The organism is Serratia sp. TSA_130.1 (assembly GCF_052691795.1).
The window spans coordinates 56,537-111,638 of record NZ_JBQZFS010000005.1; the positions used below are offsets into that span (position 1 = coordinate 56,537).

Annotated in this window: 58 protein-coding genes and 1 other RNA gene (2 of these 59 cut by a window edge); 23 read left to right on the top strand and 36 right to left on the bottom strand. The window is 59.9% G+C overall.

Annotated elements, in window-relative coordinates; genetic code table 11:
- The 3 genes from dagF to ACUTQY_RS17720 all read left to right on the top strand — a co-directional run.
- Positions 1-717: the 3' portion of a 2-dehydro-3-deoxy-phosphogluconate aldolase gene (dagF, locus tag ACUTQY_RS17710; RefSeq protein WP_046687877.1), read on the top strand. 24 nt of this gene lie to the left of the window's left edge; the window shows 717 of its 741 coding nt (coding positions 25-741); the start codon falls outside the window, past its left edge; its stop codon occupies positions 715-717.
- Between the two features lie 87 nt (positions 718-804).
- The gene (locus ACUTQY_RS17715; protein ID WP_046687876.1) at positions 805-2,019 is read left to right on the top strand and encodes a lactonase family protein; all 1,215 of its coding nucleotides are present in this window, start codon (positions 805-807) and stop codon (positions 2,017-2,019) included.
- A 51-nt stretch (positions 2,020-2,070) separates the two neighbouring features.
- A complete protein-coding gene (locus ACUTQY_RS17720) occupies positions 2,071-3,987 on the top strand; it encodes a BglG family transcription antiterminator (protein ID WP_033644486.1) in 1,917 nt (638 codons plus the stop codon).
- Positions 3,988-3,993: 6 nt separating this feature from the next.
- Here the strand turns inward: ACUTQY_RS17720 and ACUTQY_RS17725 are convergent, their stop codons facing one another.
- From ACUTQY_RS17725 to ACUTQY_RS17785, 13 genes are all read right to left on the bottom strand, one after another.
- Positions 3,994-4,416, bottom strand: a complete 423-nt coding sequence (locus ACUTQY_RS17725) for a helix-turn-helix domain-containing protein (protein ID WP_033644489.1) — start codon at positions 4,414-4,416, stop codon at positions 3,994-3,996.
- Positions 4,413-4,724: a type II toxin-antitoxin system HigB family toxin gene (locus ACUTQY_RS17730; protein WP_004937033.1), complete on the bottom strand. Its 312-nt coding sequence runs from the start codon at positions 4,722-4,724 to the stop codon at positions 4,413-4,415. The genes ACUTQY_RS17725 and ACUTQY_RS17730 overlap by 4 nt, the downstream gene beginning before the upstream one ends.
- 294 nt (positions 4,725-5,018) lie before the next feature.
- A complete protein-coding gene (npr, locus tag ACUTQY_RS17735) occupies positions 5,019-5,291 on the bottom strand; it encodes a PTS phosphocarrier protein NPr (RefSeq protein ID WP_004937034.1) in 273 nt (90 codons plus the stop codon).
- Entirely contained in the window at positions 5,288-6,142 is an 855-nt protein-coding gene (gene rapZ / locus ACUTQY_RS17740) for an RNase adapter RapZ (RefSeq protein ID WP_015379177.1), read from the bottom strand. Before rapZ ends, npr begins: the two co-directional genes overlap by 4 nt.
- 127 nt (positions 6,143-6,269) lie before the next feature.
- Positions 6,270-6,731: a PTS IIA-like nitrogen regulatory protein PtsN gene (ptsN, locus tag ACUTQY_RS17745; protein ID WP_016930212.1), complete on the bottom strand. Its 462-nt coding sequence runs from the start codon at positions 6,729-6,731 to the stop codon at positions 6,270-6,272.
- Positions 6,732-6,886: 155 nt separating this feature from the next.
- A complete protein-coding gene (hpf, locus tag ACUTQY_RS17750; protein ID WP_004937038.1) occupies positions 6,887-7,174 on the bottom strand; it encodes a ribosome hibernation promoting factor in 288 nt (95 codons plus the stop codon).
- Between the two features lie 23 nt (positions 7,175-7,197).
- Positions 7,198-8,631, bottom strand: a complete 1,434-nt coding sequence (gene rpoN, locus ACUTQY_RS17755) for an RNA polymerase factor sigma-54 (protein WP_043141961.1) — start codon at positions 8,629-8,631, stop codon at positions 7,198-7,200.
- A gap of 52 nt (positions 8,632-8,683) precedes the next feature.
- Entirely contained in the window at positions 8,684-9,409 is a 726-nt protein-coding gene (lptB, locus tag ACUTQY_RS17760) for an LPS export ABC transporter ATP-binding protein (protein ID WP_004937040.1), read from the bottom strand.
- 6 nt (positions 9,410-9,415) lie between these two features.
- Entirely contained in the window at positions 9,416-9,955 is a 540-nt protein-coding gene (gene lptA / locus ACUTQY_RS17765; protein ID WP_025160121.1) for a lipopolysaccharide ABC transporter substrate-binding protein LptA, read from the bottom strand.
- Positions 9,924-10,502 (bottom strand): LPS export ABC transporter periplasmic protein LptC, encoded by a 579-nt coding sequence (gene lptC / locus ACUTQY_RS17770; protein WP_033644491.1) that lies wholly within the window; start codon positions 10,500-10,502, stop codon positions 9,924-9,926. The genes lptA and lptC overlap by 32 nt, the downstream gene beginning before the upstream one ends.
- Complete coding sequence (gene kdsC, locus ACUTQY_RS17775; protein WP_021505108.1) at positions 10,499-11,053, bottom strand: 3-deoxy-manno-octulosonate-8-phosphatase KdsC; 555 nt, start codon at positions 11,051-11,053, stop codon at positions 10,499-10,501. The genes lptC and kdsC overlap by 4 nt, the downstream gene beginning before the upstream one ends.
- A 17-nt stretch (positions 11,054-11,070) precedes the next feature.
- On the bottom strand, positions 11,071-12,057 hold the full coding sequence (gene kdsD, locus ACUTQY_RS17780) for an arabinose-5-phosphate isomerase KdsD (RefSeq protein WP_033644492.1): 987 nt from the start codon (positions 12,055-12,057) through the stop codon (positions 11,071-11,073).
- A gap of 16 nt (positions 12,058-12,073) precedes the next feature.
- Positions 12,074-13,051 (bottom strand): calcium/sodium antiporter, encoded by a 978-nt coding sequence (locus ACUTQY_RS17785; protein ID WP_033644493.1) that lies wholly within the window; start codon positions 13,049-13,051, stop codon positions 12,074-12,076.
- Between the two features lie 302 nt (positions 13,052-13,353).
- On the opposite strand from ACUTQY_RS17785, the gene mlaF reads away from it, so the two are divergent.
- The 7 genes from mlaF (at position 13,354) to murA (ending at position 18,165) form a co-directional block, all read left to right on the top strand.
- Positions 13,354-14,169, top strand: coding sequence for a phospholipid ABC transporter ATP-binding protein MlaF (gene mlaF, locus ACUTQY_RS17790; protein WP_033644494.1), 816 nt, complete (start codon positions 13,354-13,356; stop codon positions 14,167-14,169).
- A 4-nt stretch (positions 14,170-14,173) separates the two neighbouring features.
- The gene (gene mlaE / locus ACUTQY_RS17795) at positions 14,174-14,956 is read left to right on the top strand and encodes a lipid asymmetry maintenance ABC transporter permease subunit MlaE (protein ID WP_033644495.1); all 783 of its coding nucleotides are present in this window, start codon (positions 14,174-14,176) and stop codon (positions 14,954-14,956) included.
- Between the two features lie 4 nt (positions 14,957-14,960).
- Positions 14,961-15,509 carry an outer membrane lipid asymmetry maintenance protein MlaD gene (gene mlaD / locus ACUTQY_RS17800; RefSeq protein ID WP_033644497.1) on the top strand — a complete coding sequence of 183 codons (549 nt, stop codon included), beginning with the start codon at positions 14,961-14,963 and terminating at the stop codon, positions 15,507-15,509.
- A 14-nt stretch (positions 15,510-15,523) separates the two neighbouring features.
- On the top strand, positions 15,524-16,153 hold the full coding sequence (gene mlaC / locus ACUTQY_RS17805) for a phospholipid-binding protein MlaC (protein ID WP_033644498.1): 630 nt from the start codon (positions 15,524-15,526) through the stop codon (positions 16,151-16,153).
- Entirely contained in the window at positions 16,153-16,455 is a 303-nt protein-coding gene (mlaB, locus tag ACUTQY_RS17810; protein WP_033644499.1) for a lipid asymmetry maintenance protein MlaB, read from the top strand. Before mlaC ends, mlaB begins: the two co-directional genes overlap by 1 nt.
- A gap of 140 nt (positions 16,456-16,595) precedes the next feature.
- Positions 16,596-16,850 carry a BolA family iron metabolism protein IbaG gene (gene ibaG, locus ACUTQY_RS17815; RefSeq protein ID WP_025304370.1) on the top strand — a complete coding sequence of 85 codons (255 nt, stop codon included), beginning with the start codon at positions 16,596-16,598 and terminating at the stop codon, positions 16,848-16,850.
- 55 nt (positions 16,851-16,905) lie between these two features.
- A complete protein-coding gene (gene murA, locus ACUTQY_RS17820) occupies positions 16,906-18,165 on the top strand; it encodes a UDP-N-acetylglucosamine 1-carboxyvinyltransferase (RefSeq protein WP_019453131.1) in 1,260 nt (419 codons plus the stop codon).
- A 71-nt stretch (positions 18,166-18,236) separates the two neighbouring features.
- Here the strand turns inward: murA and degS are convergent, their stop codons facing one another.
- The 3 genes from degS to zapG form a co-directional block, all read right to left on the bottom strand.
- Positions 18,237-19,295 carry an outer membrane-stress sensor serine endopeptidase DegS gene (gene degS / locus ACUTQY_RS17825; protein ID WP_033644500.1) on the bottom strand — a complete coding sequence of 353 codons (1,059 nt, stop codon included), beginning with the start codon at positions 19,293-19,295 and terminating at the stop codon, positions 18,237-18,239.
- A gap of 88 nt (positions 19,296-19,383) precedes the next feature.
- Complete coding sequence (gene degQ, locus ACUTQY_RS17830; RefSeq protein ID WP_025304368.1) at positions 19,384-20,754, bottom strand: serine endoprotease DegQ; 1,371 nt, start codon at positions 20,752-20,754, stop codon at positions 19,384-19,386.
- A gap of 173 nt (positions 20,755-20,927) precedes the next feature.
- The gene (gene zapG, locus ACUTQY_RS17835) at positions 20,928-21,329 is read right to left on the bottom strand and encodes a Z-ring associated protein ZapG (RefSeq protein ID WP_004937074.1); all 402 of its coding nucleotides are present in this window, start codon (positions 21,327-21,329) and stop codon (positions 20,928-20,930) included.
- Positions 21,330-21,560: 231 nt separating this feature from the next.
- Between zapG and zapE the strand changes: the two genes are divergently transcribed.
- The 5 genes from zapE to sspB all read left to right on the top strand — a co-directional run bounded on the left by zapE (position 21,561) and on the right by sspB (position 25,273).
- Positions 21,561-22,688: a cell division protein ZapE gene (zapE, locus tag ACUTQY_RS17840; RefSeq protein ID WP_033644501.1), complete on the top strand. Its 1,128-nt coding sequence runs from the start codon at positions 21,561-21,563 to the stop codon at positions 22,686-22,688.
- Between the two features lie 275 nt (positions 22,689-22,963).
- On the top strand, positions 22,964-23,392 hold the full coding sequence (gene rplM / locus ACUTQY_RS17845) for a 50S ribosomal protein L13 (protein WP_004937079.1): 429 nt from the start codon (positions 22,964-22,966) through the stop codon (positions 23,390-23,392).
- Between the two features lie 15 nt (positions 23,393-23,407).
- The gene (gene rpsI / locus ACUTQY_RS17850) at positions 23,408-23,800 is read left to right on the top strand and encodes a 30S ribosomal protein S9 (protein WP_004937080.1); all 393 of its coding nucleotides are present in this window, start codon (positions 23,408-23,410) and stop codon (positions 23,798-23,800) included.
- A gap of 325 nt (positions 23,801-24,125) precedes the next feature.
- The gene (sspA, locus tag ACUTQY_RS17855) at positions 24,126-24,767 is read left to right on the top strand and encodes a stringent starvation protein SspA (protein ID WP_004937082.1); all 642 of its coding nucleotides are present in this window, start codon (positions 24,126-24,128) and stop codon (positions 24,765-24,767) included.
- Between the two features lie 5 nt (positions 24,768-24,772).
- On the top strand, positions 24,773-25,273 hold the full coding sequence (gene sspB / locus ACUTQY_RS17860) for a ClpXP protease specificity-enhancing factor (protein WP_046687873.1): 501 nt from the start codon (positions 24,773-24,775) through the stop codon (positions 25,271-25,273).
- Between the two features lie 62 nt (positions 25,274-25,335).
- Here the strand turns inward: sspB and ACUTQY_RS17865 are convergent, their stop codons facing one another.
- The 3 genes from ACUTQY_RS17865 to gltB form a co-directional block, all read right to left on the bottom strand.
- Positions 25,336-25,815, bottom strand: coding sequence for a hypothetical protein (locus ACUTQY_RS17865; RefSeq protein ID WP_033644504.1), 480 nt, complete (start codon positions 25,813-25,815; stop codon positions 25,336-25,338).
- A gap of 164 nt (positions 25,816-25,979) precedes the next feature.
- Positions 25,980-27,398, bottom strand: coding sequence for a glutamate synthase small subunit (locus ACUTQY_RS17870; protein ID WP_033644505.1), 1,419 nt, complete (start codon positions 27,396-27,398; stop codon positions 25,980-25,982).
- 14 nt (positions 27,399-27,412) lie between these two features.
- On the bottom strand, positions 27,413-31,873 hold the full coding sequence (gene gltB, locus ACUTQY_RS17875) for a glutamate synthase large subunit (protein ID WP_046687872.1): 4,461 nt from the start codon (positions 31,871-31,873) through the stop codon (positions 27,413-27,415).
- 691 nt (positions 31,874-32,564) lie between these two features.
- On the opposite strand from gltB, the gene ACUTQY_RS17880 reads away from it, so the two are divergent.
- The 4 genes from ACUTQY_RS17880 (at position 32,565) to mtgA (ending at position 37,554) form a co-directional block, all read left to right on the top strand.
- A complete protein-coding gene (locus ACUTQY_RS17880) occupies positions 32,565-33,503 on the top strand; it encodes a TIGR01212 family radical SAM protein (protein ID WP_046687871.1) in 939 nt (312 codons plus the stop codon).
- 92 nt (positions 33,504-33,595) lie between these two features.
- Complete coding sequence (gene arcB / locus ACUTQY_RS17885; protein WP_033644509.1) at positions 33,596-35,935, top strand: aerobic respiration two-component sensor histidine kinase ArcB; 2,340 nt, start codon at positions 33,596-33,598, stop codon at positions 35,933-35,935.
- A gap of 237 nt (positions 35,936-36,172) precedes the next feature.
- Positions 36,173-36,826, top strand: coding sequence for an isoprenoid biosynthesis glyoxalase ElbB (gene elbB, locus ACUTQY_RS17890; RefSeq protein WP_046687870.1), 654 nt, complete (start codon positions 36,173-36,175; stop codon positions 36,824-36,826).
- Positions 36,823-37,554 (top strand): monofunctional biosynthetic peptidoglycan transglycosylase, encoded by a 732-nt coding sequence (gene mtgA, locus ACUTQY_RS17895; protein ID WP_046687869.1) that lies wholly within the window; start codon positions 36,823-36,825, stop codon positions 37,552-37,554. The genes elbB and mtgA overlap by 4 nt, the downstream gene beginning before the upstream one ends.
- A gap of 57 nt (positions 37,555-37,611) precedes the next feature.
- Here the strand turns inward: mtgA and ACUTQY_RS17900 are convergent, their stop codons facing one another.
- The 5 genes from ACUTQY_RS17900 to ACUTQY_RS17920 form a co-directional block, all read right to left on the bottom strand.
- Positions 37,612-39,174 carry a S10 family peptidase gene (locus ACUTQY_RS17900; RefSeq protein WP_046687868.1) on the bottom strand — a complete coding sequence of 521 codons (1,563 nt, stop codon included), beginning with the start codon at positions 39,172-39,174 and terminating at the stop codon, positions 37,612-37,614.
- Between the two features lie 116 nt (positions 39,175-39,290).
- On the bottom strand, positions 39,291-39,866 hold the full coding sequence (gene dolP / locus ACUTQY_RS17905) for a division/outer membrane stress-associated lipid-binding lipoprotein (RefSeq protein ID WP_021505102.1): 576 nt from the start codon (positions 39,864-39,866) through the stop codon (positions 39,291-39,293).
- A gap of 9 nt (positions 39,867-39,875) precedes the next feature.
- Positions 39,876-40,466: a DnaA initiator-associating protein DiaA gene (gene diaA, locus ACUTQY_RS17910; protein WP_004937103.1), complete on the bottom strand. Its 591-nt coding sequence runs from the start codon at positions 40,464-40,466 to the stop codon at positions 39,876-39,878.
- A 51-nt stretch (positions 40,467-40,517) separates the two neighbouring features.
- Positions 40,518-40,871: a YraN family protein gene (locus ACUTQY_RS17915; protein WP_089192279.1), complete on the bottom strand. Its 354-nt coding sequence runs from the start codon at positions 40,869-40,871 to the stop codon at positions 40,518-40,520.
- On the bottom strand, positions 40,868-42,907 hold the full coding sequence (locus ACUTQY_RS17920; RefSeq protein WP_046687867.1) for a penicillin-binding protein activator: 2,040 nt from the start codon (positions 42,905-42,907) through the stop codon (positions 40,868-40,870). The genes ACUTQY_RS17915 and ACUTQY_RS17920 overlap by 4 nt, the downstream gene beginning before the upstream one ends.
- A gap of 62 nt (positions 42,908-42,969) precedes the next feature.
- Here ACUTQY_RS17920 and rsmI point away from each other — a divergent pair, with 62 nt between their 5' ends.
- Both rsmI and rnpB read left to right on the top strand, forming a co-directional pair.
- Positions 42,970-43,833, top strand: a complete 864-nt coding sequence (gene rsmI, locus ACUTQY_RS17925) for a 16S rRNA (cytidine(1402)-2'-O)-methyltransferase (protein ID WP_004937108.1) — start codon at positions 42,970-42,972, stop codon at positions 43,831-43,833.
- A 41-nt stretch (positions 43,834-43,874) separates the two neighbouring features.
- Positions 43,875-44,252: RNase P RNA component class A (rnpB, locus tag ACUTQY_RS17930), an RNA gene on the top strand.
- A 57-nt stretch (positions 44,253-44,309) separates the two neighbouring features.
- On the opposite strand, the gene ACUTQY_RS17935 is transcribed toward rnpB, so the two are convergent.
- A complete protein-coding gene (locus tag ACUTQY_RS17935; protein WP_033651261.1) occupies positions 44,310-45,011 on the bottom strand; it encodes a pirin family protein in 702 nt (233 codons plus the stop codon).
- A gap of 107 nt (positions 45,012-45,118) precedes the next feature.
- Here ACUTQY_RS17935 and ACUTQY_RS17940 point away from each other — a divergent pair, with 107 nt between their 5' ends.
- A complete protein-coding gene (locus ACUTQY_RS17940) occupies positions 45,119-46,015 on the top strand; it encodes a LysR family transcriptional regulator (RefSeq protein WP_025304355.1) in 897 nt (298 codons plus the stop codon).
- Positions 46,016-46,066: 51 nt separating this feature from the next.
- Here the strand turns inward: ACUTQY_RS17940 and ACUTQY_RS17945 are convergent, their stop codons facing one another.
- From ACUTQY_RS17945 to ACUTQY_RS17995, 11 genes are all read right to left on the bottom strand, one after another.
- Positions 46,067-47,053 (bottom strand): glutathione S-transferase family protein, encoded by a 987-nt coding sequence (locus ACUTQY_RS17945; RefSeq protein ID WP_033651262.1) that lies wholly within the window; start codon positions 47,051-47,053, stop codon positions 46,067-46,069.
- Between the two features lie 71 nt (positions 47,054-47,124).
- On the bottom strand, positions 47,125-47,520 hold the full coding sequence (locus ACUTQY_RS17950; RefSeq protein WP_033644519.1) for a DoxX family protein: 396 nt from the start codon (positions 47,518-47,520) through the stop codon (positions 47,125-47,127).
- Between the two features lie 295 nt (positions 47,521-47,815).
- Complete coding sequence (locus ACUTQY_RS17955) at positions 47,816-48,103, bottom strand: YqjK-like family protein (RefSeq protein WP_004937121.1); 288 nt, start codon at positions 48,101-48,103, stop codon at positions 47,816-47,818.
- Entirely contained in the window at positions 48,100-48,501 is a 402-nt protein-coding gene (locus tag ACUTQY_RS17960) for a phage holin family protein (protein ID WP_015379160.1), read from the bottom strand. The genes ACUTQY_RS17955 and ACUTQY_RS17960 overlap by 4 nt, the downstream gene beginning before the upstream one ends.
- Positions 48,502-48,503: 2 nt before the next feature.
- A complete protein-coding gene (locus ACUTQY_RS17965) occupies positions 48,504-48,809 on the bottom strand; it encodes a DUF883 family protein (RefSeq protein WP_004937125.1) in 306 nt (101 codons plus the stop codon).
- A 164-nt stretch (positions 48,810-48,973) separates the two neighbouring features.
- Entirely contained in the window at positions 48,974-49,345 is a 372-nt protein-coding gene (locus ACUTQY_RS17970) for a DUF1090 domain-containing protein (protein ID WP_033644521.1), read from the bottom strand.
- Positions 49,346-49,585: 240 nt separating this feature from the next.
- Positions 49,586-49,960: an EnvZ/OmpR regulon moderator MzrA gene (gene mzrA, locus ACUTQY_RS17975; RefSeq protein ID WP_071845111.1), complete on the bottom strand. Its 375-nt coding sequence runs from the start codon at positions 49,958-49,960 to the stop codon at positions 49,586-49,588.
- The gene (locus tag ACUTQY_RS17980; protein WP_033644523.1) at positions 49,957-50,637 is read right to left on the bottom strand and encodes a DedA family protein; all 681 of its coding nucleotides are present in this window, start codon (positions 50,635-50,637) and stop codon (positions 49,957-49,959) included. Before ACUTQY_RS17980 ends, mzrA begins: the two co-directional genes overlap by 4 nt.
- Positions 50,638-50,773: 136 nt before the next feature.
- A complete protein-coding gene (locus ACUTQY_RS17985; protein ID WP_033644524.1) occupies positions 50,774-51,220 on the bottom strand; it encodes a hypothetical protein in 447 nt (148 codons plus the stop codon).
- Positions 51,221-51,406: 186 nt separating this feature from the next.
- Complete coding sequence (gene exuR, locus ACUTQY_RS17990) at positions 51,407-52,183, bottom strand: transcriptional regulator ExuR (protein WP_033636102.1); 777 nt, start codon at positions 52,181-52,183, stop codon at positions 51,407-51,409.
- A gap of 118 nt (positions 52,184-52,301) precedes the next feature.
- Positions 52,302-53,600 carry an MFS transporter gene (locus ACUTQY_RS17995; RefSeq protein WP_033651266.1) on the bottom strand — a complete coding sequence of 433 codons (1,299 nt, stop codon included), beginning with the start codon at positions 53,598-53,600 and terminating at the stop codon, positions 52,302-52,304.
- 284 nt (positions 53,601-53,884) lie between these two features.
- Between ACUTQY_RS17995 and uxaC the strand changes: the two genes are divergently transcribed.
- Positions 53,885-55,102, top strand: partial view of a glucuronate isomerase gene (uxaC, locus tag ACUTQY_RS18000; RefSeq protein WP_046687866.1) — the 5' portion only. Its footprint extends 195 nt past the window's final position; the window shows 1,218 of its 1,413 coding nt (coding positions 1-1,218); it begins with the start codon at positions 53,885-53,887; its stop codon lies off the right edge, out of view.

The following is a 55,102-nucleotide window of genomic DNA, read 5'->3' on the forward strand; positions in this document are numbered from 1 at the left end:
CGCGACCGCGTCTGCCTGAACGTGCTGGCCGGCTCCAAAGCCAACGCGCAGGACATCTACGCCGCGGCGGAAGGCCATGTGCTGGTGGGCGTGCTCTCCAAGAACTACCCGGATGTCGATAGCGCGGTGACCGACATGCTGCGCTATGCGCGCCTGATTGAAAACGCGCTCTCGGTCGGCCTGGGCGCCGGCGATCCGAAGCAGTCGGCGATGGTCAGCCTGATCGCTCAGCAGGTGCAGCCGCAGCACGTTAACCAGGTGTTTACCGGCGTCGGCGCCAGCCGTGCGCTGCTGGGCCAGAACGACAGCGTGGTCAACGGCCTGGTGTCGCCGACCGGCCGCGTCGGTTGGGTGAAGATCTCTACCGGCCCATTAAGCGCCGCGGCGCCGGACGGCATCGTGCCGGTGGAAACCGCCATCGCCCTGCTGAAAGACATGGGCGGCAGCTCCATCAAGTATTTCCCGATGGGCGGCCTGAAGTGCAAGGACGAGTACCAGTACGTAGCCAAGGCCTGCGCCGAGCATGACTTCATGCTGGAGCCGACCGGCGGTATCGATCTGGAGAACTTTGAGCCGATCGTCGAGATCGCGCTGGCGGCCGGCGTGAAACGCGTGATCCCGCATATCTACAGCTCGATCATCGACGCCGCCAGCGGCGATACGCGTCCGCAGGACGTGAAAGCCCTGCTGGCGATGACCAAAAAGCTGGTGGGTTGAACGCGTAATGGGATGAGGTAAACGCTGGGAGGCGAAGGTTTTCCCGTGGCGCGGCATGCCGCGCCGTTACCTATATTGAGGACTACTATGCGAAACTGGCAGGCTCCAACCCGACGCGCCGCGTTGTTCCTGGCGCTGCTGGCCGTGACCGGCCCGGCGCTGCATGCTGAGGATGCAATGAACTCCACGTCATCTCATTTTGCCTATATCGGCACCTACAATCCCAACGGCGAAGGCGTTTACCGAGTGCGGGTCGATCCGGCCAGCGGCGCGTTGAGCCAGGTTACGCTGGTCAGCAACGTGCCGAATCCGGCGCAGCTGACGTTGAGCACTGACGGCAAGACGCTGTATGTCGCCAGCGAAGTGGCCGATTTCAACGGCGGCAAGCACGGCGGCATCACCGCCTACCGGGTCAATCCGGCCGATGGCGCACTGACGCAGCTCAACCAGGTGGATTCGCAGGGGGCAGGGCCGGTGTATCTCACCTCGACGCCGGACGGGAGGCATCTGCTGGTAGCGAACTACGTCAGCGGCAGCGTGGCGGTCTTCCCGATTGAAGCGGACGGCAGCCTGGGCGCCGCCAGCTCGGTGCAGCAGCAACAGGGCCCGGCGGGCGCGGCCAAACCGGCGGCAGCGGTGAACGGCAGCTTCGCCATCAGCGATCACAACGGCCCGCATGCCCATATGATCGCCAGCGATCCGAGCGGCAAGTTCGTGTTCTCCACCGATCTGGGGTTGGATCGCATCTACCAATGGCGCTTTGACGCCGCGAGCGGCCGGCTGACGCCGAACGATCCGCCGTGGATCGCCGCCTCTTCCGCCGGCGCGGGGCCGCGTCACTTTGTGTTCCATCCGGACGGCGAAACCGTGCTGCTGGTGAACGAAGAGGCCTCGACGTTGACCAGCTACCGTTTTGATCGCCAAAAAGGTACTCTGAAACAACTGCATGCGGTTTCCGCGCTGCCCGCCGACTATCAGGGCACCAGCTTCGCTTCGGGGCTGGCGCTCAGCAAGAACGGCGACACGCTGTACGTCGCCAACCGGCTGCATAACAGCATTGCCCAGTTCAGCGTGGGCGCCGGCGGTGAGTTGAAACCGGTGGCGGAAACCTGGACCCGCGGCGATTATCCGCGTTCGCTGGCGCTGAGCCCGGATGGCCGCTATCTGTATGCGTTGAACCAGCGCAGCGATAACGTCACCCGCTTCAGCGTCAACCCGACGGACGGCAAACTCAGCTTTGTGGGCGGCTATCTGCCGATCGGCAGCCCCTCGCAAATGGCGTTCCTGCCGCCGCCGAAGTAACCTGTGGCCCGCCCGGTTCACCGGGCGGGCCGCCTGATTGACGGACACAGAATGGTGCGATTTCCTTACCCGCGTTTGGCTTACTTGTTCGATGCTTTGCAAACCGAGACTTTGCCGCAGGATGAGCTGGCGAAGCGTTTCGCCGTGTCCACCCGCACGGTGCGGGCGGATATCACCGCGCTGAACGAGATCCTGGACAAATATGGCGCGCGCTTCGTGCATAGCCGCGGGGCCGGCTATCGTTTGCAGGTCGATAATGCCGCGCTGTTCAGCGCCCTGCAGCATCAGGAGCGCCGCAAACACGCCACCCCGCGCAGCGCGCAGGAGCGAGTGCATTATCTGCTGGTGCGTTTTTTGACCTCAGCCTTCTCCCTTAAACTGGAAGATTTGGCTGACGAGTGGTTCGTCAGCCGCGGCACGCTGCAAAACGACATGGCTGAGGTGAGAGAGCGTCTGGCGCACTATCAATTGACGATCGAAACCAAGCCGCGCTACGGCATGAAGCTGTTCGGTGCGGAGATGGCGATCCGCGCCTGCCTGACCGACCTGCTGTTCCAGCTGCAGTTGGCCGACGCCGAGAACCCGCTGCTCAACAACGAGATCCTGCTGCAGCCGCAGGTGGCGGCGTTCGCCGGATTGCTGCACCCGCTGCTGTCGCAATATGCCATTCGTCTGACCGACGAGGGCGAGCAGTACCTGATTTTCTACTGTGCGGTGGCGCTGCGGCGCATCAACGATGGCTATCCGCTGTCGGACTTCGAGGTGGAGGACGGCGACGAGGCGGTGCGCCAGGTGTCGACCCGCCTGGCGGCGGAGCTGCGTGCGGCCTCCGGCAAAGAGATCTCGATGGCCGAAGAGGCCTATCTGCGGGTCAACATCGCCGCGCGCCGCGTGCAGGACGTGCAGCCGACCGAAATCAACGCCGACGATGAAGAAGCGCTGGTGGACTACATTCTTTCCTACATCAACGCACACTATAACTACAACCTGCAGGGCGACGAGCAGCTGCGGGCCGATCTGCTTACCCATATCAAGACCATGATTACGCGGGTGAAATACCAGATCAACATCCCCAATCCGCTGTTGGCCAACATCAAGCAGCACTATCCGATGGCTTACGACGTGACGCTGGCGGCGGTCTCCAGCTGGGGCAAGTACACGCCTTATACGCTGAGCGAGAACGAAATCGGTTATCTGGTGTTGCACATCGGCGTGGGGCTGGAGCGACATTACAACATCGGTTATGAACGCCACCCGCAGGTGATGCTGGTGTGCGACACCGGCAACTCGACGGTGCGCATGATCCAGGCGCAGATTGCGCGCAAGTACCCGCAGCTGGTGATGACGCGCATCGTCTCGCTGCGCGATTATGAGATGCTCGCGCACATCGACGAAGACTTCGTGATTTCCAACGCCCGCATCGGCGAAAAGAACAAGCCGGTGGTGGTGATGTCGCCGTTCCCGACCGATTATCAGCTGGAGCAACTGGGCAAACTGGTGCTGGTGGATCGCACCCGACCGTACATGCTGGAGAAGTTCTTCGACGCCGAGCATTTCATGGTGCTCAACGAGCCGCTGACGCAGGCGGAACTGTTCAGCCGGGTGTGCGGCCAGCTGGAGCGGGAAGGGTACGTCGGCGCGGACTTTTATCCGTCGGTGGTCGAACGCGAGGCGATCGTCTCCACGCTGCTGGGCGAAGGCATCGCGCTGCCGCACTCGCTGGGGCTGCTGGCGAAAAAGACCGTGGTGGTGACGCTACTGGCGCCGCAGGGCGTCGCCTGGGGCGAGGGCGAGGTCGCGCACGTGATTTTCCTGCTGGCGATCAGCAAGAGCGACTATGAAGAGGCGATGGCGATCTATGAGCTGTTCGTCACCTTCGTGCGTGAACGCTCAATGAGCCGCCTGCTGGGCAGCGACAGCTTCGACAGTTTTAAGGCGGTGGCGCTGGACTGCCTGAGCCGGAGTTGAGGGGAATTAATCCGCTTCCGGCAGGAACAGGGCTGGGGGCAGATTGAAGCGTTTGGCCAGCGCCATAATGTGCGGAATGGTCAGCGATCTTTTGCCGTTCAGGATTTGGTTGACCAACGACTTTTTGCCGATCTCATGTTCAAAATCACTTTGGCTGAGTTGGTGCTGTTCCATCAATACGCGAAGCGCGGCCACCCCCTGCGGGAGTTGGGCGATACGCTGGTTGAATGCGGTAAATTCGGCGCTGTTGTCTTCATATTCGGCGATTTTTTTTGCCAACATGTCAATCAGCGGATGGCGTTCATCGTTTTCCAGCAGATATTCCACCAATTCGAGCGCTTCTCGGTAGTCTTGCTGAGCGTGGCTGCCCTGCAATAAGGGTACGGCGCGCAGTAGCGCATCGGCCGCCTTAATGGCATCTGTAATCATGACGAACTCCTTCGATAGTGCTGCATCAGCTTGTCGTATTCGGCGTGGCTAACGATATGCTTTATGAAGACTTTCTGTGTCTCGAAGCTGGCAAAGAACAAGATCCGCAGGTGGTTGCCGCCGACGTCAATGACCCACCATTTCTCTTTGTACTTCATACGATCGAGCGAAGGAAAAAGCGCTTTTAACTCGTCCGGCGTGCGGAACTCACCCCGTCGCAACGCTTTATAAATGGCCTCGAGAGCAGTGGCTTCATTGGGATATTGCTTCGTTGCGTTATTGAACGGTTCCCTGGAAATGATATGCATCGTTCCTTCGATTCCTACCCGGTGAACATTATAGCGACTGCCGGTGAAGTTCACAAATTGTAAACTTTCTGTTGTCCCGCAAGCAAAGCGTGGGGAAACATCCGCCTGTTGTCTGTTTTTGCGTTACACACTATTGCGATTACCGTGGTGGGGGTAAATCCATAACGTGAATTTACAGGCGGTTACGGCTGCTTCTGGAAGCGGATTCGCAAAATGAGAAACGGGAGGGCTACACTATGGGAAGGGCGGAGGCAACACATGCGCCGAGGCGACGCATGGGAAGAGTCTCAGCGACTAATCTTCATCAAACCCGGAGTTGAACAGCTCGACCACCGCCGCCAGCGCGTTGACTTCATCGGGGCCGGTCGCTTCGACTTCGATGTGCCGACCCTGGGCGGAGTCCAGCATCAGCAGCGCGATGACGCTGCTGGCTTCGGCTTCGGTGCCGCTTTCGTTGCGCAGCATCACTTCGGCGTCGAAGCTTTGCACCAGTTCGAACAGTTTCATCGCCGGGCGCGCGTGCATGCCCAGCTTGTTTTTGATTTCAACCGTCTGTTTGACCGTCATTGTTTGCGCTTTTCCAGCGTGCGGTGGCGCGATTGCACGTTCTTGCCGCGCGAGCGGAAGTAATCGGCCAGCTGTTCCGCCACGTACACCGAACGGTGTTTGCCGCCGGTACAGCCGATGGCGACCGTCAGGTAGCTGCGGTTGTTGGTTTCCAGCATCGGCAGCCACTGTTCCAGATAGCTGCGGGTCTGGTAAATAAAGTTATGCACTTCGGTATGGCGATCGAGGAACGACGCTACCGGCTTGTCCAGACCGGTCATCGGCCGCAGCTTCGGATCCCAGTGCGGGTTAGGCAGGAAGCGCACGTCGAACACGTAGTCGGCGTCGATAGGAATACCGTGCTTGAAGCCGAAGGATTCGAACACCATCGTCAGTTCGCGCTCGCGTTTGCCGAGCAGGCGGGTGCGCAGCATTTCGGCCAGTTCGTGCACCGACATTTCCGAGGTGTCGATAATCAGGTCAGCCCGCGAGCGCAGCGGTTCGAGCAGATCGCTCTCTTCGTCGATCGCGCTTTCCAGCGACAGGTTTTTGCTGGAGAGCGGGTGCAGGCGGCGGGTGTCGCTGTAACGGCGGATCAGCGTGTTGCGATCGGCGTCGAGGAACAGCAGCTGCGGCGAGAAGCTGTCCGGCAGCTGAGTCATCGCGTATTCGAACACTTCCGGCGATTCCGGCATGTTGCGCACGTCGATGCTGACCGCCGCGGAGATATTGCGTTCCGCCAGCGTATTGGCGAGCTGCGGCAGCAGAACCACCGGCAGGTTGTCAACGCAGTAAAAACCCATGTCTTCCAGCGCCCGCAAGGCGACGGATTTTCCGGAACCGGAACGGCCGCTGACAATCATCAGCACCATGTGGCAACTCCCCTGGCATCGCGGCGGCGTTCATCGCCACCGTTAAACTTTGTTATTCCGGCCGTAGCCGGATCCATCATCGTAAAACAGTATCGTTATCCGGGCTGGAAGTCACGCCGGCCGGGCATCACTCGGTGATGATTTGGTAAAGTTCTTCGTCGCTCTGCGCGGCGCGCAGGCGGCGGCATACGGTTTTGTCTGCCAGGCGTTTGGCGACCAGCGACAGCGTATGCAAATGGGTTTTGCACTGATCGGCAGGCACCAGCAGCGCAAACAGCAGATCGACCGGCTGATTGTCGATAGCGTCGAAAGCGATGGGTTGGTCGAGACGGATAAACACGCCAACGGCCCGCAGTGTGTCCTCTTCCAGTTTGCCGTGGGGAATGGCGATACCGTTGCCGATACCGGTGCTGCCCATGCGCTCCCGGGTGAGAACCGCGTCAAACACCACCTGCGAAGGCAGATTGAGCTGTTTGGCGGCCAGTTCGCTGATAATTTCCAAAGCCCGCTTCTTGCTGGTGCAGTGTACCGAGCTTTTGGTGCACTCGATGTTTAACACCGAGCTTAATTGCATATATTCGTTGTTCATCTCATCTTCACTTAAAACCGCGCCGCCGGGCGAACCCGGCAAGGCGGTTTTTCGTCGGTTTTGACCCTGATTACCGTTCGGCGCGTCACCCATGCGGGTCACGCGCCGAAGGGAGAGGCGGCGACGGATGCCGCCTCACGGAATGGGTCAGGGTGTCAGTGTTGCTTCAATTTGTCTTTATGTTTGTTCAATTGACGTGCCAATTTGTCGATCAGCGTATCAATTGCGGCATACATATTCTCGTCTTCCGAGGTGGCGTGCAACTCGCCTCCATTCACGTGCACCGTTGCTTCCGCAATTTGCTGCACTTTTTCCACACTTAATACAACATACACCTGATTGATGCGATCAAAATACTGTTCGAGTTTGGCGAACTTGTTGTTCACGAACTCGCGCAACGGATCGGTGATTTCGATGTGGTGTCCGGTAATGTTGAGCTGCATAGTGTCTTCCTTCTCAATAGAGGTCAAACCAACTGTTTGCGCTGGTTCGACGGCGGGATGGACAAAGACTCTCGGTACTTGGCGACGGTGCGCCGGGCCACGATGATCCCCTGATCGGCGAGCAGGGTGGCCAGCTTGCTGTCGCTGAGTGGTTTGGCGGGGTTTTCCGCCGCAATCAATTTCTTCACCAACGCGCGGATCGCCGTCGAGGAGGCTTCGCCGCCGCTGTCGGTATTCACGTGGCTGGAGAAGAAATATTTCAATTCGAAAATGCCGCGCGGGCTGTGCAGAAACTTCTGCGTGGTGACGCGCGAGATCGTCGATTCATGCATCTCCACGGCCTGGGCGATATCCGCCAGCACCATGGGTTTCATAAACTCTTCGCCTTGCTCGAAGAACGCCTGCTGCTGGCTGACGATGCAGCGGGTGACCTTCAGCAACGTCTCGTTGCGGCTCTCCAGGCTTTTAATCAGCCACTTGGCTTCCTGCAGGTTGCTGCGGATGAACTGGCCGTCGGCTTCGCTGCGGGCGCTGTTACCCAGCGCGGCGTACTGCTGATTGATCTTCAAACGCGGCACGCTGTCGCCGTTGAGCTCGACCGTCCATTTGTTCTGCGTCTTGCGCACCAGCACGTCCGGGATCACGTATTCCGATTCGCCGGTATTGATCGACTGCCCCGGGCGCGGATCGAGCGACTGAATCAGCAGCATCGCTTCTTTCAGTGTATCTTCTTTTAGCCGGGTTGATCGCATCAGGCTGCGAAAGTCGTGGTTGGCCAACAGATCCAGATGCTCGCTGATGATCAGCCGCGCTTCGGCCAGATAAGGCGTATCTTTGGCGTATTGGGAGAGCTGCACCAGCAGGCAATCGCGCAGATCGCGCGCGGCGACGCCGATCGGATCAAAACGCTGCACGCGCTTCAGCACCGCCTCGACTTCCTCGAGGGTCACGTTCTCGTCGCCCAGGCTTTCCAGAATGTCTTCCAGCGGGACGGTGAGATAGCCGGTGTCATCCACCGCGTCGACGATGGAAGTGGCGATGGCGGCGTCGGTATCGGAAAACGGCGTCAGATCCACCTGCCACATCAGATAATCCTGCAGCGTTTGGGTGGTCTCGCCCTGATAGACCGGCAGCTCGTCGTCGCTGTAGTCGGTGCCGGTGCCGGACGGCGTGCCCGCGGTATAGATTTCATCCCAGGTGGCGTCCAGCGGCAGCTCTTCCGGCATGTCTTTCTGCTCCAAGGCCTCGCGGGTATCGAGCCCCTCGGTCTCCTGGGTTTCTTTGGCGTCGATTTCGTCGTGCAGATCGGTCTGTTCAAGCAGCGGATTGCTCTCCAGCGCCAGCTGGATCTCTTGCTGAAGCTCAAGCGTGGACAACTGCAGCAGGCGGATCGCCTGCTGGAGCTGAGGTGTCATGGCCAGCTGTTGGCTGAGCCTGAGTTGCAAACCTTGCTTCATAGTTTTCTGTCTACTTCCGTTAACGGTGTCGTCCCGCAGGACGCGCCGGCGCTTAGAGGCGGAACTCTTCGCCCAGATAAACGCGTTTAACCTGCTCGTCGGCCAGAATAGCATCCGGCGTGCCGTGGGCAATCAGTTTGCCCTGGCTGACGATGTAGGCGCGTTCACACACGTCCAGCGTCTCGCGCACGTTGTGGTCGGTGATCAGCACGCCCAGGCCGCTGTCACGCAGGTGCTCGATGATTTTTTTGATGTCGATAACGGAAATCGGATCCACCCCGGCGAAGGGTTCGTCCAGCAGAATGAATTTCGGGTTGGCCGCCAGCGCGCGGGCAATTTCGACGCGGCGGCGTTCACCGCCGGACAGCGCCTGGCCGAGGCTGTCGCGCAGATGGGAGATATGGAACTCTTCCATCAGCTCTTTGGCGCGGTCTTCGCGCTGTTCGCTGGTGAGATCGGGACGGATCTCCAACACCGCCATCAGGTTGTCGTACACGCTCAGGCGGCGGAAGATCGACGCTTCCTGCGGCAGGTAACCGATGCCGCGGCGCGCACGGGCGTGCAGCGGCAACAGGCTGATGTCTTCCTCGTCGATCACGATGCGCCCGGCGTCGCGCGGCACGATGCCGACCACCATGTAGAAAGTGGTGGTTTTACCGGCGCCGTTCGGGCCGAGCAGGCCGACGATCTCGCCGGATTTCACTTTCAGGCTGACGTCTTCGACAACTTTACGGCCCTTGTAGGCTTTCGCCAGATTTTCTGCGATGAGTGTTGCCATAAGTGATTAGTTACTCTTTTTTTGCCCGTTTTTGTCTTGCAACTGCGACGGTACCAGAACCGTTGTCACGCGTTTGCCTTTGTCGCTAAACGCCTGCATTTGCTGCTGTTGCACCAGATAGGTGATGCGATCGCCTTTCACGTTGCTGTCGAGCTGCTCCAGATAGGCGTTGCCCGTCAGGGTCACCAGCTGGGTCGCCACGTCGTAACGCACTTTCTGCGCGTGGCCTTTGACCGGCTTGCCGCTGTCCTGCATCTGGTAGAAGGTTACCGGGTTGCCGAACGCTTCAATATAGGTCTTATTCTGATCTCCGCCCGGACGGGTGACCACCACCTTGTCAGCGCGGATATCGATGGTGCCCTGTTTGATCACCACGTTGTCAGTAAAGGTGCTGACGTTGCTTTGCATATCCAACGACTGCTTGAGCGAGTCGATGCTGACCGGCTGGCTGGAGTCGGATTTCAGCGCCAGAGCAGGGGCGCTGGCGGCCAAAACTAAGCTGCCGATCAACAGATTACGGAGTTGGTTTTTGGTTCTGGATTTCATAGTTGGTCTTAACCTTATCAATCAGCTCAGCGGTTTTGGTCCGCAGGTTCCCACGCATTTTCATGCCGTTAGAGGTAAAATTGGTCCCGTAAAGCGTGACTTCGTCATCGGAGGTGACGTCCTGGGTGACCAGGTTTACCTGAGCGTTGTCCGTCTTAATTTTTTCCAGCTGCGAGGTGGTGGTCAGGCTGTTTACCTCGACGTGGCCATACAGATACAGCATCCGGTCCTTCGTCAGTTTGGCGCGATCGGCGCGAACTGACCAGGTGGCCACCGCATTCTCGTCGAACAGCGTCATCACCGGCTGGGTGAACCAGCTCAGCTCGCCGGCGGTGTAATACTTCGCGTCTTCCGCCACCAGCTTATAATTCAGTTTACCGGCCGGATTGTACACCACGGTGACCGTGTGCTGGCTCTGGTAGGTCGGATCCTGATCGTTAGCCGGGCCAGGAGCCGTATCGTCGCTGAAGTCCGTCATGTTCCAGCCGATCAGCGCCAGAACGATCACCGTCAACAGGATGGTGATCCAAAGTTTGGTTTTACTCATATCGACAGCCCTTTGGCGTCCTCCAGCTTATTTTGAGCCAAAAGAATGATGTCGCACAGTTCGCGCACCGCGCCGCGGCCGCCGGCAATGCGGGTGACGTAGTGGGCTCGCGGCGTCAGCAGCGGATGAGCGTCTGCGACCGCGACCGCCAGGCCCACCTGCGCCATCACCGGCCAGTCGATCAGGTCATCGCCGATATAGGCGACCTGATCCGCCGTTAACGACAGTTTATCCAACAGTTCGCGGAAGGCCAAAAGCTTATCGGATTGCCCCTGATACAGATGGGTGATGCCGAGCGTTTGCGCGCGGTCTTCCAGCAGCTTGGCGGAGCGACCGGTAATGATCGCCACCTCGATGTCGGAGGTTTTCAGACAGCGGATGCCGTAACCGTCGCGCACGTTGAACGCCTTCAATTCTTCACCGTTGTTGCCCATGAAGATCAGGCCGTCCGACAGTACGCCGTCAACATCGCAAATCAACAGGCGGATGTTCCCGGCACGCGCCATAACCTCTTGTTCTACCGGCCCGTAGCAGGTTTCTACCATACCCATTCCGTTCTATTCCTTAATTAAACGACGCCGGCACGCAGCATGTCATGCATATGTACCACACCCAGCAACTGGTCGCCATCGGCAACCAGCAACGCGGTGATGTGGCGTTGCTGCATCAGATTCAGCGCATCGACCGCCAGGAGGTTGGGACGCACCCGCACGCCGCCCGGCGTCATGACATCGGCGATCTTGGCTTCGTGCAGGTTGATGCCCATATCGAACACCCGGCGCAGGTCGCCATCGGTAAAGATGCCGGCGATTTTCATCAGATCGTCGCAGATCACCGTCAGACCCAGATTTTTGCGGGTGATTTCCAGCAGCGCGTCGCGCAATGAGGCGTCGGCGCTGACGTGGGGCATTTCGTCGCCGCTGTGCATGATATCGCTAACCCGCAGCAGCAGCTTGCGGCCGAGTGCGCCGCCCGGATGCGACAGCGCGAAATCTTCCGGCGTGAAACCGCGCGCCTTCAGCAGCGCGACGGCCAACGCATCGCCCATCACCAGCGTGGCGGTGGTGCTGGTGGTCGGCGCCAGCCCCAGCGGGCAGGCCTCCTGCGGCACCTTGATGCACAGGTGGATGTCCGCCGCCTTGCCCATCGAACTTTCCGGATTGTTGGTCATGCAGATGAGGGTGATCCGCTGCCGTTTCAACACTGGGATCAGCGCCAGGATCTCGCTGGACTCACCGGAGTTGGAGATGGCGAGCACGATATCCTGCGGAGTGACCATGCCCAAATCGCCATGGCTGGCTTCCGCCGGGTGAACGAAGAATGAGGGGGTGCCGGTGCTGGCGAAGGTCGCGGCGATCTTGCAGCCGATATGGCCGGATTTGCCCATGCCCATCACCACTACTTTGCCGCCGCAGGCGGCGATCGTTTCGCAGGCGCGGGTGAAGTCTGCGTTGATGTAGCTGTCGAGCTGAGCCAGCCCGTCACGCTCTATCTGAAGCACTTCTTTGCCGGCCTGTTGAAAATCGAAGCCCGGTTGCAACTCAATGTTCGACATACTCATTCCCGTCGGTTTAGCCGAAAGTACTGAAAGGGTTAAAGAACAGCACCGCAAGATACGCAATAAAGCCGCATAATAACAGCGCGCCGGCCAGGTGGCCGATGCGGTGTTTGCGGCCGATGCACAGCACGCTCAGCAGCACGCTGGCCGCCAGCATCACCCAGTAATCGCGCTGGAAGGCGGCGGCGTCCACGCTGCCCGGCGACAGCAGGGCGGGGACGCCCAGCACGATCACCGTGTTGAAAATATTGGAGCCGATGATATTGCCAATCGCCATATCATCTTCGCCCTTTAATGCTCCGGCGATGGACGTGGCCAGCTCGGGCAGGCTGGTGCCGATGGCGATAATGGTCAAGCCGACCACCAGTTCGCTCAGGCCGAAATAGTGCGCGATCACCGTCGCGTTATCGACCACCATTCTGGAAGAGAGCGGCAGAATGATAAACGCCAGCACCAGCCACAGCACCGCTACGGTATTGCTGCTGTCCTGCGGCAGTTCGGCGATCTGCTCCATGGTCAGGCTGTCGCTGCCCTCGCGCTGCGCCAGCCGGGCGATTTTCAGCATCAGCAGGATGAAACCGGCGGCGGCGGTCAGCAGCAGCACGCCGTCCAGCCTGCTCAGGGTGCCGTCCATCAACACGAAACCGCACAATACTGTGACCGCTAACATCAGCGGCAGTTCGCGCCGCAGTATTTCCGATCGTGCAGCCAGCGGGTGAATCAGCGCTGCGACGCCCAGGATCAATAAAATGTTGGTGATGTTGGAACCTAATACGTTGCCAACGGCCATATCTATCTGCCCGTTCAGCGCGGCGGTGGTGGACACGATCAGCTCCGGCAGTGAAGTGCCGATGCCGACGATGGTCATGCCGATGATCAACGGCGGCACGCCAAGCGAACGGGAAATCACGGCAGCACCATAAACTAAGCGGTCTGCACCATACACCAGTAGAAATAAACCAACGATTAATAATGCTATTGCGAGAAACATGCAGGGTCCTTTGTCGGGTATTATCCCGGTTCGTTGGTTAAAGCCGTCAATGCGGCGGTATTGCTTGCCCTCCGGTGCGTGCGCTTGAGCGCAGCAACGGTTTTTCCCGGCTAATTGTTGAACACTTTCGTTTTTTTTCGTTATGGCGCCAATTTTGACCGGGTGGCGCGGAAAAGTAAAACCAATGGCATCATTGGTTGCGAAATGGCAGTAAGTTTTTGTAAAGATGAGACGGATTGCGCCCATTGCTTTAACATCACGGGTAGATTCAGCAAAAGATGAGTCGTAAAGGGTCCATTAACATGCTCCAAAAGGCAGATAATTTGGTCGAAGTGCGCGACATGAGCTTCTCGCGCGGCGACCGGCGGATATTTGAAGACATCAACCTGACGGTGCCTCGCGGTAAGATCACGGCGATCATGGGGCCGTCGGGCATCGGCAAAACCACGCTGCTGCGTCTGATCGGCGGTCAGCTGACGCCGGACCGCGGGGAGATTTGGTTTGACGGCGACAACATTCCCGCATTGTCCCGCCGTCAGTTGTACGACGCGCGCAAAAAGATGAGCATGCTGTTCCAGTCGGGCGCGCTGTTCACCGATTTGACCGTATTCGAAAACGTGGCCTACCCGTTGCGTGAGCACAGCAACCTGCCTGAGCCCCTGCTGCGCAGCACGGTGCTGATGAAGCTGGAAGCGGTCGGGCTGCGCGGTGCGGCGCAGCTGATGCCCAATGAACTCTCCGGCGGCATGGCGCGCCGGGCGGCGTTGGCGCGCGCGATCGCGCTGGACCCGGAGATGATCATGTTCGACGAACCTTTCGTCGGCCAGGATCCGATCACCATGGGGGTGCTGGTCAAGCTGATCGACGAGTTGAACCATGCGCTGGGCATTACCTGCATCGTGGTGTCGCACGACGTGCCGGAGGTGCTGAGCATCGCCGACTACGCATATATCGTGGCCGATCACCGGGTGATTGCCGAAGGCACCACGCAGCAATTGCAGAACAATCCTGATGCGCGCGTGCGTCAGTTCCTGGATGGTATAGCGGATGGACCGGTGCCGTTCCGCTATCCGGCCGGGGATTATCAGACTGAACTGCTAGGCTTAGGGAGTAAATAAGCTCATGTTATTAAGAGCGTTAGCGTCTCTGGGGCGCAGTGGCATCAACACCAGCGCCAGCTTCGGCCGCGCCGGGTTGATGCTGTTCAACGCATTGATTGGCCGGCCGGAACCCGGCAAGCAGTGGCCGCTGTTGTTGAAACAGCTTTACAGCGTCGGCGTGCAGTCGCTGCTGATCATCATGGTTTCCGGGCTGTTTATCGGCATGGTGCTGGGCCTGCAGGGGTATATCGTGCTTACCACCTACAGCGCTGAAGCCAGCCTCGGCATGATGGTGGCGCTGTCGCTGCTGCGCGAGCTGGGGCCGGTGGTGACGGCGCTGCTGTTCGCCGGCCGCGCCGGTTCCGCGCTCACGGCGGAAATCGGCCTGATGAAGGCGACGGAACAGATCTCCAGCCTGGAAATGATGGCGGTCGATCCGCTGCGGCGCATCGTGGCGCCGCGTTTCTGGGCGGGGATGATCAGCATGCCGCTGCTGACCATCATCTTCGTGGCGATCGGCATTTGGGGCGGCTCGGTGGTCGGCGTGGATTGGAAAGGCATCGACAGCGGCTTCTTCTGGTCGGCGATGCAAGGCGCCGTAGAGTGGAAAAAAGATCTGCTCAACTGCCTGATCAAGAGCGTGGTGTTCGCCATTACCGTAACCTGGATTGCCATTTTCAACGGGTATGACGCCGTGCCTACCTCTGAAGGGATTAGCCGGGCGACGACGCGTACCGTGGTGCATTCGTCACTGGCGGTGTTGGGATTGGATTTCGTGCTGACCGCACTGATGTTTGGGAATTGATTCGATGCAAACGAAGAAGAGTGAAATCTGGGTTGGGGCATTCATGCTGATCGCGCTGTGCGCCATCGTGTTTATCTGCCTGCAGGTGGCGAACCTTAAATCGATCGGCAGCGAGCCGACCTACCGCGTTTACGCGACGTTCGACAATATCGGCGGCCTGAAACCGCGTTCGCCGGTGAAGATCGGCGGCGTGGTGATCGGCCGCGTGGCGGACATCGAACTCGATCCGAAAACCTACACGCCGCGCGTGGCGCTCGATATCCAGAAAAAGTACGACGAAATCCCGGATACCAGCTCGCTGGCGATCCGCACCTCCGGCCTGCTGGGCGAGCAATATCTGGCGCTTAACGTGGGCTTCGAAGATCCTGATATGGGCACCACCATTCTGAAAGACGGCGGCACCATCCAGGACACTAAATCAGCCATGGTTCTGGAAGATCTGATCGGCCAGTTCCTGTATAAAAGCGGCGGTCAGGACAGCGCCAAACCGGGAGACGCGGCCGCTGAGCCGGCTGCCGGCGCTGCACCGCAACCCGCTGTTCCAAATCATTAAGAGAGGATACCTGCATGTTTAAACGTTTACTGATGGTGGCTCTGCTGGTGGTTGCGCCGCTGGCGAGCGCAGCCGACCAAACCAATCCTTACAGCATGATGCAAGACGCGGCGCAGAAGACCTTCAGCCGTTTGAAGAACGAACAGCCGAAGATCAAGCAGGACCCGAACTACCTGCGCTCCATCGTGCATCAGGAACTGATGCCGTTCGTGCAGGTGAAATACGCCGGCGCGCTGGTGCTGGGCCGTTACTACAAAGATGCGACGCCTGCGCAGCGCGAAGCTTACTTCACCGCTTTCCAGGCTTACCTGGAGCAGGCTTACGGCCAGGCGCTGGCGATGTACCACGGCCAGACTTACCAGATCGCGCCTGAACAGCCGCTGGGCAACGCCGACATCGTGGCCATTCGCGTCACCATCATCGACAACGGCGGCCGCCCGCCGGTGCGTCTGGATTTCCAATGGCGCAAGAACAGCAAAACCGGCTACTGGCAGGCGTATGACATGATCGCCGAAGGCGTCAGCATGATCACCACCAAGCAAAACGAGTGGGCGTCTACGCTGCGTACTCAGGGCATCGACGGCCTGACCAAACAGCTGCAGGCCGCTGCCGCGCAGCCCATCTCGCTGGACAAGAAAAACTGATGTCGGCAGCGCTCAGCTTCGAATCAGAGCAGCAGACGCTGATCCTGCGCGGTGAACTGGACCGTGAAACGCTGCTGCCGTTGTGGCGGCAGCGCGACGCGCTGATGGCGGATAAAACCGCGATCGACGTGGCGCAACTGCAGCGCGTGGACTCCTCCGGGCTGGCGCTGTTGCTGCATCTGCAGGAAGAGCAGCGCCAACGTGGCGTCGCGCTAAAAATTTTCGGCGTCACCGAGCGTCTGAAAACGCTGATCGCGCTCTACAACCTGCAGGCGATAATGCCTGTCGATACCGCCGGTTAGCGGCGTTTTACACCGCCTTTGCGTGGTTAAACGATACAAAGCCCCTGTTATGCAGGGGCTTTTTCTTTAGTTTAAGAAAACATCGTATTCCACTAAGATACTAGGCTGTTTATGATCCTTTAGCGGCAGAACTGGATACTATGGAAACCAACGAGATTAAAGACGTGCTGATGCAGGCATTGGCACTGGATGAAGCGCACGTGACGGGCGACGGCAGCCATTTTCAAGCGATCGTGGTCGGCGAACTGTTCGCCGGCATGAGCCGCGTCAAAAAACAGCAGACGGTTTACGCACCGCTGATGGAATACATTGCGGACAACCGCATTCATGCCTTGTCTATCAAGGCGTACACCCCTGAAGAGTGGCAGCGAGACCGCAAACTCAACGGATTTTAAGGCTGTTTGCCCTGCCGGGCGGGCAGCTTCAGATTAGATAACAGAGAGTAGTCAGATGGATAAATTTCGTGTGCAGGGTCGGACCCGCCTGAGCGGTGAAGTGTCTATTTCCGGGGCCAAAAACGCCGCCCTGCCGATCCTGTTCGCCGCCCTGTTGGCGGAAGAGCCGGTCGAGCTGCAGAATGTCCCCAAGCTGAAGGACATCGACACCACCATTAAACTGCTCAGCCAGTTGGGCACCAAGATTGAGCGCAACGGTTCGGTCTTCGTGGACGCCAGCGGCGTGAACGAGTTTTGCGCGCCTTACGATCTGGTGAAAACCATGCGCGCTTCCATCTGGGCGCTGGGGCCGCTGGTGGCACGTTTCGGCCGCGGCCAGGTTTCCCTGCCGGGCGGCTGCGCGATCGGCGCGCGTCCGGTCGATCTGCACATCACCGGCCTGGAGCAGTTGGGGGCCGAGATCAAGCTGGAAGAAGGTTACGTCAAGGCGTCCGTCGATGGCCGTCTGAAAGGCGCGCACATCGTGATGGACAAGGTGAGCGTGGGCGCGACCGTGACCATCATGAGCGCCGCGACCCTGGCGACCGGCACGACCGTTATCGAGAACGCCGCGCGTGAGCCGGAAATTGTCGATACCGCCAACTTCCTCAATACGCTGGGCGCGAAGATCAGCGGCGCAGGCAGCGACAAGATCACCATCGAGGGCGTCGAGCGTCTGGGCGGCGGCGTGTATCGCGTGCTGCCTGACCGTATCGAGACCGGTACCTTCCTGATCGCCGCCGCGGTTTCCGGCGGCAAAGTGATGTGCCGCAACACCCGTCCGGATACGCTGGATGCGGTGCTGGCCAAACTGCGTGAAGCCGGTGCCGATATCGAAGTGGGCGAAGACTGGATCAGCCTGGACATGCACGGCAAGCGCCCGAAAGCGGTCACCGTGCGCACCGCGCCGCACCCGGGCTTCCCGACCGACATGCAGGCCCAGTTCAGCCTGTTGAACCTGGTGGCGGAAGGCACCGGCGTTATCACCGAGACCATCTTCGAAAACCGCTTCATGCACGTGCCGGAATTGATCCGCATGGGGGCGCACGCGGAAATCGAGAGCAACACCGTGATCTGCCATGGCGTTGAACAGCTGTCCGGCGCTCAGGTGATGGCGACCGATCTGCGCGCTTCCGCCAGCCTGGTGATCGCCGGCTGCATCGCCGACGGCGTGACCGTCGTCGATCGCATCTACCATATTGATCGCGGCTATGAGCGTATTGAAGACAAGCTGCGCGCGCTGGGTGCGAACATCGAGCGTGTGAAAGGCGAGTAAGGCATTAGCGCCGGCGCGGCTGCGTCGGCAGGATGAAAATCAAAGGGCCGGCTATCAATGCCGGCCCTTTTTTAATTGCTGTCTTCCGGGAATTCACCCACCGTCATTTTCAACGTAATGCGTTTGCCGTCGCGCAGCACGATAACCGGTATCTCGGTGCCTGGCCTGATCTCCGCTACCTGGTCCATGGTTTCCAGCACGGATACCGCCGGTTTGTTATCCACGTTGATGATGATGTCGTTGATCTGGAAACCGGCGCTGCCCGCCGGGCCGTTCGGGGTAATTTCGGTCACGATGATGCCCTGCAGGCGATCGATGCCGGAATTCGAGGAGCGCAGCGGAATGATCTCTTTGCCCTGAATGCCGAAATAGCCACGGATCACACGGCCGTCGCGGATCAGCTTGTCCATGATTTTGGTGGCCAGTTCGATCGGAATGGCGAAGCCGAGGCCCTCCGGCGTTTCGCCGTCGGTAATTTTGTCATAGGTCAGGGTGTTGATGCCGATCAGCTCGCCCAGCGAGTTGACCAGCGCGCCGCCGGAGTTGCCGCGGTTGATGGAGGCGTCGGTCTGCAGGAACGTCTGTCGGCCGGTGGTGCTCATACTGATGCGGCCGGTGGCGCTGAGGATGCCCTGTGTGACGGTCTGCCCCAGGTTATAGGGGTTGCCGATCGCCAGCACCACGTCGCCGACGTGGGCAACGCGATTTTTATTGGTCGGGATCACCGGCAAATTGCCGGGATCGATCTTCAGCACCGCCAAATCGGTCAGGCCGTCCGAGCCGACCAACAGCGCTTCGTAGCGGCGGCCATCCTGCAACACCACGGTGATCTGCTGAGCGTCTTTGATCACGTGGCGGTTGGTGATGATATAGCCGCGTTCATTCATGATCACGCCGGAACCGAGCGACAGCACGTTGGCGGCGCCGTTCAGGTTGCGGTTGTAAATGTTCACCACGGCGGGCGCGGCGCGGCGCACCGCTTTGTTGTAGCTCACTGGCGTTTCGTCGCTGGTGCTCTCAGGTTTGTCTGCAAACAGGCCGTTGGAAGAACGCAGCATGGGCAGTGCGGCCAACAGCAGGCCGGCAACGATGAGACCGATAACGACAGAACGCAAGAGCTTAGCAAACATGGAGTTTTCGTGGTGTGGTGAACGATGTTCGGAGGATAGCATGAGTTAACCGGGCGCAGTATGTCACCGAGCCCGGTTTTTGCACAAATTAACGCAGCAGCAGATAAATGGTTTCGTTGCCGCGCACGATATTGAGCGCCATCACCGGTGGCTTGGCCTCCAACACTTTACGCAGCGTGGTGATGTTGTCCACGCGCTGACGGTTGACGCCGATGATCACGTCGCCTTTCTGCAGGCCGATCTGCGCCGCCGTTGACCCTTTATCCACGTTCTCCACCTTCACGCCCTTGTCGCCGCTCGGCAACGCGCCATTGCTGAGGGAAACACCCTGCAGCGCCGGCGACAGCGTTTCGGCGTTGGTCGAGGCGCTCTCGCTATTGTCCAGCGTGACCGAGACTTCCTGCGGTTTGCCGTCGCGCAGCAGGCCCACTTTGAGGGTTTTGCCCGGCGCGGTGGTGCCCACCTTGGCGCGTAGCTCGGCGAAGCTGCTTACCGGTTTACCGTCGACGGAAACCAGAATGTCCCCGGCCTTGATGCCGGCCTTGGCGGCGGCGGATTTCGGCAACACTTCGCTGACGAAGGCGCCGCGCTGCGCGTCGGTGTTGAAGGCTTTGGCCATATCCGGGGTCATTTCGCTGCCCTTGATGCCCAGCAGGCCGCGTTTCACTTCGCCGAATTCAATCAGCTGTTGGCTCAGGTTCTGCGCCATATTGCTCGGAATGGCGAAGCCGATGCCGACGTTGCCGCCGCTCGGCGCCAAAATGGCGGTATTGATGCCGATCAGCTCGCCGTTCAGGTTAACCAGCGCGCCGCCGGAGTTGCCGCGGTTGATGGAGGCGTCGGTCTGAATGAAGTTTTCCAGCCCTTCCAGATTCAGGCCGGAGCGGCCCAGCGCCGAGATAATGCCGGAAGTGGCGGTTTGGCCCAGGCCAAACGGGTTGCCGACCGCGACGGCAAAGTCGCCGACGCGCAGCTGATCGGAGTCGGCCATCTTGATGGCGGTCAGGTTTTTGGTGTCGCTGAGCTGCAGCAGGGCGATGTCGGATTGCTCATCGCGGCCGACCAGCTTGGCGTCCAGCTCGCGACCGTCGTTCAACTGCACGCGGATTTTATCGGCGTTGTTGATGACGTGGTTGTTGGTCAGCACATAGCCTTTGGCGGCGTCGATGATAACGCCGGAACCCAGCCCTTCAAACGGACGGGAGCTTTGCTGCTGGCCGGGGAAGTTAGGGCCGAAGAAGCGCCTGAACTCTTCCGGCAGTTGTTGACGCTGCACCTGAGTGCCGGCGACATGCACGCTCACTACGGCGGGCAAGACTTTTTCCAGCATCGGCGCCAGGCTCGGCAGAGGCTGCCCCTGAACGGCGACGGGCAGGGCCGCGTTGGCCACCGGTACGGAGCTGAGCGTCAGGCCGAGGCTCATTGCCAATGCACTAAGAATTAACGACTTTTTCTTCATTGATTATAACTCTCTCAATACCTGCCGATGAAAATTTGATGATAAGGCAATCACCTTGTCATAGTGAAGGGTAAGACCGTGAATTTGCGTGCAAAGTTCAGTAAAGGTAATGCGAGGGAAGGTCAAGACGGTAAACGGAGGAAGCCCGCGGGTGGCCCCGCGGGCGAAGGGGGTCAGTCGCGGCGCGCGCTTTGCCCGCGCAGCAGGCCGGAGGCGCCTTCCGAATAGTCGCGCGGCATTTCCACCGGCGCTTGATCGTTGTCTGCTTCCGCTTCGGTCAGGCGATAGCGGAACGGATTTTCCTGCATCGGCAGATCCGGCAGCAGGTTGTTCGAGCTTTTCGCCATGTGCTGATACAGCTGACGATAATCGCGCGCCATGTTGTCCAGCAGCTCGGCGCTGCGGGCAAAGTGGCCGACCAGCTCCTGACGGTACTCTTCCAGCTCGGTTTTGCTCTTGTCCAGCTCGTTCTGCAGGACTTGTTGTTGACGTAATTTACGGTTGCCAAAACGCATCGCCACCGCACCAATCACGATACCGACGACCAAACCAATCAGCGCATACTCCCAGGTCATGATGACTCCTATTTTGACTTCGTTGTTCCGCAGGGATTTTTCACTTAATAATATCCACTATAACCGTTAACCTTGTCCGAGTGGAATCCTGATGCGCTTCCACCTAATTTTTACAGGGTTTTCAGCGGCGCCCGCAGCGGGCATTTGTGGCGATAACGGTGCGAATCGGCATCAACTTGCCGCCAACGTTGGCTAAATAATTTCTAAGCGTTCTTAGGGAACATCGAACAGATGCAGGCACTATCACCGTTATCTCGCTACCAGCAGGCGCTGGATGCGGGGGAATATCAGGCCGATGAGGTTCAACGCCGGGCCGTCACTCAACTGGATCGCATTTATCAGGCTCTGTTGCAAAAGCCGGCGGCGAGCGCGCCTGCCGGCGGGCTGCGCGGTAAGCTCAGCCGCTTGCTGGGCAAGGGCGGCGACACGGCGCCGCAGCGCCCGGTGCAGGGGCTGTATATGTGGGGCGGCGTCGGGCGCGGCAAAACCTGGTTGATGGATATGTTCTTCCACAGTTTGCCGGGCGATCGCAAAATGCGTCTGCACTTTCACCGCTTCATGCTGCGGGTGCATGAAGAACTGACCGAGTTGCAGGGGCGGGAAAACCCGCTGGAAATCGTCGCCGACGGCTTTAAGGCCGAGACCGACGTGCTGTGTTTCGACGAATTCTTCGTGTCCGACATCACCGACGCCATGCTGCTGGCCACGCTGCTGCAGGCGCTGTTCGCGCGCGGCATTACGCTGGTGGCCACGTCGAACATCCCGCCGGACGATCTGTACCGCAACGGTCTGCAGCGGGCGCGTTTCCTGCCGGCCATCGATCTGATCAACGAGTACTGCGACGTGATGAACGTCGACGCCGGCATCGACTATCGTCTGCGTACCCTGACCCAGGCGCACCTCTACCTGACGCCGCTGAGCGACCAGACGCGCGAGACGCTGGATCGGATGTTCGTCAAGCTGGCGGGCAAGGCGGGGGAGGACGCGCCGGTGCTGCAGATCAACCATCGGCCGCTGCAGGCTATCCGTTCGGTGGACGGCGTGCTGGCGGTGGATTTCCACACGCTGTGCGAAGAGGCGCGCAGCCAACTGGACTACATCGCACTGTCGCGGCTGTATCACAGCGTGATCCTGTATAATGTGCGGGTGATGGGGCCGCTGAAAGAGAATACCGCGCGCCGTTTCCTGGCGTTGGTGGACGAATTCTACGAGCGGCACATCAAGCTGGTGATCGGCGCCGAAGCGTCGATGTTCGAGATCTATCAGGGGGTGCAGCTGAAATTTGAATTCCAGCGCTGCCTGTCGCGCCTGCAGGAAATGCAGAGCGAAGAGTACCTCAAGCTGCCGCATTTGCCCTGAGTCTGCCGGGCTTGCCGCCGCCGTATCGCCGGTTGTCCGCCGCCGGCGATAAATTTATTTTCCATTCAAAAACCGTTCGATCTTTGTGAGCGACTTCTCTATAATCTTGCGACCCCACGTTACAACAAAGTTTTTTTTCCCAAAAACTTTATAGTGCCGGCAATGGCTATTCGAAGGGGTAGGTTTGCTGGACTTGTATGGTCGTGTGAGCCTCAACTGTTTTCGAGCGTTTGGGTGTTCACCAACGTGTAACTAATTATTGGGTAAGCTTTCTAATGAAAACTTTTACAGCTAAACCAGAAACCGTAAAACGCGACTGGTACGTTGTTGATGCAGATGGTAAAACTTTAGGCCGTCTCGCTACTGAACTGGCTCGTCGCCTGCGCGGCAAGCATAAAGCGGAATACACCCCGCACGTGGATACCGGTGATTACATCATCGTTCTGAACGCTGACAAAGTTGCTGTAACCGGCAACAAGCGTACAGACAAAGTGTACTACCACCACACCGGCCACATCGGTGGTATCAAGCAAGCGACCTTTGAAGAGATGATTGCCCGCCGTCCTGAGCGCGTGATTGAAATCGCGGTTAAAGGCATGCTGCCAAAGGGCCCGCTGGGTCGTGCTATGTTCCGTAAACTGAAAGTTTACGCGGGCACCGAGCACAATCACGCGGCACAGCAACCGCAAGTTCTGGACATTTAATCGGGATTAATGGCAATGGCTGAAAATCAATACTACGGCACTGGTCGCCGCAAAAGCTCCGCCGCTCGCGTCTTCATCAAGCCGGGCAACGGTAACATCGTTATCAACCAGCGCAGCCTGGAACAGTACTTCGGTCGCGAAACTGCCCGCATGGTAGTTCGTCAGCCGCTGGAACTGGTCGACATGGTTGGCAAACTGGATCTGTACATCACCGTTAAAGGTGGTGGTATCTCCGGTCAAGCTGGCGCCATCCGTCACGGTATCACCCGTGCACTGATGGAGTACGATGAGACTCTGCGTTCTGAACTGCGTAAAGCTGGCTTCGTCACCCGTGACGCTCGTCAGGTTGAACGTAAGAAAGTCGGTCTGCGTAAAGCACGTCGTCGTCCGCAGTTCTCCAAGCGTTAATTTCCGCTGCTTCGGCAGTGCGATTTACGCAAAAAACCCGGTGCTTCACCGGGTTTTTTTATGCCTGAAATCCGCCGTCCCCGACTAAAATCTGTGGTATATCAGACAATTCAACATGAATTCGCCGCAGCGCCCCCACAAAACAAGCAAAATCTGGTAAACTATCACCCACTTTTGCGCCTGTTCGCCGTGCAGTTGACCTCCTGGGCCGGTTTTTTATGGGTTCGGGTCGCGCTGCGTGCTGCCGGCCTGCGGCAAGATTATTCAGGATAGCAGCCTGTCAGTTGGCTATTCGCAGTATTTTCTAGATAACTTGGAGGTTTTCATGGCTGTCGCTGCCAACAAACGTTCGGTAATGACGCTGTTCTCTGGCCCGACCGACATTTTTAGCCATCAAGTACGCATCGTACTGGCGGAGAAAGGTGTCAGCGTCGAGATCGAGCAGGTCGAAATGGATAACCTGCCGCAAGATCTGATTGACCTCAACCCTTACCAGACGGTGCCTACGCTGGTCGATCGCGAACTGACCCTGTATGAATCCCGCATCATCATGGAATACCTGGATGAGCGCTTCCCGCACCCGCCGTTGATGCCGGTTTACCCGGTTGCCCGTGGTGAGAGCCGTCTGATGATGCTGCGCATCGAGAAGAACTGGTACTCGCTGATGGACAAGATCGAGAAGAGCAGCGGTCAGGAAGCAGAATCCGCCCGCCGCCAACTGCGTGAAGAGCTGCTGGCGATCGCGCCTATTTTCGGCCAGGCGCCGTATTTCATGAGCGAAGAGTTCAGCCTGGTGGATTGCTACCTGGCACCGCTGTTGTGGCGGCTGCCGCAGCTGGGCATCGAGTTGAGCGGCGCCGGCTCCAAAGAGCTGAAAGGCTACATGACCCGCGTCTTCGAACGCGACGCTTTCCTGGCTTCCCTGACCGAAGCCGAGCGTGAAATGCGCCTGCAAACCCGGGGCTAAGCGCGATGGACATGTCTCAGATGACGCCGCGTCGCCCGTATCTGCTGCGGGCGTTCTACGACTGGCTGCTGGATAACCAGCTGACGCCGCACCTGGTGGTCGACGTGACTCGCCCTGATGTTCAGGTGCCGATGGAGTTCGCGCGCGATGGCCAGATCGTGTTGAATATCGCGCCGCGCGCGGTAGGCAACCTGGCGTTGGGCAACGAAGACGTGCAGTTCAACGCGCGCTTCGGCGGCGTGCCGCGCCAGGTTTCGGTACCGATGGCCGCCGTGCTGGCGATTTATGCGCGTGAGAACGGCGCCGGCACGATGTTTGAACCGGAAGCCGCCTACGACGAAAGCGAAGGCGTGTTCGAAGCTTTGGACAATGAGACGATCCCTTCGGAAACGTTGATGTCGGTGATCGACGGCGATCGCCCGGATACCGCGGAAGATGACGGCTCGGACGACGAACCGCCGCAGCCGCCGCGCGGTGGCCGCCCGGCGCTGCGCGTGGTAAAATAAGCCCGCGTGAACAAACGAAAAAGCACCCCGTGGGGTGCTTTTTTTTGCCCGGACGAAGCGGATCAGCCTTTCAAGGCGGCAATGCAGGCATCGCGCGGCGCGCTGAGATCGCCTACGCGCACGGTGGACAGCGCGCGGGCCGCGCGCTCACGGAAGCTGGTGATGGCGGTGTCGCCTTGCACTTCCGGCGGCGCGGTGCAGATGTCATTGAGCGGCAGATCGTTGCCTTTGTTGAGCGCCTGCAATACCGCCGCCGGGTTGTAGATCAGGGCGGCGGAGAGGGCAGATTTAATGCCGGCGGTAAATCCGGCATTGCCGCCGCCGGCCAGCTTGGGTGCCAGGGCAATCCAGTTGTCGTCCCCCAACCGGATACTGTTTTCCACGGCGCTGAACTGCCCGGCCTTGCCCAACTGCGCCACGACCGGCCGTGCGCCGCGCGCTTCGATATTGTAACCGACCTCCTGCGAATCCAGCGCCAGGGCTGAGGCGCTGAAACTGACGGCCAGCAGTGCGCCGGCCAACAGGGAAATGGAGCATTTCATGTTCGCTATCCTTATCTCGGTGTCAGGCGCAGCCGCGCCCTGCAATGGTGCTAACTCAATACTATAGCGCGTTGAGGCAGTGAGTAGGGGGGAGGTTGTTACAAAGCGTGGCCGGTTAAAACAAAGGCCCGGCAATGTGCCGGGCCTTTGGCGGTACGGAAGGTTTACACTTCCAGGTAGTTCATGATGCCGTCTGCCGCTTTGCGGCCTTCGGCGATCGCCGTCACCACCAGGTCGGAGCCACGGACCGCGTCGCCACCGGCGAAGATTTTCGGGTTGCTGGTCTGGAATGCGTTGTCGCTGCCTTCCGGCGCCACGATGCGGCCCTGTTTATCGAGCTGCACGTCGTGCGCCGCCAGCCAGTCCATGCGGTGTGGGCGGAAGCCGAACGCCATCACCACCGCGTCGGCGTCGATCACGTGCTCGGAACCCGGCACCTGCTCCGCCGCCTGGCGGCCGTTGGCATCCGGCGCACCCAACTGAGTGCGCACCATTTTCACCCCGGCCACGCGGCCGGCGCTGTTCAGTTCGATGCTCAGCGGCTGCAGGTTGAACTGGAAGTCCACCCCTTCTTCCCGGGCGTTCTTCACTTCGCGCTTGGAGCCCGGCATGTTGGCCTCGTCGCGGCGGTAGGCGCAGGTGACCTGCGTCGCGCCCTGACGCACCGAGGTGCGCACGCAGTCCATGGCGGTATCGCCGCCGCCCAGCACCACCACCCGTTTGCCTTCCATGCTGACATAAGGCTCGTGCTGCTCGGTTTCATACCCCATCAACTGCTTGGTGTTGGCGATCAGGAACGGCAGCGCGTCGTACACGCCCTGCGCATCCTCATTCTCCAGCCCGCCACGCATCGATTGATAGGTGCCGACGCCGAGGAACACCGCATCGTACTCGCTCAGCAAAGTCTCCATGCTGACGTCTTTGCCCACTTCGGTATTCAGCTGGAACTCGATGCCCATCTCGCTGAAGATGCCGCGGCGTTTGACCATCACTTCCTTTTCCAGCTTGAAGGCCGGGATGCCGAAGGTCAGCAGACCGCCGATCTCAGGATGACGATCATACACCACCGCCTTAACGCCGTTGCGGGTCAGCACGTCAGCGCAGGCCAGCCCGGCGGGGCCGGCACCGACGATCGCCACGCGCTTGCCGGTCGGTTGCACGTGCGACATGTCCGGCTTCCAGCCCATTTCGATGGCCTTATCGCTGATGTAACGCTCGATATTGCCGATGGTGACCGCGCCGAACTCGTCGTTCAGGGTGCAAGACCCTTCGCACAGGCGATCCTGCGGGCATACGCGGCCGCACACCTCCGGCAGGCTGTTGGTCTGATGCGCCAGGTCCGCCGCTTCCATGATGCGGCCTTCGTTGGCCAGCTTCAGCCAGTTCGGGATGTAGTTGTGCACCGGGCACTTCCACTCGCAATACGGGTTGCCGCAGGACAGACAGCGGTCCGCCTGGGCTTTGGCCTGGGTTTCCGAAAACGGTTCGTAGATCTCGACGAACTCGATTTTGCGGATCTTCAGCGGTTTCTTAGGCGGATCAACACGCTGCAGGTCGATAAATTGATAAACGTTCTGGCTCATTAATGACCTACCTCTTACTGCGCCTGCACCCGCAGCTCGGCTGCGGAACGGCTACGGTGACCCAACAGCGCTTTGACATCGCTGGACTTCGGTTTGACCAGGGCGAACTTCGGCGCCCACTCGGGCCAGTTGGCCAGGATCTCTTCCGCGCGGGAAGAGCCGGTCGCCTGCACGTGTTCGGTGATCAGGCCGCGCAGATGCTCCTCATGGATCGCCAACTGATCGACATCCAGCACTTCCACCAGCTCCGGGTTCACGCGCTTGCGGAACTCGCCGTCTTCGTCCAGCACGTAGGCGAAGCCGCCGGTCATGCCGGCGCCGAAGTTGATGCCGGTTTTACCCAGCACGCAGACGATGCCGCCGGTCATGTATTCGCAGCCGTTGTCGCCGATGCCTTCCACCACGGTGATGGCGCCGGAGTTGCGCACCGCGAAACGCTCGCCCGCGCGGCCGGCGGCGAACAGCTTGCCGCCGGTGGCGCCGTACAGGCAGGTGTTGCCGACGATGCTGGCTTCATGGCTGCGGAAGGCGGAGCCGATCGGCGGACGCACCGCGATGCTGCCGCCGGCCATGCCCTTGCCGACATAGTCGTTGGCGTCGCCGGTCAGGGTCAGCTCGACGCCGCCGGCGTTCCAGACGCCGAAGCTTTGCCCGGCGGTGCCGGAGAAATGCGCCTTGATCGGATCGGCCACCATGCCCTGATCGCCGTGCACGTTGGCGATAGCGCCGGACAGCATGGCGCCCACGGAGCGGTCAGTGTTGCGAATGTCGAAGTAGAAGGTTTTACCCTGTTTCGCTTCGATATGCGGCTGCGCCTGCGTCAGCAGCTCTTTGTTCAGCAGGCCCTTGTCGAACGCCGGGTTGCTGCTTTCGGTGCAGTACACCGCTTTGCCCGGATGCGGCGTGGCGGTTTTCAGCAGCGGCGACAGATCCAGCTTGTTCTGCTTGGCGGAGATGCCGTCCAGCTCGGTCAGGAACTCGGTGCGGCCGATCAGATCCACCAGTTGGCTCACGCCCAGCTGGGCCATGATCTCGCGGGTTTCACGTGCGATAAACTGGAAGTAATTCGTCACGCGTTCCGGCAGGCCGTGGTAGTGATCGCGGCGCAGCTTGTCGTCCTGAGTCGCGACGCCGGTCGCGCAGTTGTTGAGGTGGCAGATGCGCAGGTATTTGCAGCCCAGCGCCACCATCGGCCCGGTGCCGAAGCCGAAGCTTTCCGCGCCCAGGATCGCCGCTTTGACGATGTCCACGCCGGTTTTCAGGCCGCCGTCCACCTGCAGGCGGATCTTGTGGCGCAGACCGTTGGCCACCAGCGCCTGCTGGGTTTCCACCAGGCCCAGTTCCCATGGGCAGCCGGCATATTTCACCGAGGACAGCGGGCTGGCGCCGGTGCCGCCGTCGTAACCGGCGATGGTGATCAGATCGGCATAGGCTTTCGCCACGCCGGTGGCGATGGTGCCGACACCCGGCTCGGACACCAGTTTCACCGAGATCACCGCCTTCGGGTTGACCTGCTTCAGATCGAAGATCAGCTGCGCCAGATCTTCGATCGAGTAGATGTCGTGGTGTGGCGGTGGGGAGATCAGCGTCACGCCCGGCACCGAGTAACGCAGTCTGGCGATGTACGGGGTGACTTTGTCGCCCGGCAGCTGGCCGCCTTCGCCCGGCTTGGCGCCTTGCGCCACCTTAATCTGGATCACGTCGGCGTTCACCAGGTAGGCCGGCGTTACGCCGAAGCGGCCGGAGGCCACCTGTTTGATGCGCGACACCTTGTTGGTGCGGTAGCGCGCCGGATCTTCGCCGCCTTCGCCGGAGTTGGAGAAGCCGCCGAGGCCGTTCATGGCGATCGCCAGTGACTCGTGCGCTTCCGGGCTCAGCGCGCCGATCGACATCGCCGCCGTGTCGAAGCGTTTGAACAGCGATTCCGCCGGTTCGACCTGATCGACCGGGATCGGTTCGCCTTTCGGCGTGATGGCCAGCAGATCGCGCAGCATGGCGACCGGCCGCTCGTTCACCAGCTTGGCGTAAGCCTGATAGTCGCTGTACTCGCCGCTGTGTACCGCTTTTTGCAGCGAGTTCACCACGTCCGGGTTGTAGGCGTGGTATTCGCCGCCGTGCACGAATTTCAGCAGGCCGCCTTGCTCCAGCGGTTTGCGTTTCAGCCAGGCGCGCTTGGAAAGGTTCTGCAGATCCTGCTGGAAATCGCTGAAGCTGGCGCCGCCAATGCGGCTGACCACGCCCTGGAAGCACAGATCCGCTAGATCGCGGTGCAGGCCGACCGCTTCGAACAGCTTGGAGCAGCGGTAAGAGGCGATGGTCGAAATGCCCATCTTGGACATGATCTTGTACAGGCCTTTGTTGATGCCGTTGCGGTAGTTCAGCATCACGTCGCGGTATTTCTTGTCGATCGCCTGGCTGTCCACCAGCTTGGCCAGGGTTTCATAGGCCAGATACGGATAGATGGCGGTCGCGCCGAAGCCGAGCAGTACGGCGAAGTGGTGCGGATCGCGGGCGCTGGCGGTTTCAACGATCAGGTTGGCGTCGCAGCGCAGGCTTTTTTCCACCAGGCGGGTTTGCACGGCGCCGACTGCCATCGGAGCAGGCACCGGCAGGCGGCCGGGCGCGATGGCGCGGTCGGACAGCACCAACAGCACCGCGCCTTCGCGCACCTTACGTTCCGCTTCGTCGCACAGGGCGCGAATGGTCTGCTCCAGATCCTGCTGCTGCGGATCGAAGGTCAGATCGAGGGTCTCGGCGCGATAGTATTCGCCTTCCAGCGTGGTGAGCTGTTTGAAATCGGAGTACAGCAGGATCGGCGATTTGAAGCTCAGGCGGTGCGCCTGGCCTTCGGCTTCGCAGAACACGTTCATTTCGCGGCCGATGCTGGTGGCCAGCGACATGACGTGCGCTTCACGCAGCGGATCGATCGGCGGATTGGTGACCTGCGCGAACTGCTGGCGGAAATAGTCGTAAACGATGCGCGGCCGGCTGGAGAGCACGGCGAACGGGGTATCGTCGCCCATCGAACCGGTGGCCTCCTGGCCAATTTCGCCCAGCACGCGGATCACCTGATCCAGCTCTTCACTGCTGTAGCCGAACTGTTTCTGATAGGTTTCGAGCTGCGCGTCGTCGAGCTCGCGGCTGCCGACCTGATCGTCCGGCAGATCTTCGAACGGCACCAGGCGTTTGACGTTTTTCTCCATCCACTCTTTATACGGGTGGCGGCTTTTCAGATCGTTGTCGGTTTCCGCCGAGTGCAGGATGCGGCCGCTGCGGGTGTCGATCACCATCAGCTCGCCGGGGCCGACGCGGCCTTTTTCCACCACTTCATCCGGCTGGTAATCCCAGATGCCGACTTCGGAGGCGCAGGTGATCAGCTTGTCTTTGGTGATCACGTAGCGCGCCGGGCGCAGGCCGTTGCGATCGAGGTTACAGGCGGCGTAGCGGCCGTCGGACATCACGATGCCGGCCGGGCCGTCCCACGGCTCCATGTGCATCGAGTTGAAGTCGAAGAAGGCGCGCAGATCGCCGTCCATGTCCGGGTTGTTCTGCCAGGCCGGCGGCACCAGCAGGCGCATGGCGCGGATGAGATCCATCCCGCCCGCCAGCAGCAGCTCCAGCATGTTGTCCAGCGAACTGGAGTCGGAGCCGGTTTCGTTGACGAACGGCGCGGCGGCCTGCAGATCCGGGATCAGCGGCGTTTGGAATTTGTAGGTACGGGCACGCGCCCATTGGCGGTTGCCGGTGATGGTGTTGATTTCGCCGTTGTGCGCCAGGTAGCGGAACGGCTGCGCCAGCGGCCAGCGCGGCACGGTGTTGGTGGAGAAGCGCTGGTGGAACAGGCAAATGGCCGATTCCAGGCGCAGGTCCGCCAGATCGAGATAGAAGCGCGGCAGATCCGCAGGCATGCACAGGCCTTTATAGATCGTCACCAGGTTGGAGAAGCTGCAGACGTAGAAGCTGTCGTCCTGCACGCGTTTCTCGATGCGGCGGCGCGCCACGAACAGGCGGCGCTCCATATCGCGCGGGCGCCAGCCGGCCGGGGCATTGACGAAGATTTGCTCGATGCGCGGCAGGGAGGAGAGGGCGATTTCACCCAGCACGTCCGGGTTGGTCGGCACTTCACGCCAGCCGACGATCGACAGCGTTTCGTTTTGCAGCTCTTCTTCCACGATGCGGCGGCTGAGGCGCGCTTCCTCTTCATTCTGGCTGAGGAACATCATGCCGACGGCGTAGTTCTTGGCCAAACGCCAGCCGCGCTCTTCCGCCACCATGCGGAAGAAGCGATCGGGTTTTTGCAGCAACAGGCCGCAGCCGTCGCCGGTCTTGCCGTCGGCGAGGATCGCGCCGCGGTGCTGCATGCGGGCCAGCGCGTGAATGGCGGTGCGCACCACCTTGTGGCTAGGTTCGCCTTCTATATGGGCGATCAGGCCGAAACCACAGTTGTCCCTCTCTTGGGATTTATCGTACAACATATCGTGAACCTCCCCAGGCTCTGCGTGACTCTCACAACCTACTGCGAGGGGGCTTCCCAATTTCAGGCAGAAGTCCAATCAGCAAGTTAACCCCGCCAATCTGCTTTTCCGCCCTCCATCAATGGCCTCTCGTGACGGTCTCACAAGTGGTATAGGACTTGTTTTAAGAGGGAGTCTTCAATTACTGCATAAATATGACGAGACGTTTGCCCGTCCAGAAAGCTTCCAGCGGACTTCCAACTTAGCGAGAAAGAATTCGCAGGTCAAATGTGGGCTTAAGATAGATTCTTATCGAATTACTGATGTTTATTTATTTGATAAATAAGTAATTTAATGCATTTTTGCACTATCGTGGGGCAACGCCGATCCCTGCAGAAGTGTGAGCTGTCTCACTATAGTGCAACCTCTTAATCTCTGCACCATGCTAGTGCGGGGGGTAATGCCAGAATTTTATTCTATAAGATATTGCTTAGCTGATGTTTATGACTATTTTTCACCGTGTTGTCATATTGCCGTTAACGGTTGCGTGACGATTAGAATAATTCATCAGAATTAGAGTGAATTGATTTGCGTTTATGATGAATAGTTATGCCTGATGGCGCCTTGCGGGGAAAGCGTTGATCTCTGTCATCGCGGGAAAAACCGTTTCTTATTAGCATCGCGGCTTTGAACACAGAGAACCACCAAGATTATGCAGTTGCCGCAATTAGTCAATATGTTTGGCGCGGATCTCCAGCGCCGCTATGGCGAAAAGATCCATAAACTCACGCTGCACGGCGGATTCAGCTGCCCTAACCGCGACGGCACGTTGGGGCGCGGCGGCTGTACGTTCTGCAATGTCGCCTCGTTCGCCGATGAAGCGATGCAGCGGCAGAGCATTGCCGAACAGCTGGCGCAGCAGGCCGCGCGGGCCGATCGGGCGCGGCGCTATCTGGCCTATTTCCAGGCCTATACCAGCACCTATGCGGAGGTTGAACGGTTGGAGACGATGTATCGGCAGGCGTTGGCGCAGAGCGCCATGGTCGGCCTGTGCGTCGGCACCCGGCCGGACTGCGTGCCGACCGCCGCGCTGGATCTGCTGACGGGATACCGCGAGCAAGGCTATGAAGTGTGGCTGGAGCTGGGGTTGCAGACGGCGCACGATAAAACGCTGAAGCGTATTAACCGCGGCCATGATTTTCGCTGTTATCAGCAGACTGCGCGACTGGCCCGGCAGCGCGGGCTGAAGGTGTGCTGCCATCTGATCGTCGGGCTGCCGGGGGAAACTCAGCGCGATCATCTGCTCACGCTGCAGCGGGTGACGGAGACCGGCGTGGATGGCATCAAACTGCATCCGCTGCACGTCGTCACCGGCAGTACCCTGGCGCGGGCGTGGCATGCCGGGCGGTTGCCCGAACTGGCGTTGGAGGACTACGCCGCCAACGCCGGGGAGATGATCCGCCATACGCCGGGCGGGGTGGTGTACCACCGTCTTTCCGCCAGCGCCCGTCGGCCGACGCTGCTGGCGCCGCTGTGGTGCGAAAACCGCTGGAGCGGCATGCAGGCGGTCGGTGCTTATCTGCAGCAATACGGCGGGCAGGGCAGCGCGCTGGATGAAAAGCGGCGCTACCGCCCCGGAATGCCGCTCTGAAGTGCAATCTTTGCCACACTTCGGCGTTTGCCGCCTTATCTCATTGCGGTTTTACGGTATGATTCAAAAGATTGTGTCTGATGGGAGCCGCTATGAAGCAAATCCGGGTGTTGGCCCAGTACTACGTTGATTTAATGGTGAAACTGGGGTTGGTGCGCTTCTCGCTGCTGCTGGCCTCGGCGCTGGTGGTGCTGGCGATGGTGGTGCAGATGGCGGTGACCATGCTGCTGCGCGGCGAAGTGGAAAGCATCGACGTGGTGCGTTCAATCTTCTTCGGTCTGTTGATCACCCCGTGGGCGGTCTACTTTCTCTCGGTGGTAGTGGAACAGCTGGAAGAGTCGCGCCAACGGCTGGCGCGGCTGGTGGACAAGCTGGAAGAGATGCGCCACCGCGATCTGGAGCTTAATCAGCAGCTCAAAGACAATATCAGCCAGCTGAATCAGGAGATCGCCGACCGTATCAAAGCGGAAGAAGAGCGCCTGCAGGTGATGGAAAAGCTGACGGAAGAGATGGAGCAGCGCGAGCAGGCGCAGATTGAGCTGGGCCAGCAATCGGCGCTGCTGCGTTCCTTCCTCGATGCCTCGCCGGATTTGGTCTACTACCGCAACGAAGATAAAGAGTTTTCCGGCTGTAACCGCGCGATGGAACTGCTGACCGGCAAAAGCGAGAAACAGCTGATCGGCCTGACGCCGTTCGACGTCTACGGCCAGGAGATCGCCGAAAAGGTCATTGAGACCGACGAGAAGGTGTTCCGCCACAACGTTTCGCTGACCTACGAACAGTGGCTGGTGTATCCCGACGGCCGCAAGGCCTGTTTCGAGCTGCGCAAGGTCCCGTTTTACGACCGGGTGGGCAAACGCCACGGGCTGATGGGCTTCGGCCGCGATATTACCGAGCGTAAGCGCTACCAGGACGCGCTGGAGAACGCCAGCAGGGAGAAGACCACCTTTATCTCCACGATCAGCCACGAGCTGCGTACGCCGCTTAACGGCATCGTCGGCCTGAGCCGCATTTTGCTTGATACCGAGCTGAACGACGAGCAACTGAAATACCTGAAGACCATTCACGTCAGCGCCATCACCCTCGGCAATATCTTCAACGACATTATCGAAATGGACAAGCTCGAGCGGCGCAAGGTGCAGCTCGACAACCAGCCGGTGGACTTCACCGGTTTCCTGGCGGATCTGGAGAATCTCTCGGGCCTGCTGGCGCAGCCGAAAGGGCTGCAGTTCATCATGGAGCCGCAGACGCCGCTGCCGCAGCAGATCGTGACCGACGGCACGCGCCTGCGGCAGATCTTGTGGAACCTGATCGGCAACGCGGTGAAATTTACCCAGCAGGGGCAAATTGTGGTGCGCGTGCGGCGCGAGGCGCAGGAGAAGCTGGTGTTCGAAGTGGAAGACTCGGGCATGGGCATCCCGCAGGACGAGCAGGACAAGATCTTCGCCATGTATTATCAGGTGAAAGATCAGCGCGGCGGCCGTCCGGCCACCGGCACCGGCATCGGGCTGGCGGTCTCCAAACGGCTGGCGCAGAGCATGGGCGGCGACATTACCGTGCGCAGCGAACAAGGGCACGGTTCTTGCTTCACTTTGACCATCAAGGCGCCGGCGGTGCAGGAAGCCGTCAGCGCGGCGCCGGAGGAAGAGGAGCTGCCGTTGCCGGCGCTGCACATCCTGCTGGTGGAAGATATCGAACTGAACGTGATCGTGGCGCGCTCGGTGCTGGAGAAGCTGGGCAACAGCGTCGAGGTGGCGATGAACGGCCACGACGCGCTGGCGATGTTCGATCCGGACGAGTTCGATCTGGTGCTGCTGGACATCCAACTGCCGGACATGACCGGGTTGGATATCGCCCGGGCGCTGCGCGAGCGTTACGCCGGACAGGCGCTGCCGCCGTTGGTGGCCCTGACCGCCAACGTGCTGAAAGACAAAAAAGAGTATCTCGAGGCGGGCATGGACGATGTGCTGAGCAAGCCGCTGTCGGTGCCGGCGCTGACCAAGGTCATCAAACACTATTGGGATCATCAACCTTCTCACACTTCTAAGAAAACGGAGCACAAGGCGATGCAGATTAATGAGTCGTTACTCGATACCGCGATGCTGGAGCAGTACATGGACCTGGTTGGCCCGCAGTTGATCCATCAAAGTCTGGAGATGTTCGAACAGATGATGCCGGGTTATCTGGCGGTGCTGGATTCCAATATGACGGCGCGCGATCAGAAAGGCATCACCGAGGAAGGGCACAAGATCAAGGGCGCCGCCGGTTCGGTCGGCCTGCGTCACCTGCAGCAGTTGGCGCAACAGATTCAAACGCCGACGCTGCCGGCCTGGTGGGATAACGTGCAGGACTGGGTAGATGAGCTGAAGCAAGAGTGGCGCAACGACGTGCAGGTACTGCGGGCTTGGGTAGAGAACGCTGAAAAAAAATGACCCCGACGTGAGCCGGGGTGCGCGAATATTGCGCCAACACCAGGGAAATTGTGAACCTGCGTATTGGTTTCAGTGTTCTGGTCGAGCAGGTTGTAGCGAATTCCTAAACATCATACAGCCAACAACATAGCAAATGTAAGCGCTCTTGTTAGAAGATTCATTAAAATGTGTGATGTAGATTAGTGTTTGTCAACTCCGAGCACGAACCAGTTGACAGCAGCGACAGGAGGAAGAGTGATGAAAAAGGTGGGTGTAGTCCTCAGCGGCAGCGGCGTTTATGACGGTACGGAGATCCACGAAGCGGTGCTGACGCTGCTGGCGCTGGACCGTGCCGGCGCGCAGGCGGTGTGTTTTGCGCCTGATAAACCGCAACGCCATGTTATTAATCACTTATCTGGTGAGGAGATGGCGGAATCGCGCAACGTCCTGATTGAATCGGCGCGCATTGCCCGCGGCGCAGTGCAGCCGTTGGCGCTGGCGGAGGCCGCGCAGCTGGATGCGCTGATTGTGCCCGGCGGCTTTGGCGCCGCCAAGAATCTCAGCAATTTCGCCGAGGCCGGCGCGGAATGTTGGGTCGATGAAGCGTTGGCGCGTCTGACGCGCGAGATGCATAAGGCCAACAAACCAATTGGCCTGATGTGCATCGCACCGGCGCTGTTGCCGAAGCTGCTCGATCAACAAGCGCGGCTGACCATTGGCAACGATCCCGACCTGGGAGAAGTGATTGACGCCATGGGCGGCGAGCCGGTGATTTGCCCGGTGGACGACATCGTGGTGGACAGCGAGCACAAGATCGTGACCACGCCAGCCTATATGCTGGCGCCGTCGATCGCGCAGGCGGCCGTCGGCATCGATAAACTGGTGGTGCGGGTGCTGGAACTGGCTGAATGAGCAAATCGGTCGGCGGATGGCGGCGGCTGCGTCCGTGGTATTGGCTGAAACGCGGCGTCATCGCGATTATCGGCCTGTGGGTGTTGGGCATTGTGGCCTTCGCCTTCCTGCCGGTGCCGTTTTCCGCCGTGATGGTGGAGCGGCAGATCAGCGCCTGGCTGAGCGGCGACTTCGGCTACGTCGCTCATTCGGACTGGGTGTCGATGGACGACATTTCGCCGCAGATGGCGCTGGCGGTGATGGCGGCGGAAGATCAGAAGTTTCCAGACCATTGGGGCTTCGATGTGGCGGCCATTGAAAAGGCGCTCAGTCACAACGAGAAGCGCCCGACGCGCATTCGCGGCGCGTCCACGCTGTCGCAGCAGACCGCCAAGAACCTGTTTCTTTGGGATGGCCGCAGCTGGCTGCGCAAAGGGTTGGAGGCCGGGCTGACGTCGGGCATCGAGCTGGTGTGGACCAAGCGGCGTATTCTGACGGCGTATCTGAACATCGTGGAGTTCGGCGACGGGGTGTTCGGCGTGGAAGAGGCTTCACAGCGCTTTTTCCATAAGCCGGCCAAGCGCCTGACCGCGGCCGAAGCGGCGCTGCTGGCGGCGGTATTGCCGAATCCGCACCGCTTCAGGGCCGATGCGCCGTCCGGTTATGTGGTGCAGCGTCAACAGTGGATTATGCGCCAGATGCGCCAGTTGGGTGGGGAAGGTTTCCTGAAAGAGAACAAGCTGGATTAACCAAGCGATACCCTGCTTTCGGGCAAGGTATCCCTCTCTTCGGTGGCTAATGCCGCATCAGGGCTTTTCGCTGATAAATGCAGTTAAATCCGCGTGCATCTTTTTAAGCGATAGTTCATCCACGTACGGCATATGCCCGGTGTCATACCAATAGAAACGGATATTGTCGCGTAATTTGGGCGACACGGGCAGATGGCTCATCTCATATTTGGCGACGAAGTAAGGGGTGGCCAGGTCGTAAACCCCGCCAATCACCATCACTCTCATTGTCGGAGTCATTTTCATCACTCGCGACAGGTTCGGCAACACGTTAAATGATCTGTCCCGGCTGTTGCTGGACATGTTCCAGTCATAGACCTCATTGGAAAATGCGCGATAGTTTTGGTCGGCGCTAAAATGCAGCGTTTTGCCAAGATAATCGTGGAATTGCGCGACGTAGGCGGAAGTAATTGCACTGACGTTGGGATCGTAGTTGGACGTTTCAGCGATATTATCCAGCGACGGCCCACGATAGCGGGTATCGATTCTGCCAATGGTCTCGTCTTGGCTGCGCAACAGTTGCTTGGCGAAGACCGGTCCACTCAGGCGCAAATTGGCCTTGAGCCAATAATCGGCCGGAATGCCGGTAAATTGGTAAAGCTGCTCGGCGAGCGTTTGGCGATCTTTTTCAGGCAGATTGGCACCTTGCAGCAAGGCTGGGGCATAAGTCCCCAGCGCAAACTGCTCGGCCTGGTCTAACAGGGTTTTCAGGCTCTGGTGTTTGCCCGGCAGCCGCTGGTGGTACCATGCGCTGGCTGCGTAGGTTGGGAGCGCCAGATAGTAAGGTTGATCGACGCCAGGGTTTTGATTGGGATCGTCGACGTTATTGTCGTAGTTCAGAAACTGCGACATCAGGATAATACCGTTAAGATCGATATTCTGATTTTTTAGCGTCTCGGCCAATACCACCGAGCGGGTAGTGCCGTAGCTTTCACCCAATAAATATTTAGGTGAGTTCCAGCGTTGGTAATGCGTTAAAAACTGAACGATAAATTGAGAAAAAGCCTGAGCATCGCCGTTGACGCCATAGACGTTGCTGGCACTCTGTGCTTTTTGCTGCGCTCTCTCCGGCTGGCTGGCGGCACTGCTGGAAAAGCGGCTGTAACCCGTTCCGGGGGCATCGATAAACACCAGATCGCTGACGTTGAGCAGACTGTATTGGTTATCGGTGAGTTGGTAAGGCGCCAGCTGTGTTTTCTCTGGCTGAGTAGCGATAACCCGTTTAGGCCCCAGCGCCCCCATATGCAGCCACAGCGAGGCGGAGCCCGGCCCGCCGTTGTAGATAAAGGTAATCGGCCTGCTCTCGTTCTTATTCTCATTCTTTTTGAAATACGCAACATAGAACATGCCGGTCACGGGATCTTCCGGATCATCTCTGCTCAATTCCAGCACCCCGGTTTGCGCCTGATAATTGATTTTTACCTGGTCGACCGTGATCGCGCCTTCAGTAGCAACGGTTTGACCGGTCATCGGGGGCGGGGCATGTTCGGCGCGGGGTGTATCCTGAGTGGGATTGGCGGCGGAAACTCCGGCGGTGAATAAAGAAACGGCAGTGAGAAAACCGATTAAAATTCTGTCCATTTGAATTTTATCCGTAATGAAGTGAGAGATTACTTTAAACGCGGCTCATTAAACCAGAGTAAAACAGCGGGAAGCGTACAGAAAAGCGGCAAGGGGAAGCCCCCTTGCCTGAAGGATCATTTCACATAGGTAAAGGCGGTGGTGACGTGCTTCACGCCGCTGACCTGGCTGGCGATCTGCGCCGCCGACTGCCCTTCCTGCTGTGTGACCAGGCCCAGCAAGAACACTTCGCCGTTTTCGGTGGTGACTTTCACGTTGGACGATTTCACCGTATCGCTGGTCAACAGCTGCGAACGCACCTTGGTGGTGATCCAGGTGTCGGAGGACGCGGTGCTCAGGCTGACCGGCGTGCCCTGGCGAATTTCGTTATACACTTCGGTCGTGCCTTCCACGCCCATGGCGATCTGCTTGGCGCGCGCGGTGAGATCGGCGTTAGGCGACTGGCCGGTCAACAGCACCTTGCCCTGATAGGCGGTGGCGACCACCCGGGCCTCTTTCTTCAACTGCTGGTCTTTGCTCAGGGCGCTTTCTACCCTGGCTTCCAGCGTGCCGTCATCCACCTGGGTCCCTACGCTGCGCGGGTCGGTGGCGGTTTTGGTGGCGACGGCCGCACTGCCGACGACGACGCCGGCGATACAGCCTTGCAACAGCAGGGCGCTGGACAGCACTGCAAATGTGGCTTTTAGCTTCATCTCAGTTCCTTAATCGTCCTGGTGGGGGAATAACGTATTGTCTATCAGGTCGCACAGGCAGTTTACGGTCAGCATATGCATTTCCTGAATGCGCGAGCTGCGGTGCGACGGGATGCGGATCTCGACATCCTGCTGGCCGAGCAATCCGGCCAGCTCGCCGCCGTCGTAGCCGGTGAGCGCGACGATGGTCATATCGCGCGTGACGGCCGCCTCGACCGCTTTCACAATATCACGGCTGTTGCCGCGGGTGGAAATCGCCAGCAGCACGTCGCCGGTGTGCCCGAGCGCGCGCACCTGCTTGGCGTACACTTCGTCGTGCAGGCGATCGTTGCTGATCGCGGTCAGCACCACGTTGTCGGCGTTGAGCGCGATGGCAGGCAGGCTGGGGCGCTCGGTTTCAAAACGGTTGATCATGCTGGCGGCGAAGTGCTGTGCGTTGGCGGCCGAAGTGCCGTTGCCGCAGCACAGGATTTTGTTGCCGTTGAGTAAGGATTGAACCAGCGTCATCGCAGCGCGGGAAATGGCGTCAGGTAACGCTTCCGCCGCCGCGATCTGGGTTTGGATGCTTTCGGTAAAACAGACTTTAATTCTATCCAGCACGTTGTATTAATCCACTAAGTCAAAGGGCCGGTCTGCGCCGCAAAACCCCAATTAATCCGCATTGAAGGCGTTGGGTATCCATTCTAACTGGCTACCGGTAATGGCCAAAACATCAAAACGGCAAGATGATGTGTCAAAACTGGCGCCGCGCCCCGCCAGCCAGACGGCGGCGGCGTGCAGCAACCGCTGTTGTTTGCGAGAGGTAACGCTGGCGGCCGCGCCGCCGAAGGCGTCGTTGCGGCGGTAGCGCACTTCGACGAACACCCAGGTGGCGCCGTCGCGCATGATGAGGTCGAGCTCGCCGCCGCGCACCGCAACGTTGGCGGCGCAGAAGGTGAGCCCGGCGCGTTCCAGATGACGGCGGGCCAGTAACTCATAGCCCGCCCCGGCGGCGCGTGGGTTCAAGAGACCGGCACGACCGTACCCTGACGATATTGCAGCCAAGGCAGCTTGCGGTTGATCACGCAGTTCGGCGACGCGCTCAGCGTGCCGGTGGTGCCGGAAACCTGGAAGCCCGGCAGCTGGCGCATTTCAGCAAAGTGGTTGGCCAATGTCCAGGCATCCATCCCCATCGCATACAGGCGCACCAGCGAGTAATCGTTGCGGAAACGTGCGCTGGCCTGCTGCAACAGCTGAGGGTTTGAGCCCGCCAGCAGAGGAATATCGCTGAACTGCAGACCTTCCATTTCCAGACGGAAGTCCGGGCCGGCGCCGGCCTGGTAGCTGCGCGAGCTGGCGTACATCGCCGGTTTGCCGCGCGAGCTGGTGGCCATGTCGATCATCGGTTTGATCAGCGTCAGTTGGGACTGGGTAGCGACGATATACACCGCGTCGACGCTGCCGCCGGTAGCGGCGGGCACGTCGCTCGGCGGCGCCGGAATGGTCAGCCCGGCGATGGTCACGCTCTGCGGCGCCGGGGCGCTCGACATCGGCGTGCCGGTCATGCGGATGCCGCCGCTGTTCACCATCTGGCGCAGTTCACCGGCGGAGCCGATGTCCTGACGCAGCACGGTTTGTCCACCTTGCTTCTGCCATTCCTGGTTAAAGGCCTTGGCGACGCGATCGCCGAAGGCGCCGCGCGGCACCAGCAGCAGCGGTTGACGCTTCTGTTGTTCCCAGATGTGGCGGGCGGCGTCGCGCGCTTCATCTTCCGGCGACAGGGCGAAGTAACAGATGTTCAGATTGTCCTTCGGCGTTTCGGGCTGGTTGAGCGCCAGCACGTTCAGCGTGGTGGTGCTGGCGGACAGCTGATCGACGTTCTCTTTCAGCAGCGGCCCGACCACCAGAGTGGCGCCATCCTGCTGCGCCTGGCTCAGCAAGGCGGCCAGCGGCTGGCTGGTGGTGTCGTACACTTTGACCTGCGCATTAGCGGCCTGCAGCGGCGTTATCGGCGCGCTGGACGGCGTAGCGGGTTGCGCGGCGGTCACGGCCGGCTGGCTCTCTTGCGCCGAAGGGCTGACCGCGCCGTTGGCGTTGATGTCACCGGCAGCGGCCTGATCGGCCGGCGCCGTTTGGGCCGGCGCGCCGACCGGTTGCGCGGCTTGAGGCTGCGGCGCCGGCAGGGAACCGCCGTTTTTCGCCGCTTCGAACCCTTGCTGGATGGCGTCGGCGAACACTTTCGCCTGGCCGTTCAACGGCAGCAGCAGGGCGATTTTCGAGGTGGAGGCCTGGGTGAAGTTCAGCACCTGATTCAGGCGAGCCGGCAGCGTTTTGGCCGCCGGGTTCTTCGGATAACGGTTCTGCCAGTCTTTGATGCCGGCCTTCAGCAGATCGGGATCCTGCTTGTTGTCCTGATAGACGCGCAGCAGATCCAGCCAGCCTTGCAGCACGTTCTCGTCGGCGTTGATCACCAGGCTGTTCATCTCCTGCGGCGTCAGCTGCAGCAGGGCCTGCCAGGTTTGATCCAGATTGTCCTGGTGCGCCTTGCCGGTCAGCAACGGCTCCTGAGCGATATAGGCGCGGATCAGCGGCAGCGATGCTTTGCCCTGGTTGGCGGCGATCTGCGCCTGGTAGTAACGCACCTTCTGATTCGGCGACAGCGTACCGCTGTCCAGGTGGCCCAGCGTACTGCGGGCGCTGACGTAGCTCTTGTTGGCGATCTGCAGTTCGGCGGTCAGCAACTGGCGTTCGGTCTGCTGTGCGCCGCTGAGGTTTTTCGGCAGCTGATTCAACTGGTCGCCGGCCTGCGGCAGTTTTCCTTCACGCAGCAAGGCGCGAATAGCAAGTAATTGCCAGTCAGCCTTGTTATCATCGCTGCTTTGCTGCAACTGCTGCAGGTAGTAATCGGAGCTGGCGCTCGCTTCGTCCTGTATATTGGCGGGCGGCGTTTGCGGGGCCCGACTCGGACAGCCTGCCAGGAAAAGGGCGGCCGCGATGACTGCGGTAAGTCGGACAGGCTTGGAACGCCCTGCTTTGGTACGAACGAATGTTGAGGAAAGCATACTGTATCCAGTGATGTTTTTTTCAAGATGCTCAATATTAAATCGGCAACCCGGATGAAACAATGAATCAACACCAACAATCAGTCATTTCTGCATCAACGCTGTATGTGGTGCCCACCCCAATCGGCAATCTGGGCGATATTACCCACCGCGCGTTAGAGGTACTGAAAAGCGTTGATCTGATCGCGGCGGAAGACACGCGCCATACCGGATTGCTGCTGCAACACTTCGCGATCAACGCGCGTCTGTTCGCGCTGCACGATCACAACGAACAGCAAAAGGCCGATCAGCTGCTGGCGAAACTGCAGGAAGGCCAGAGCATCGCGCTGGTTTCCGACGCCGGCACGCCGCTGATCAACGATCCCGGCTATCACCTGGTGCGCCGCTGCCGCGAGGCCGGCATTCGCGTGGTGCCGCTGCCGGGCGCCTGCGCCGCCACTACCGCGCTGTGCGCCGCGGGCGTCGCTTCCGACCGTTTCTGCTACGAAGGTTTTCTGCCGGCGAAAACCAAGGGGCGCAAGGATACGCTGATGGCGCTGGCGGAGGAACCGCGCACGCTGATTTTCTACGAATCCACTCACCGCCTGTTGGAAAGTCTGCAGGACATGGTCACCGTTTGGGGCCCGCAGCGTTATGTCGTGCTGGCGCGTGAGCTGACCAAAACCTGGGAATCCATCCACGGCGCGCCGGTGGGTGAGCTGCTGGCGTGGGTGCAGGAAGATGAAGTGCGCCGCCGCGGCGAAATGGTGCTGATCGTCGAAGGCCACAAGGCGCAGGAGGATGCGCTGCCGCTTGAGGCGCTGCGCACGCTGGCGCTGCTGCAAAAAGAGTTGCCGTTGAAAAAGGCGGCGGCGCTGGCGGCGGAAATCCACGGCGTGAAGAAAAATGCGCTGTATAAGCACGCGCTGGAGCAACAACAGCCGTAAAGCGGTTGACCTGCCGCCGCCGCGACGCTACTATCCGCGCCGGAGTTGACCAGACAGTCGCCGCTTCATTGCCGTCCTCTTCGGGGAGACAGATGGAGGGGAGGAAAGTCCGGGCTCCATAGGGCAGGGTGCCAGGTAACGCCTGGGAGGCGCAAGCCTACGACTAGTGCAACAGAGAGCAAACCGCCGATGGCCCGCGCAAGCGGGATCAGGTAAGGGTGAAAGGGTGCGGTAAGAGCGCACCGCGCGGCTGGCAACAGTTCGTGGCACGGTAAACTCCACCCGGAGCAAGGCCAAATAGGGGTTCACATGGTACGGCCCGTACTGAACCCGGGTAGGCTGCTTGAGCCAGTGAGCGATTGCTGGCCTAGAGGAATGACTGTCCACGACAGAACCCGGCTTACCGGTCAACTCCCTCGACAAAAGAAAACCCCGCGCAACGTCAGTTGCGCGGGGTTTTTCGTTTTCCGGCCGGCTTACACCGGCAGATCAATCAGCAGCGCGCGCAGCGGCGTCTCGGCGCGGATCGTCAGGCGATTCTCCTCGCGCACGAAGGCGCCGTCGCCGCAGGTCAGGCGTTGTTCCTCGTGGCGCTCGCCGGTGGCGGCGATGGTGCCGTGTATCGACTGCAGATAAGCGCGCGGCCCGTTAATCGTCAGCGTTTGTTCTTCGCCCGGCTGCAGATCGAGATGATGGATCCAGACCTGTTGACGCAGCTGCAGGCTGCCCTGCGCGCCGTCCGGCGAAGCCAACAGCAGGCTGCCCGCCGCCGGCAGCGCCAGGCGCTGCACCCGTTCGTTGCTGCGTTCCGGGCAGGCGTCCAGCCACAGCTGCAGGCGGGTGAGCGGCGTATCGCTGCTGACGTTCTGCTCGCTGTAGCTCAGGCCCGGGTGGGTGGCCAACAGCAACGCTTCGCCGGCTTTAACCCGCGTGGTGTTGCCGTCGCTGTCGCGGTATTCCGCCTCGCCCTGCAGGATCAGGTTCAGGATATCCACGTTGGGATAGGTGCGCGGCTGGAACGACGCGCCCGGCGCCAGCACCTCCTGATTCAGCACCCGCAGCGACGCGTAGCCCATCAGTTTGGGATCGAAGTAGTGACCAAAGGAAAAGGTGTAGCGAGCCTGCAGCCAACCAAAGTCAGCTTGCCCGCATTGTTGTGCTGTTCTGCATGTAATCATGGCAATCGGCTCTCTAAATTCATTATCCAAATGGTAAGCATCTGGACGTCGGATTGTTAGCCAGTTAATCTGGTCGGCATATTCAAATTTCCTGACAGAGGGATGCGATGGCCAGAGATCGGGCGCTCACGCTTGAGGCACTAAGGGTGATGGATGCAATCGACCGGCGCGGCAGCTTCGCCGCGGCCGCCGACGAATTGGGCCGGGTGCCGTCGGCACTCAGCTACACCATGCAAAAATTGGAAGAAGAATTGGACGTGGTGCTGTTCGACCGTTCGGGCCACCGCACCAAGTTCACCAACGTGGGGCGCATGTTGCTGGAACGTGGTCGGGTGCTGCTGGAGGCGGCCGATAAGCTGACTACCGACGCCGAAGCGTTGGCGCGCGGTTGGGAAACTCACCTGACTATCGTCAGTGAAGCGCTGTCGCCACCGAGCCTGCTGTTTCCGCTGGTCGACAAGCTGGCGCTGAAAGCCAACACCCAGGTGTCCATTTTCACCGAGGTGCTGGCGGGCGCCTGGGAGCGGCTGGAGCAGGGGCGAGCCGACATCGTGATCGCGCCGGACATGCATTTCCGCGCGTCGTCGGAGATCAACACCCGCAAACTGTATAAGGTGATGAGCGTTTATGTCGCCGCGCCGGATCACCCGATCCACCTGGAGCCGGAGCCGCTGTCCGAAGTGACCCGCGTGAAGTACCGCGGCATTGCGGTGGCCGACACCGCCCGTGAGCGCCCGGTATTGACCGTACAGCTGCTGGACAAGCAACAGCGCCTGACGGTGAGCACCATTGAAGACAAACGCCTGGCGCTGCTGGCCGGGTTGGGGGTGGCGACCATGCCGTACCCGATGGTGGAGAAAGATATCGAAGCCGGGCGGCTGCGCGTGGTCGGGCCGGAATACAGCCGCGAAGCCGACATCATCATGGCCTGGCGGCGCGACAGCATGGGGGAGGCGAAAGCCTGGTTCCTGCGTGAGATTCCGCGCCTGTTCGCGCAGCGTTAACGTCGGTTGGGTGAGATCCCCTTGCCGGGCGGCAAGGGGATTTTTTTCACCTTAACCGAAGCGCTGGTCGCGGCCGTGCGGCTCGTCCAGATCCTGCGCCGGCCCGATGGAAATGATGCCGTGCGGGTTGATGGTGGCGTGGCTGCGGTAGTAGTGGTTGCGAATGTGCGGCAGGCTGACCGTCTCGGCGATGCCCGGCATCTGGTAGATGTCGCGCAGGAAGCCGTACAGATTGAGGTAGTCGCTGATGCGGTGTTTGTCGCACTTGAAGTGGGTGACGTACACCGGATCGAAACGCACCAGCGTGGTCCACAGACGCAGATCGGCTTCGGTCAGCCGATCGCCGGTCAGGTAACGATGCTGCCCCAGGATCTGCTCCAGGCGTTCCAGCGCGTTGAATACCCCGTTGACCGCTTCGTCATAGGCTTCCTGGCTGGTGGCAAAACCGGCCTTGTACACGCCGTTGTTCACTTGATCGTAAATCCAACCGTTAAGCTCATCGATCTTGCCGCGCAGCGCGGTCGGGTAGTAGTCGCCTGCCCGAGCGCCGACGCCGTCAAACGCGCTGTTGAACATGCGGATGATGTCGGCGGACTCGTTGCTGACGATGGTTTGCCGCTGTTTATCCCACAGCACCGGTACGGTCACGCGCCCGCTGTAGTGCGGATCGGCCCGCAGGTAGATCTGGTACAGGAAGTCGGCGTGATACAGCGGATCGCCGGTGGTTTCAGGAAAATCCTGGCCGAAGGTCCAGCCGTTTTCCAGCATCAGCGGGTGCACCACCGAGACCGGAATGATCTGCTCCAGCCCTTTCAGTTTGCGCATCAGCAGCGTGCGATGCGCCCAGGGGCAGGCGAGAGAAACATAAAGGTGATAACGGCCCGCTTCGGCCTGGAAGCCGCCCACGCCGTGTTCGCCCGGCTGACCGTCGGCGGTCACCCAATTGCGAAACTGAGCGGTTGAACGTTTGAAACGGCCGCCGGTAGATTTGGTGTCATACCAGATGTCTTGCCAAACGCCATCGACGAGTTGTCCCATGGGAATCTCCTTGGTGTCCGAGTTAAAAAACGACAAGGCCCGGCATGCCGGGCCCTGAATGACAGTTTAGATTACCATTTCTTGTTCAGAAGACGGTCGATGCTGAAGCCGCCCGGGCCTGCGACCGCCAACACGATGAAGCCGCCGGCGATGGTCAGGTTTTTCATGAACATCAGCTGGTTTACTTCGTTCGCAAAATCAGTGTGGAACAGCAGCGCGGTCAGGATGGTGAAACCGGCGGTGAACAGCGCCACGGTGCGGGTCAGGAAACCGAACAGGATCGCCAGACCGCCGCCAAATTCCAGCAGGATGGTCAGCGGCAGCAAGAAGCCAGGCACGCCCATCGATTGCATGTACTGTTGGGTACCGGCGTAGGCGTCACCCATTTTGCCGTAGCCTGCCACGATAAACAGGATTGGCATCAGAATACGAGCAACCAACAAACCTGTATCTTCTAATTTTTTCATCATCTACTCCAAAGTGTTTTTGTATGCCTGTTCGGCGGAAGCCATGTCAACGAGCGGTATATCAGGACATTCGTCCTGTCCGGCTCGTATCGTATTGATGGAGTGAATGTTAAGCGGGAAGTGCTCAGGTTGTTAGCAAGTAAAACTGTCGTAATTTTTCAAAAAATCTGAATCTTTAGCGTGCTAATAAAATGCCGCCGATCAGCAGGTTGCCCGGCCCCGGGGTTGGACGCGTTGTATCAAGGGAGAAAATGCGGGCAGAGCAACAGGAGGTTTGAAGGAAAGACCAAGCGGCTTACTTGGCGGAAAACGTCTTTTTAAACAGACGGATAGCGCTCCAGGCGCCGAAAGCGCGACGCGACCAGCGGATCATCTTGCTGGGGTGGCGGATGCCGTACAGCGCCATGACGCTGGAACCGAGCACCAGATAGCGGCGCAGGCCAAACACCGTTTGCCAGCCGCGGTCGATGCGTTCGGTCTTTTCGAGCCACAGAGACTTGTGTTCGGCCAGATCCAGACGCTGTTGCTGGATCTGCCGAATCAGCCTCTCTTTTTTCCATTCCAGATAGCGGCGGCGGCTCATGGCTCTCGCTCCAGTTCGGCGCGATCGAGCTCCAGTTGCTTGCGCGTGGCGCCCAGCAGCGTGGTGCGACGGGCCTTGACCAGCGTCCAGATGGTGCCGACTACGGCGAGGAACAGCAGCACGCCGGTTGTCGCGCCCAGCGCCACCAGCCGATAGACCGGATCGATGGCCCAGAAGATCAGGATCAGCAGGCTCATCAAACCGAAGGCGGTGAACAGCAGCGTCATGCCGGCCATGATCAGCAGCTGAATGAGGTTGGCTTTCTCCTCTTCCAGCTCGACTACCGCCAGCCGGACACGGGTTTCCACCATGCCGACCAGGATCGTGATGATGCGCTGACCGATATCCAGGACCCCTTTAGCGGGGCCCTGTGCACGCACTTGCGGTTGTTCAGCCATGATTAACGACGCGCGAGCAGCACGCCCAACACCACGCCGACCGCCGCGCCGATACCGATGCCGGTCCACGGGTTGTCGCGCACATAGTCGTCGGCCTGGCCGGCGATCTGTTTGGTTTGCGAAGCCAGCTTGTCACCGGCGTCGCTCAGGCGAGCGCGAGTCTCTTTCAGCGCGCCTTCCGCCTTCGATCGCAGCTTCTCCAGCTCGGCTTTCGGCTTGTCGGTGGAGGAGTTCAGCACTTCCTCCAGCGTATCGGCTAAGGACTTCAGTTCAGCGCGTAAGTTTTCTGCATTTGAATCATGTGCCATGTGATTATTCCTTAACGTTTATTTCGACAGACTTTTAACATAGCGGATTTTTTCGCCGGAGCAAAGGGGTGATGACCAGCAGATAACACCAGACATCAATTCCATATGCTTAAGAAATCCCGTGTGATGGGGCTCTCATCGATAAATCCGCTGGTGTAAAAAAATTATTCCGCCTGGGCGCGTTTCAATTCAGCCTGCGCTTCGGCCAGCTTTTGCTGCTTCTTGGCGACCTTGTCCAGCTTGCCGGTTTGTTGCGCTTCTTTCAGCTCTTCCCGGCGCTCGTCCACCTTGCGCTGTTTCTCTGCGATATTTTTCTGGCGTTCGGCCTGCAGGCCGGCTTCGGTGCAGTGGGTCTGCACTTCGCTCAGCGCTTTTTTCAGCCCATCCACGCGGTGGGTGTTGCCGTGCTGAGTCGCGTAGTCGATTTGCTGCTGGATATTTTGCGCTTTGGCGGCGCAGCCGCCCTCAGCGGCCGAGGACAGCGTCGGCAGCGCGCAGAGTGGCAGCAGCAGTAACAGTGAGTGGCGAAATTTCATTTCTCAGTTCCTTTTCATGGGATGCCTGAACAGGCATCCGCTTTCCTGACTGCCGGAGGCGGCAGCGCGAGAGGAGGGCGTTCATCGCCGGCTGAAGTTATCCTTCAGCATAGCCATGAAACCGGCGCGCCCCCAAAGAATCAGCCGAAATTCGGCGCGACTGATTGTTTTTTGAGCTAAATGATGCGAATGAAAATGAAGATAACGGCAATGAAAGGAATCCCCTTCATTTGAAGGGGATTATCCCAGATTGAGGGGGGAGCGCGCAAATTCGCGCACCCAATGCGTTGGCACGGGAGATTCGCTCAGCGCGATGTGGTAACCGGGAGGCAGGATGGTTTGCAGCGCTTCGCGCGCCAGCAACTGCTGCTCCGGCGAATCCAGACGGATAACCAAGCCATCGCCTTCCGGCGTGATGCTTTTGATGCGGATACCGCGCTCATCCAGGCGCTGGTAGACATAAAAACCGTCGGGCAGCGACAGCCCTTGCTGGCTGGCGCGAATGCGCAGCTCGCTCTCGGTGCGCACCATGCAGGGCACCAACAGCGTCGCCAGCGCCAGCAGGGCGAGCGCGATCATCAGGACGTATTGCCAGCGCGGGCGCTTTGCTGTCACGCCCCTTTCCCCGGGTTCTGGCCGCTGGCGCGTTTCTTGCGCCACAGCACGATCAGCGAGCCGACCAGGCCGACCACCAGCAACACCAGCGGCAACATCATCAGGCAGAACATCAGCTGATCTTCATACTTGCGGAACACTGGGGTTTTTCCGAGGGCGAAGCCCAGCGTCGTCAGGATCAAGACCCACAGCAGGCCGCTCATCCAGTTGAAGAACTGGAAGCGTGCGTTGCTCAGGCCGGACAGGCCGGCGATGGTTGGCAGCAGGGTGCGCACGAAGGCCAGGAAGCGGCCGACCAACAGGGCGGAAAGGCCGTGGCGGTGGAACAGGTTATGCGCACGCTGATGGTAGTGGGCCGGCAGATGCGAAAGCCAGCCTTGCACCGTTCGCGTATTGCCGAGCCATCGGCCCTGTATGTAACTGACCCAGCACCCCAGGCTGGCGGCGACGGTCAGGATAACGATGGTCAATGGGAAGCCCATGGTGCCTTTGGCGATCAGCACGCCGACCAGGATCAGCAGGCTGTCGCCCGGCAGAAAAGCGGCCGGCAGCAGGCCGTTTTCCAAAAACAGGATCATGAACAGCAGGATGTAGAGGGTCCACACCAACGAAGGGTTCGCCAGCGTCTCAAAATCCTGCTGCCATAAGGCATGTATCAGTTCTTTAATGATGTCCATCCGGTGTTCCTAAAACGTCATTGTTTATTTTTATCTCAGCGGCGGAGCGGGCGTGGGCTGAAAGCGCGCGGCGATCCTGAATGCTGATAACGATGAAACGGCGTTGCTTTAAGGTTTCTAAGCGGTGCGACACCGGTCATAGGTGGTAAGTCAGCGTGCCACGGTACTGCATGTTGCTTTCTTTCCAGCCGGCCTGCCGACTTTGTTGCCTGGAGGCGTCCAGCATCCAGTCGACCTGGGCAAGCCGGTTGGGGGCCGGGGTGTCCTGGCGGGGGAAACGAATTCGGTAGCCCGGCTCTGCGGCCAGGGTATAGACCGGCGCCGGCAGGGAGGACGCGAGCAGCGAACCGGGGAAAGAGTACGCTCTGGGCAGCAGCAGCGGCAACTTGCCGGGCGCTTTGCGGCGCGCTTCGGCCGGTGCCCGATACACATGATCATAGGGGGAAAGCGCCGGCTCCGCCAGCAGCGGCAGGCTGCTCAGCGCGCTGGGGGTGGGCTTGGATGACGCCACGCATAGCTGTTGGCCGGAGACCGAACCGGTCCAGCAGAAAAGAGCAATCAGCATGGCAAACAACCAGCGCATTTATTCGCGTCCCGCCCCCGCAGCAATGGGTAAAAAAGTGGGCTAACTCTACCAAAATAGCACGATTGGCAACAGGGAAATCTACGTTGCCGACGGTGAAATAGTACACGGCAAACGGCGGTTCCGGCATCGATTCAGCGGATTTTACATTACCTGACATAAGCCGACGGTTTTTGACCGCCGTGGCTATTTCGGCTCGTGGCTCACGCCGTCCAGATGCACCACCGGGTTCTCGGCGAACAGATAGCGGTCGGCGTTGTATTCGAAGTCGTCGCTGGTGGCGTTGAACAGCATCTGCTTGGTGTTCTCCAGGTGCTGCCACATCGCCAGTTTGGCGGCGTAAGGATCTTTGCGCATCAGCGCCTTGAGGATCTGATCGTGATCGTCGCACCAGCTGGCGATCGAGCGTTCGTCGATATGCTCGTGCAGTTTCTTCCAGTAAGGGTTGTTGACCCGCTGTACCCACATTTTTTCCACGATGGTGGCCATGGCGGTGTTCTGGGTGGCCAGCGCCACCTGCACGTGGAACTTCAGATCCCACTGCGAGTCGCGGAAACGGTCTTCTTTGCGGGCGTGCTCCTGGATCTCCATCAGTTGCACGATATCCTGCTTGGTCACCTGGGTGGCGGCGAATTCGGCGATGTTGCTTTCTATCAGCTGGCGCGCCTGCAGCAGCTCAAACGGGCCGGCGGTGGCGAACTCGATGCTGTCGCCCGGCACCACCAGGTGCTTTTGCTGGTTGGACACCACGTGGATCCCGGATCCCTTGCGCACGTCCACATAGCCTTCCACTTCCAGCATGATGATCGCCTCGCGCACCACGGTGCGGCTGACATTCATCTCTTCGGCGATGTATCGCTCGGCCGGCAGCTTGTCGCCTACCGGGTAACGGCCGCTTTCGATGCGTTGCTTCAGCTCGGCGGCCAGTTGCTGATACAGGCGTCTGGTTTCAGTGAATTCCATAGTGAATGCTCTATACGGTGCGGTGGGAAGGGGCGCGTGGCCATCGGATTTGTTATACCACTTATTCGGCACCGCTGCCAGAGGAGCAAGGGGCCCGGCGCAGCGGCCGGGCGGGGGATCAGCTGCGCGCCGGGGCAGGCTGCAGCGCGGCCGGCTGCGGTTCGGCGGCCGGGCGGTTTTGCAGCACCGTCCAGATGACGATGGCGCCGAGAATGTCGAACACCGACAGCGCGGCGAACAGCGGGCTGAAGCCGAGGGTGTCTGCCAGGGCGCCGACCACCAGGGCGAACAGCGTGCTGGCGGTCCAGGCCGCCATGCCGGTCAGCCCGTTGGCGGTCGCCACCTCATTGCGGCCGAACACGTCGGAAGAGAGGGTGATCAACGCGCCGGACAGCGCCTGATGGGCGAAGCCGCCGACGCACAGCAGCGCGATAGCCGCGTAAGGGCTGGTGAACAGGCCGATCATGCCGGGGCCGATCATCAACACCGCACCCATCGTCACCACCAGCTTGCGCGAGACGATCAGGTTGACCTTGAAATACTTCTGGAACAGCGGCGGCAGATAACCGCCGACGATGCAGCCGAGATCGGCGAACAGCATCGGCATCCAGGCAAACATGGCGATCTCTTTCAGGTTAAAACCGTAGGCCTTGAACATGAACAGCGGGATCCAGGCGTTGAAGGTGCCCCACGCCGGCTCCGCCAGAAAGCGCGGCAGCGCGATGCCCCAGAACTGGCGGTTGCGCACGATCTGCCAGGCGGACATCTTTTTGGCGTTAGAGGTCTGGTGCTGCGCTTCCTGGCCTTCGAGGATGTAACGGCGTTCTTCCTGGCTCAGTTTCTTCTGATCTTTCGGGTGTTTGTAGAACAGCAGCCAGCAGATAGCCCAGATCAGGCTCAGCACGCCGGTGATGATGAACGCCATCTCCCAGCTGTGCGCGACGATGGCCCATACCACCAGCGGCGGGGCGATCATGCCGCCGATCGACGAGCCCACGTTGAAATAGCCGACGGCGATCGAACGCTCTTTGGCCGGAAACCATTCGCTGCTGGCCTTCAGCCCGGCGGGGATCATCGCCGCTTCCGCCATGCCGACCGCGCCGCGCGCCAACGCCAGCCCGCCCCAACTGTTGGCCAACGCGGTGCCCATGCAGAACAGCGCCCACAGAATGGCGAACATGGCGTAGCCGACCTTGGTGCCCAGCACGTCCAGCACGTAGCCCGCCACCGGTTGCATCACGGTGTAGCACGCGGAGTAGGCGGCGACGATATAGGAATACTGTTGGGTGGTGATGTGCAGCGTATCTTCCAGCGTCGGCGCCGCCACGGCGATGGCGTTGCGGGTCAGATAACCCAGCACGGTGCCGATGGTCACCAGTCCGATCATGTACCAGCGTAACCCTTTAATTTTACGCATCCGAAGTGTCTCCCCGTTTGAAGGTGTGGCCGTCGATGCGGCTGGCGAGACAATAACCTGTCATACAAGTTTAAAAGTTGAGTGATATCACAAAAGGAATTATTCGCCTGAGTGATACTGTGGCCGGTGAAACAGGGCATTTTTGCCGGTAAATTGAGCGAAAAAGGGCGTAGAGAGAGGATGAACGGCAGACATCGGGAAAAATTTGCTGGACGCTAGCAAAAATTGGTGTGATAACTTTTGTGATTCGAACCCCGTGCCGCACGGCAAGTAAGGAGCCCGAGATGGCGACGTTTTTAAGCGAAGATTTCCTGCTGGACAGTGAATTTGCCCGGCGCTTGTATCACGACTACGCGGCGCAGCAGCCGATTTTCGATTACCACTGCCATTTGCCGCCGCAGCAGATCGCGGAGAATACCCGCTTCAGCAACCTGTACGATATCTGGCTGCGGGGCGATCACTACAAATGGCGGGCGATGCGCACCAACGGCGTGGCGGAGCGGTTATGCACCGGCGATGCGGGCGATCGCGAGAAATTCGACGCCTGGGCCGCCACGGTGCCGCACACCATCGGCAACCCGCTCTATCACTGGACGCATCTGGAGCTGCGCCGCCCGTTCGGCATCACGGATATGCTGTTGTCGCCGGCCACGGCGGATGAAATCTGGCAGCGCGGCAATGCGCTGCTGGCGCAGGATGCGTTTCGCGCGCGCGGCATCATGCAGCAAATGAACGTGAAAATGGTCGGCACCACCGACGATCCGATCGACGATCTGCGTCATCATCGGGCGATCGCCGACGATCGCAGTTTCGCTATCAAAGTGCTGCCGAGCTGGCGGCCGGACAAGGCTTTCACCATCGATGCGCCCGGCTTCAACGACTATCTGCGGCAGTTGGAGGCGGCGGCGGACACCGCTATCGGCCGCTTTAGCGCGCTGTGCGACGCCCTGTACAAGCGCATGGATCACTTTGCCGCCCACGGCTGCAAGGTGGCCGATCATGCGCTGGACGTGGTGGTGTTCGGCGAGGCCGATGAAGCGGCGCTGGATGCGATCCTGCTGCGCCGCCTGAACGGCGAGCTGCCGACGCCGGAACAGAGCGCCCAGTTCAAAAGCGCGGTGCTGCTGTTTTTGGCCGGCGAATACCGGCGTCGCGGCTGGGTGCAGCAGTATCACATCGGCGCGCTGCGCAATAACAACAGCCGCATGTTGGCCGCCGTCGGGCCGGATATCGGCTTCGACTCGATCAACGACCGGCCGCTGGCGGAACCGCTGTCGCGGCTGCTGGATGCTCAGGCGCGGCAGGGCGGTCTGCCGAAAACCATTCTCTATTGCCTCAATCCGCGCGATAACGAAGTGATCGGCACCATGATCGGCAATTTTCAGGGGGAAGGCACGCCGGGCAAGATGCAGTTCGGCTCCGGCTGGTGGTTCAACGATCAGAAGGACGGCATGCAGCGCCAAATGACGCAGCTGGCCCAGCTCGGGCTGCTGAGCCGCTTC

What these genes read in the sequence shown, in the direction of transcription:
- ACUTQY_RS17715 (WP_046687876.1), top strand. Translation starts at nt 805, where the DNA reads ATGCGAAACTGGCAGGCTCCAACCCGACGCGCCGCGTTGTTCCTGGCG.
- ACUTQY_RS17720 (WP_033644486.1), top strand. Translation starts at nt 2,071, where the DNA reads ATGGTGCGATTTCCTTACCCGCGTTTGGCTTACTTGTTCGATGCTTTG.
- ACUTQY_RS17725 (WP_033644489.1), bottom strand. Translation starts at nt 4,416, where the DNA reads ATGATTACAGATGCCATTAAGGCGGCCGATGCGCTACTGCGCGCCGTA.
- ACUTQY_RS17730 (WP_004937033.1), bottom strand. Translation starts at nt 4,724, where the DNA reads ATGCATATCATTTCCAGGGAACCGTTCAATAACGCAACGAAGCAATAT.
- npr (WP_004937034.1), bottom strand. Translation starts at nt 5,291, where the DNA reads ATGACGGTCAAACAGACGGTTGAAATCAAAAACAAGCTGGGCATGCAC.
- rapZ (WP_015379177.1), bottom strand. Translation starts at nt 6,142, where the DNA reads ATGGTGCTGATGATTGTCAGCGGCCGTTCCGGTTCCGGAAAATCCGTC.
- ptsN (WP_016930212.1), bottom strand. Translation starts at nt 6,731, where the DNA reads ATGAACAACGAATATATGCAATTAAGCTCGGTGTTAAACATCGAGTGC.
- hpf (WP_004937038.1), bottom strand. Translation starts at nt 7,174, where the DNA reads ATGCAGCTCAACATTACCGGACACCACATCGAAATCACCGATCCGTTG.
- rpoN (WP_043141961.1), bottom strand. Translation starts at nt 8,631, where the DNA reads ATGAAGCAAGGTTTGCAACTCAGGCTCAGCCAACAGCTGGCCATGACA.
- lptB (WP_004937040.1), bottom strand. Translation starts at nt 9,409, where the DNA reads ATGGCAACACTCATCGCAGAAAATCTGGCGAAAGCCTACAAGGGCCGT.
- lptA (WP_025160121.1), bottom strand. Translation starts at nt 9,955, where the DNA reads ATGAAATCCAGAACCAAAAACCAACTCCGTAATCTGTTGATCGGCAGC.
- lptC (WP_033644491.1), bottom strand. Translation starts at nt 10,502, where the DNA reads ATGAGTAAAACCAAACTTTGGATCACCATCCTGTTGACGGTGATCGTT.
- kdsC (WP_021505108.1), bottom strand. Translation starts at nt 11,053, where the DNA reads ATGGGTATGGTAGAAACCTGCTACGGGCCGGTAGAACAAGAGGTTATG.
- kdsD (WP_033644492.1), bottom strand. Translation starts at nt 12,057, where the DNA reads ATGTCGAACATTGAGTTGCAACCGGGCTTCGATTTTCAACAGGCCGGC.
- ACUTQY_RS17785 (WP_033644493.1), bottom strand. Translation starts at nt 13,051, where the DNA reads ATGTTTCTCGCAATAGCATTATTAATCGTTGGTTTATTTCTACTGGTG.
- mlaF (WP_033644494.1), top strand. Translation starts at nt 13,354, where the DNA reads ATGCTCCAAAAGGCAGATAATTTGGTCGAAGTGCGCGACATGAGCTTC.
- mlaE (WP_033644495.1), top strand. Translation starts at nt 14,174, where the DNA reads ATGTTATTAAGAGCGTTAGCGTCTCTGGGGCGCAGTGGCATCAACACC.
- mlaD (WP_033644497.1), top strand. Translation starts at nt 14,961, where the DNA reads ATGCAAACGAAGAAGAGTGAAATCTGGGTTGGGGCATTCATGCTGATC.
- mlaC (WP_033644498.1), top strand. Translation starts at nt 15,524, where the DNA reads ATGTTTAAACGTTTACTGATGGTGGCTCTGCTGGTGGTTGCGCCGCTG.
- mlaB (WP_033644499.1), top strand. Translation starts at nt 16,153, where the DNA reads ATGTCGGCAGCGCTCAGCTTCGAATCAGAGCAGCAGACGCTGATCCTG.
- ibaG (WP_025304370.1), top strand. Translation starts at nt 16,596, where the DNA reads ATGGAAACCAACGAGATTAAAGACGTGCTGATGCAGGCATTGGCACTG.
- murA (WP_019453131.1), top strand. Translation starts at nt 16,906, where the DNA reads ATGGATAAATTTCGTGTGCAGGGTCGGACCCGCCTGAGCGGTGAAGTG.
- degS (WP_033644500.1), bottom strand. Translation starts at nt 19,295, where the DNA reads ATGTTTGCTAAGCTCTTGCGTTCTGTCGTTATCGGTCTCATCGTTGCC.
- degQ (WP_025304368.1), bottom strand. Translation starts at nt 20,754, where the DNA reads ATGAAGAAAAAGTCGTTAATTCTTAGTGCATTGGCAATGAGCCTCGGC.
- zapG (WP_004937074.1), bottom strand. Translation starts at nt 21,329, where the DNA reads ATGACCTGGGAGTATGCGCTGATTGGTTTGGTCGTCGGTATCGTGATT.
- zapE (WP_033644501.1), top strand. Translation starts at nt 21,561, where the DNA reads ATGCAGGCACTATCACCGTTATCTCGCTACCAGCAGGCGCTGGATGCG.
- rplM (WP_004937079.1), top strand. Translation starts at nt 22,964, where the DNA reads ATGAAAACTTTTACAGCTAAACCAGAAACCGTAAAACGCGACTGGTAC.
- rpsI (WP_004937080.1), top strand. Translation starts at nt 23,408, where the DNA reads ATGGCTGAAAATCAATACTACGGCACTGGTCGCCGCAAAAGCTCCGCC.
- sspA (WP_004937082.1), top strand. Translation starts at nt 24,126, where the DNA reads ATGGCTGTCGCTGCCAACAAACGTTCGGTAATGACGCTGTTCTCTGGC.
- sspB (WP_046687873.1), top strand. Translation starts at nt 24,773, where the DNA reads ATGGACATGTCTCAGATGACGCCGCGTCGCCCGTATCTGCTGCGGGCG.
- ACUTQY_RS17865 (WP_033644504.1), bottom strand. Translation starts at nt 25,815, where the DNA reads ATGAAATGCTCCATTTCCCTGTTGGCCGGCGCACTGCTGGCCGTCAGT.
- ACUTQY_RS17870 (WP_033644505.1), bottom strand. Translation starts at nt 27,398, where the DNA reads ATGAGCCAGAACGTTTATCAATTTATCGACCTGCAGCGTGTTGATCCG.
- gltB (WP_046687872.1), bottom strand. Translation starts at nt 31,873, where the DNA reads ATGTTGTACGATAAATCCCAAGAGAGGGACAACTGTGGTTTCGGCCTG.
- ACUTQY_RS17880 (WP_046687871.1), top strand. Translation starts at nt 32,565, where the DNA reads ATGCAGTTGCCGCAATTAGTCAATATGTTTGGCGCGGATCTCCAGCGC.
- arcB (WP_033644509.1), top strand. Translation starts at nt 33,596, where the DNA reads ATGAAGCAAATCCGGGTGTTGGCCCAGTACTACGTTGATTTAATGGTG.
- elbB (WP_046687870.1), top strand. Translation starts at nt 36,173, where the DNA reads ATGAAAAAGGTGGGTGTAGTCCTCAGCGGCAGCGGCGTTTATGACGGT.
- mtgA (WP_046687869.1), top strand. Translation starts at nt 36,823, where the DNA reads ATGAGCAAATCGGTCGGCGGATGGCGGCGGCTGCGTCCGTGGTATTGG.
- ACUTQY_RS17900 (WP_046687868.1), bottom strand. Translation starts at nt 39,174, where the DNA reads ATGGACAGAATTTTAATCGGTTTTCTCACTGCCGTTTCTTTATTCACC.
- dolP (WP_021505102.1), bottom strand. Translation starts at nt 39,866, where the DNA reads ATGAAGCTAAAAGCCACATTTGCAGTGCTGTCCAGCGCCCTGCTGTTG.
- ACUTQY_RS17920 (WP_046687867.1), bottom strand. Translation starts at nt 42,907, where the DNA reads ATGCTTTCCTCAACATTCGTTCGTACCAAAGCAGGGCGTTCCAAGCCT.
- rsmI (WP_004937108.1), top strand. Translation starts at nt 42,970, where the DNA reads ATGAATCAACACCAACAATCAGTCATTTCTGCATCAACGCTGTATGTG.
- ACUTQY_RS17935 (WP_033651261.1), bottom strand. Translation starts at nt 45,011, where the DNA reads ATGATTACATGCAGAACAGCACAACAATGCGGGCAAGCTGACTTTGGT.
- ACUTQY_RS17940 (WP_025304355.1), top strand. Translation starts at nt 45,119, where the DNA reads ATGGCCAGAGATCGGGCGCTCACGCTTGAGGCACTAAGGGTGATGGAT.
- ACUTQY_RS17945 (WP_033651262.1), bottom strand. Translation starts at nt 47,053, where the DNA reads ATGGGACAACTCGTCGATGGCGTTTGGCAAGACATCTGGTATGACACC.
- ACUTQY_RS17950 (WP_033644519.1), bottom strand. Translation starts at nt 47,520, where the DNA reads ATGAAAAAATTAGAAGATACAGGTTTGTTGGTTGCTCGTATTCTGATG.
- ACUTQY_RS17955 (WP_004937121.1), bottom strand. Translation starts at nt 48,103, where the DNA reads ATGAGCCGCCGCCGCTATCTGGAATGGAAAAAAGAGAGGCTGATTCGG.
- ACUTQY_RS17960 (WP_015379160.1), bottom strand. Translation starts at nt 48,501, where the DNA reads ATGGCTGAACAACCGCAAGTGCGTGCACAGGGCCCCGCTAAAGGGGTC.
- ACUTQY_RS17965 (WP_004937125.1), bottom strand. Translation starts at nt 48,809, where the DNA reads ATGGCACATGATTCAAATGCAGAAAACTTACGCGCTGAACTGAAGTCC.
- ACUTQY_RS17970 (WP_033644521.1), bottom strand. Translation starts at nt 49,345, where the DNA reads ATGAAATTTCGCCACTCACTGTTACTGCTGCTGCCACTCTGCGCGCTG.
- ACUTQY_RS17980 (WP_033644523.1), bottom strand. Translation starts at nt 50,637, where the DNA reads ATGGACATCATTAAAGAACTGATACATGCCTTATGGCAGCAGGATTTT.
- ACUTQY_RS17985 (WP_033644524.1), bottom strand. Translation starts at nt 51,220, where the DNA reads ATGCGCTGGTTGTTTGCCATGCTGATTGCTCTTTTCTGCTGGACCGGT.
- exuR (WP_033636102.1), bottom strand. Translation starts at nt 52,183, where the DNA reads ATGGAATTCACTGAAACCAGACGCCTGTATCAGCAACTGGCCGCCGAG.
- ACUTQY_RS17995 (WP_033651266.1), bottom strand. Translation starts at nt 53,600, where the DNA reads ATGCGTAAAATTAAAGGGTTACGCTGGTACATGATCGGACTGGTGACC.